Origin of the sequence: Vibrio metoecus, assembly GCF_009665255.1 — a bacterium.
Lineage (GTDB): Bacteria > Pseudomonadota > Gammaproteobacteria > Enterobacterales > Vibrionaceae > Vibrio > Vibrio metoecus_B.
Genome location: NZ_CP035686.1, coordinates 692,059 through 749,729, shown reverse-complemented (window position 1 = coordinate 749,729; position 57,671 = coordinate 692,059). Strand labels below are relative to the sequence as shown.

Here is a 57,671-nt window from a genome sequence, read left to right as displayed (position 1 = left end):
GGCGCGAGCATACATACCAGTTTATCGGCCAGTCCGGGACTATTGGGTTCAGGCAGATAACGGGGCACGCATAATACGGCCTGTTGTTGGTAATCAAACGGGCTGACCAGTGAGAATTGTGCGCTCGGGATTAATCCAAGTCGCTCAGTAAAATGGCTGAAATCATCGTTGACCGCCAAAGTCGCGGAAGTGAAGATCCACGCGCCCTCTTTTTGTTCAATCTGCTCACGAAATTTATCCGCCACAGACAGCGGCGTGATGTGCAAACTGAAATGACGCGGCGTGGTGTCATACCAATAGGAATAACCGGTGATGGAGACATCACACACACGGCGAATGCGGCCTAAAATCACTGTGGCGCGTTCAAACGCGGTATCCAGAAGTTGGCTACGCCCCAAAGCCAGTTTGAGCACATCCAATGCAAATTGCAGCGCTTCATTGAGCCGTTCGACTTCTCTTGCCACGGTCGGCACTTTCAGCACTTCACGCCAGTTGCCACGATAGCCCGGCTCACCAAGCACAATGCGCAAATCCATTGCCGCCTGTACCAGTTTGTCCGACACTTTTTGCAGTTGGCGCATATCTTTCGCTTCGGTGCGATAACCGAGTTCGATATCTTTCGCCAGCTCTTGCACTTGGCGGCTCGATACCGACTGACCAAAATATTGGCTCGCGATGTCCGGCAGTTGGTGCGCTTCATCGAAAATGAACACTTCTGCTTCAGGAATTAACTCACCAAAGCCCGTCTCTTTGATCGCCAAATCGGCCAGAAACAAGTGATGATTGACCACGACCACATCCGCATCCATCGCGCGACGGCGCGCTTTGGAAACAAAGCAGTCTTGGTAGCTCGCGCACTCTTTGCCCAAGCAGTTGTCGTTGGTCGAAGTTATCGTGGGAATAATTAAGCTATCTTCCGCCAGATCGTCACATTCCCCTAAGTCACCACTTTGCGTGCTAGCTGCCCAACTGCGCACTTTCACCAACTGAGTGAGCAAGGCCGGATCGGATTCAGGAGTGTGGCTTTCCACCATTTGACGACTTAAGCGATCGAGGCAGAGATAGTTAGCACGGCCTTTAAGCAGTGCAACTTGGCCGAAAAAGCCTAACGCACTGACCATCAAAGGCAAATCGCGATGGAAAAGCTGCTCTTGCAAGTTTTTAGAACCGGTACTGATAATGACCTTTTTGCCACTGAGCAAGGCTGGAACTAAATACGCGAAGGTTTTTCCGGTTCCTGTACCCGCTTCGACCACCAACTGAGATTGGTTGGCAATGGCACTGGCGACCGCTTTCGCCATATCCACTTGTGCTTGTCTGGGTTGAAAGCCCGGAATCGCTTGGCCTAATGCGCCTTGCTGGGAAAAGGTTTTTTCAATCATGCCAATTCTATGTGCAACGGAAATGGCGCGATTATGGCAGGTTTTAAGCAGCGGTGCGAATGACAATCTCACTCACACCGCAGAGGAAGCGTTACTTGCGATTCAGATAACGAGCAAGCCAAGGAGGCGCATCGTAACCCGATGTTGGGGTTATGGTCATGGCTTTGGCCGCTTCAGATGGAGAAGCTCGGTTTTCCCACATTTCTTCCAAAATATGCTCATCCATGGGTTGATCTCCGAGCAGTGCCTCTACCCGCTCGACATACAATTTACGTGCGAGAAGTTCTTTATCCATATACGACCACCTTACTACTCTCATTAATAAGAAAACCACACATTCAATGCTGAATAAACCTAAGTATTACTTGGCTAAAGCGATTGAATCTGTCTTGATAATAGATTAATTATAGGTGCGTATTTGCGGGCTGCATCACCGTTCAGCAGCCGCCGATTTGTTTTTTAGAATGAAAAAATTCGCTAGCCCCGAATAGTTTGGAATCGCCATAAACATCTCTGTGGTTTCAAGCAAATAGGGCATATTTCTTTTTTGCATGGAAGTACTTATCAATGGAAAAAAAAACCCTGCTGACGCATTGCCCTGATGCGCCGGGACTGATCTCCAAGATCACCAATATTTGTTATAAGCATCAACTCAATATCATCCACAATAATGAATTCGTGGATAATGCCAGCGGTCACTTTTTTATGCGTACTGAGTTGGAAGGTTATTTCAACGATGCCACGCTACTGGCTGACCTTGACCATGCACTACCACAAGGTACGCGTCGCAAACTGATCAACTCGACTCGCAAACGCATTGTGGTTCTCGTAACCAAAGAAGCGCACTGTCTGGGCGACATTCTGATGAAGAATTACGATGGCAGCTTGGATGTGGATATTGCGGCAGTGGTCGGCAACTACGACACTTTGCAACGTTTGACCGAGCGTTTTGATATTCCTTACCACTGTGTTTCCCATGAAGGTTTGTCACGCGAAGAGCACGAGCACGCGCTACTGGAGGTGGTTGATCAATATCAGCCGGACTATCTGGTACTCGCCAAATATATGCGTGTCTTAACGCCCAGTTTTGTTGAACGTTTCCACCATAAAATCATCAATATCCATCACAGCTTCTTGCCTGCCTTTATTGGTGCGAAACCTTACCAACAGGCTTATGAACGTGGTGTGAAAATCATTGGTGCTACGGCGCATTTTGTGACCAACGATCTCGATGAAGGACCGATCATCAAGCAAGACGTGATTCCGGTCGATCATACCTTTAGCGCGCAAGATATGGCGCAAGCTGGACGCGATGTAGAGAAGAATGTGCTCAGCAAGGCGCTCAACAAAGTGCTGAATGACCACGTATTTGTCTACGGCAACAAGACTGTCATTTTGTAACGAGCCCTCAGCAATAGAAAACAATCACCACCGCTAAAAGCGGTGGTTTAGGGATGACAATAATAAAGGGCACCGAAGTGCCCTTTGTCGTTCGTGGTTTTCGCTCAACAGGTTATAATCGAACTGCCAGCTCAACACCTTGACGAATTGCACGCGCGGCATCCAACTCTCCGGCCACATCTGCGCCACCAATCACATGTAGCTTGTCGCCCAGCTCAGCCCATTGCGCCTCAAAAGGGCGTACGGATTCTTGACCTGCGCAAATGACCACGCTATCAGCGTCAATCAGCTCTGGCTTGCCATCGCGCTCGATATGCAGGCCCTGCTCATCAATTTTCTGATACTGCACACCACCAACCAAATGCACACCGCGTTTTTCTAACGTGCGTTTATGGATCCAGCCCGTGGTTTTACCCGGCCCTTTACCCACCGCACCTTTGCGCCGCTGCAGCAACCACACTTCTCGTTCACTGGTGGTCTCTGGGTAGGGGTACAAACCGCCGGGGTGTTCGAGGGATTTATCGATGCCCCATTCGTATAACCAATCATCTAATGTTTGATCTTTCGGCTCGGTGAGCATGCTCGCCACATCCACACCAATGCCGCCAGCGCCAACAATCGCGACCTTTTGGCCTACGGGTGTCTTTTCGCGAATTAAGGTTTGGTAATCGACCACTTTTGAAGATTCACTGAGCCCTGTCAGGGTGATTTTACGAGGTGTTACTCCCGTGGCAATCACCACTTCATCGTAACCACGCAAATCACTGAACTGCACCTCACAACCGAGATGCAACTTCACGCCAGTTTGATCGATTCGATTAGCAAAGTAGCGAATAGTTTCACGAAATTCCTCTTTGCCTGGGATTTGCATAGCTAAGCGAAATTGACCACCAATCCGATCGTTGCGTTCAAAAAGATCCACTTGATGACCGCGCTCCGCAGCGGTCGTCGCAAACGCTAAACCTGCAGGGCCGGCACCGACAACCGCAATCTTTTTGCTCTGCGCGGGCTTGACCACAATCTCGCTTTCATAGCAGGCGCGCGGGTTCACTAAACAGCTCGCACGCTTGCCACGAAACACGTTATCCAAACAAGCTTGGTTACAACCAATACAGGTGTTGATGAGCGCGCTCTGCCCTTCTTGTGCTTTGCGCACAAAATCCGCATCGGCTAAAAACGGGCGTGCCATCGACACCATATCCGCCTGACCACTCGCCAAAATTTTCTCGGCTTGTTCCGGCGTGTTAATGCGATTACAGGTCACCACCGGCACACTTAAGTAAGGTTTGATCTTTTCGGTTACCCAACTGAATGCCGCGCGCGGCACTTGAGTAGCAATTGTGGGGATCCGCGCTTCATGCCAGCCGATCCCAGTATTAATGATGGTAACACCTGCTTCTTCCAATGCTTTGGCAAGTACCACCACTTCTTCAAAAGTGCTGCCCTGCTCCACTAAATCGAGCATCGATAGACGGAAGATAATGATGAACTCTTTACCGACTGCGGCGCGAATCGCTTTGACAATTTCGACCGGAAAACGGATCCGATTTTGATAACTGCCGCCCCATTCGTCATAACGCATGTTCGTTCGTTTACAGATGAACTGATTAAGCAAGTAACCTTCGGAGCCCATGACTTCTACACCGTCATAACCAGCCAACTGGGCCAACTCTGCGCTGCTGGCGAAATCTTGAATCGTATTGCGGATCTGGCGTGTGCTCATTTCACTTGGAGCAAACTTGGCAATCGGAGCTCGAATCGCTGAGGCACTTTGTGCGAAAGGATGCATGGCATAGCGACCTGCATGCAGCAGTTGCAACGCAATTTTCCCACCATGACGATGCACGGCTTCGGTCACTACTTTATGGGCTTTGGCATGCTTAGTTTTACTAAATTCGGCACTGAATGGGTGCAGACGGCCACGCAAATTGGGGGAAAAACCGCCCGTAACAATTAAACCAACGCCCCCTTTGGCACGCTCTTCATAGAAAGCCGCGAGCTTATGCAGCCCTTCTTTATTTTCCTCTAAGCCAGTATGCATAGAGCCCATCAACACACGATTTTTGAGCTGAGTAAAACCAAGATCGAGAGGCTGAAACAGATTTGGGTACATAGCGACTTCACTTTGCTTATTATTGATATGGTCTGACCAGAATATTCTTGGCGATTACAAAAATCAAACAAGCGTTTACATTTATGTAACAGCGATCAAGGTTGCGCTGGTTTGCAAGGTTGTTGTTTGCCTAGATCAGATAACGTAGGATGTGATTCGTTGTGCGCTAATTTGCACGAGAAATCTGAAGCTTTGGAGTGGAGAGTCACTCTGTTGGTCTGGAGATACCATGAAATCACTGTTTCGTTTTGTTGGCCTATTTTTGAAAGGGATTTGGAAAGCCATCACTTTCATACGGTTAGCACTAACTAATCTTATTTTCTTGCTCAGTATTGGCATCATTTATTTTATTTATATTCATGCCGATGCCCCACTGCCCACCATGGATAAATCCTCGGCACTGGTGCTCAATCTGTCTGGCCCGATTGTTGAACAGAGTACGCACATCAACCCGATGGACTCCTTTACAGGCTCTGTATTTGGTGAAGAGCTCCCCCGCGAGAATGTGCTGTTTGATATTGTCGAAACCTTACGCCACGCGAAGAATGACAACAATGTTACAGGTCTGGTTTTGGCTTTAGGAGATATGCAGGAAACCAATTTGACCAAGCTACGTTACATCGCTAAAGCGATCAACGAGTTCAAAGCATCGGGTAAGCCAGTATTCGCCGTTGGGGATTTTTACAATCAAAGCCAATATTACTTGGCGAGTTATGCTGACAAAATCTACCTCGCTCCGGATGGTGCCGTACTGCTAAAAGGTTACAGCGCCTACTCCATGTACTACAAAACTCTGCTTGAGAAACTCGATGTCACCACTCACGTTTTCCGCGTGGGCACTTACAAATCGGCGATTGAGCCGTTTGTACGTAATGATATGTCTGATGCTGCACGTGAGTCCGCTTCTCGTTGGCTCACTCAGTTGTGGAGTGCCTATGTGGATGATGTCGCGGCCAATCGCCAAATTGAGATCAAAACCCTTACGCCAAGCATGGAAGAGTTTGTCGCGCAGTTGAAAGAGGTGAATGGTGACTTAGCCGCACTTTCCAAAAAAGTGGGCCTAGTCGATGAACTGGCGACACGTCAACAAGTTCGTCAAACCCTCGCAGAAACTTTTGGTAGCGATGGCAAAGACAGCTATAACGCGGTCAGCTACTACGAATACAAAACCACCATTAAGCCAACAACACTGACCGATGCCAACGATATTGCCGTTGTCGTCGCAAGCGGTGCGATTATGGATGGCTCACAACCACGTGGTACTGTGGGTGGCGATACTGTGGCAGGATTACTGCGCGAAGCACGTAACGACAGCAATGTTAAAGCGGTCGTACTGCGAGTGGATAGCCCAGGGGGTAGCGCATTTGCCTCAGAAGTGATCCGCAATGAGATTGAAGCTCTGAAAGCAGCCGGTAAACCGGTGGTAGTTTCTATGTCTAGCCTTGCCGCTTCTGGTGGTTATTGGATCTCCATGAGCGCCGACAAAATTGTCGCCCAGCCAACGACACTGACAGGTTCAATTGGTATTTTCAGCGTCATCACCACCTTCGAAAAAGGTCTCAATAACCTTGGTATTTACACCGATGGTGTCGGTACTACCCCTTTCTCAGGACAAGGCGTAACCACAGGACTCACTCAGGGTGCGAAAGATGCCATTCAGCTCGGTATCGAGCATGGTTATCAGCGCTTTATTTCTTTGGTTGCAGAGAAACGGGGCATGACGCTAAAAGCCGTAGACGACATCGCTCAAGGCCGAGTCTGGACTGCGCAAGATGCACAAACCCTAGGCTTAGTGGATCAACTCGGTGATTTCGATGATGCCGTACACTTGGCAGCGAGCCTTGCACAATTAGAGCAATACAACTTGTATTGGGTTGAAGAGCCGCTCACGCCTGCGCAACAGTTCTTACAAGATCTGCTTGGCCAAGTACAAATTGGCTTAGGTTTGGATGCTTCTGCCCTGTTGCCAAAATCACTGCAACCCTTGGCAGTGGAGTGGCAACAACAAACCTCACTACTCAATCAATTGAATGATCCAAAAGGGCAGTATGCATTCTGTCTGCCTTGCCAAGTAGAATAGTCTACGGGGTCACAACCCTTGATATACCGAGGCGCTTTGCAAGAAGCGCCTCTTTTTATTGCAAGAGTTTTCGCTATAATCGCCGCTCTGTTCCCTACACTGAGTGATTTCTCGCTATGGCAAGAAAACATATTTATATCGCCTATACTGGCGGCACCATTGGCATGAAAAAATCGGATCACGGCTACGTCCCTGTTGCAGGGTTTATGGAAAAACAATTAGCCAGCATGCCTGAGTTTCACCGCCCAGAAATGCCTCTGTTTACCATTCACGAATACGATCCTTTAATGGATTCTTCGGATATGACCCCAGCCGATTGGCAACTCATCGCAGATGATATCGCCGCGAACTACGACAAATACGACGGTTTTGTAATCCTCCACGGTACGGATACCATGGCTTACACCGCCTCAGCTCTGTCATTTATGTTCGAAAATCTGGGCAAACCGGTCATTGTGACGGGTTCACAAATCCCACTGGCTGATCTGCGCTCAGATGGCCAAGCCAACCTGCTCAATGCGCTACACATCGCCGCCAATTACCCAATCAATGAAGTGACTCTGTTCTTCAATAACCGTTTGATGCGTGGTAACCGCAGCCGTAAATCACACGCCGATGGTTTCAGTGCTTTCAGTTCACCCAACCTGCCACCACTTTTGGAAGCGGGGATCAATATTGAACTGAACACCAACGTCAAAGTAGATGAAAAGCCGAGTGACGAGTTCAAAGTCAACCCGATCACGCCACAACCGATTGGTGTGATTACCATGTACCCCGGGATTTCTCATGAGGTGATCCGCAATACCCTATTGCAACCGGTCAATGCGATGATCCTGCTCACCTTTGGTGTCGGCAATGCACCGCAGAATCCTGAGTTACTGGCTCAGCTCAAAGCGGCGTCAGAGCGTGGCGTCATCGTTGTGAATCTCACTCAATGTCTTGCGGGCAAAGTGAATATGGGTGGTTACGCGACAGGTTGTGCGCTGGCAGACTCAGGTGTGATCAGTGGCTATGACATGACGCCTGAAGCCGCACTCGCCAAGCTGCATTATCTGCTCAGCCAAGATCTTTCTTATGAAGAAGTGAAAGAGAAAATGCAGCAAGTGCTACGCGGTGAAATGACACTGTAATTATCGGTGACAAGAGCTGAAATAGCTCAGCCAGTTCAGCTCACTTGCCAATCAGCCTCGCACTGTGCGGGGCTTTTTTATGCTTCTTGGTTTGGGTTAACACGCAGGATGTCTTCTTCCCCTGCCGTGAAACGCTTTTTGAGTTCTGCTTTTGACTTAAAAACGACCTCGCCACCCACGCCAACCGACATATGATCCGCTTCGGTATTATGCTTAGATTGATACAACATCACAGCTTGCATACAGGAATCTCGCTGCTGTTGTGAAAGTGGTGTACCCTCAGGCCACTTGCCCGTTTCCACGGCGTACAGCAAACGCTGATAAGCCTCAGGCGTAATTGCATTAATCAATTGTTGTGTGTCCATGATCTCGTCCTGCTTAAAAGTGATGTGGCGTCAACATAACGGGCTAGCGCATTGCGTCAAGAACAGCTAAATAAATAAGTGTATTTGATCACAAGCCGATATCATGAATTTGACTAAACCATTACTCATTCTCACCAGTCTCACCCTTTTAAATGGGTGCTTTGAGAATCGCAAAAACACTGAAAAACTCTGTCTAGACAACCCTAATCTACGCTGTGAACAGCTGAACTTAGACGATGGGCAATGCCGGATCCCGCGTACCGACCTGATTTGGCATCGTTACGAACTACTAAAGTCACCCAGTGATGACAAAGTAATCAAAGAATATCAGCTAGTTAGCGCATATCGAAAATGCCTCGAACTCGCATCGCAAATTCAAGCCATTGATCAAACCAAGCTGAAAGAAAAACGTTTTAATGCATTAGTGAATATGGGCAAAGAGCAAGAGCGTATCGTTGCAGAGCTCAAACAATCTCACTCTCCACAGGTGCTTTATTTCTTATGGAGCCAGATTGGCGATCACAGCGCGCGTCGCGCCTTTTTGCAGCTAGAAGGAAAACCCGAACTTGACACCGCCGAGATGCAATACGCTTTAGCCACTTTTTATACTGACCGCGATAAGACTAAAACCATCGAGCTATTACATAAATCGCTGGAGCTGGGAAATGGCAAACCACTTAATACCGAAATTCTGAAAGCCTTAGCGAGCAACTACCACGCTCTCAATGATAAAGAAGAGGCTTACCTCTGGGCAATGGTGGGGAAAGAATTTGGTGTTCCTGTTGCCTCTGAAGCTGAAATGAAACGACTATACCGTTTTAACCAAGAACAATTTACTGAACTGGATAAAACGGCAGAAATCATCGTCAAAGCAATTCGTAACGGCAACTATGCCAAATCACTCATTCCTCAACTTAAATAATGATGAAAGGTCTTAACGATAAGCGGTGATATTCTCACCGTTTTTTCACTTTTTGTTGAAAATTAACGACACAGAGTTAACACAAAATCGTAAGCCCGTCGTTTTAGGACCGTCTTCAAAAACATGCCCAAGGTGGCTATCACACCCTGCACAACGGAGCTCCGTACGTACCATTCCATGGCTCAAGTCCTCCAAATAGCACACCGCTTGCTCATTAATCGGAGCATCAAAACTTGGCCAACCACAGCCGGAATCGTATTTATTTTCTGAGCTGAAAAGCGCAGATTGGCAACACGTACAGTGGTAAAAACCTGTCTCTTTATTGTGTAATAGAGTGCCTGAATAAGGCGCTTCTGTACCCTGCTCACGGCACACATAATATTGCTCTTCGGTCAAACGCTCACGCCAGTAATCATCAGGCTTTAGCGGTTCTTTTGATGCGAATTTCACTGTTGAGATTTCCTTTTGAATTAACGTTTAGCCAACCATTTTTAGCGAAAAACTTGCTTATTTTTGAGTTTGTGGCACATACTTTTTCACTCTATTTTGAACCAGAATTCCTGATGTAAATTGGGCTTAGGCTCAGTTACATTCTATGTCAATTGGTCAGTATAAGAAGCAGGTTCAAGTTTAAAAGTTAATCAGTTGCAAACGATTGTGAAAAAAAGCGACGCTTTTTTTTGACTTTAAACAAGTTAAGTCCGATTATCTGTTGCAGCTTTTAACTGGATTCTGTAATTTTACTACCAGTTATCTTTAATCAGAAATTAAGTTGTGGAGCAACTATAATGACTATCAAAGTAGGTATTAACGGTTTTGGCCGTATCGGTCGTTTCGTTTTCCGTGCAGCACAAGAGCGTGCTGACATCGAAGTTGTAGGTATCAACGACCTGATCGACGTAGATTACATGGCTTACATGCTGAAGTACGACTCAACTCACGGTCGTTTCAACGGCACTGTTGAAGTTAAAGACGGTAACCTAATCGTTAACGGCAAAACTGTACGTGTAACTGCAGAACGCAACCCAGCTGACCTGAAATGGGGCGAAATCGGTGTTGACGTTGTTGCTGAAGCAACAGGTCTGTTCCTGACTGACGAAACTGCTCGTAAACACATCGAAGCTGGTGCGAAAAAAGTTGTTCTGACTGGTCCTTCAAAAGACAAGACTCCAATGTTCGTAATGGGTGTTAACCACAAGACTTACGCTGGTCAAGACATCGTTTCTAACGCTTCTTGTACTACTAACTGTCTGGCGCCTATCGCTAAAGTACTGAACGACAACTTCGGTATCGAGTCTGGCCTGATGACTACTGTTCACGCAACAACTGCAACTCAAAAAACAGTTGACGGTCCTTCAGCGAAAGACTGGCGCGGTGGCCGTGGTGCTTCTCAAAACATCATCCCATCTTCAACTGGCGCAGCGAAAGCAGTAGGCGTTGTTCTTCCAGAACTGAACGGCAAACTGACTGGTATGGCTTTCCGCGTACCAACTGCTAACGTTTCTGTAGTTGACCTGACTGTTAACCTGCAAAAAGCAGCGTCTTACGACGACATCAAAGCAGCTATGAAAGCAGCTTCTGAAGGCGAACTCGCTGGTATCCTAGGCTACACTGAAGATGCAGTCGTTTCTACTGACTTCAACGGTGACACTCGCACTTCTATCTTCGATGCTGACGCAGGTATCGCACTGACTGACAAATTCGTTAAAGTGGTATCTTGGTACGACAACGAAATCGGTTACTCAAACAAAGTTCTTGACCTGATCGCTCACATCTCTAAGTAATGTAGTGATTAGCGAAGAATTTCGTTAAACAAAAAGGCGACTCTAGGGTCGCCTTTTTGGTATCTGGGTTTTGGTTTTTCTGACGATTTTTACTCATAGACATACCAAACTCAGGCCAAGCTGAAACGCAAAATCAAGGAAATTAAGATGGATTTATACTCTCTGAATACCGTCACGGCACTGTCTGATTGCGTAACGATTGTTCAGCAAGATCAAGTTAAAATCGTGCGTGTTAATCATGATAAAGCCCGTGCCGCAATCTCACTGCACGGTGGTCATGTCCTTTCCTTCCAACCGAAAGGCGAAGCCGACTTGTTATGGATGAGCTCGCAAGCGATTTATGATGGTAAAGCGGCGCTGCGTGGGGGCATTCCTGTGTGTTGGCCATGGTTTGGTCGTATTGCTGCCCCAGCACATGGCTTTGCACGCAGCCAAGAGTGGAAATTGATTGAACACCGTGAAAATGAACAAGGTGTTATCGTCACTCTCGGCTTGCAAGCCACGCCAGAGAGCTTAGCCATTTGGCCCTATCAGTTTGATGTTCGTTTGTACGTTGAAATCAGTGAAAGTTTGAAAGTGACGCTCGATATCACCAATACAGATGACAAAGCATGGATCTTCTCCGGTGCTTTGCACTCTTACCTGAACGTGGGGGATATTCGTGAAACTCACACTACAGGGATTGGTGCTGAATATATTGACAGCCTACAAGAGGGCCGCGTTTGTTCTAGTTCTGGGCCATTGACACTCTCTGACACTATCGACCGTATTTATACCCAACCTGAGGCTGCGATCAAAGTGCAAGATCCCGCCCTCACCCGCACACTGATCGTAGAGAATCAAGGCCACAACTCTGCTGTTTTGTGGAACCCTTGGCAAAAAGGTGCGCAAGCGATGGCGGATATGAATAATGATGGGTATCTACACTTCTTGTGTGTTGAATCAACCCTGCATGCATCATCACTGGCTACAGGTAAAACTTTACAGCCAGGGGAAAACCATAAGTTGGTGACTTTCATCTCTAGCCAAGCACATTAATCGAAAAGCAGTGTAGTACTTCTATAAGGTTACGATGATACTCACGTAACCTTAAACCTATTTTTTGACAACTTCCCCTCCTCAGCTCAGCGAAATCCCGTCATGGATAACATTTCGTTCACAGTTTCTTCATGGCGTTCACGGTTTAGCTGGATATAATTATGTCTCGCTATGCAAAATACTCTCTGATACACAACATACCATTTGGTAAGGATACCTGATGAAAATTGTTTACTCTTGGCTTACCGCTCTATTCGTTGCGCCATTGACATGCGCCGCTCAAGGGCCTGATAAAAATCAACCTGGTTGGGACGTCACCTTAAGCCTTAACAGCTTTTATATACACACCCAATCTCAGATGAATACCAATGACGACAATGCCATAACGGCCAATTTGCAACAATCAGGACAAACCACTTCTGAGTTTCTGTTTGCGCCACTGGGAAATGTGCAATACACCTTTGCATCTGGAAACACTCAAATTTTTGCTGGACAAAGTTCTGACCAAGTCATCGAAGGGCAATTACAAGCTGAGATCGGCATCACGCATCAATTTGATCGGCTTGGGGAATTCACTTTGGCTTATTTTCCTTCACTGCCGGGAGTGAATGAAACGTGGCGTGATCCCTATCTTACCCAAACAGCAAGATCAGCAACTGACATCAGCGCCCAAGGCGGACGTTTGGCTTACACTGCCCCATTCGCTTTACCTCTGACACTGCGCTATGCCTATTTAGATTACAAAGTGGATGAAGAGCGAAGTGGTGCAACATCCGGATTAACGAGCTCACAGTTGGCGTTGTTGGATCGAAATAGTGAGTACCAACAAGTCTCCGCTGAAGTCTCTTTACCACTGAGCCGCTCTTGGTCTTTCGTTCCCAAAATCAGCTATACCAAGCGAGATGCACAAGGCGATGCTTTTGATTTTTCTGCACTGGATTATCAACTTGGTATTAATACCTTTTTTGGGCCACAAGCTCTGTTTTTGACGCTCAGTTATGGTCAAGAAGAATATGAAACCGAACACCCCATTTTTGCTCAGACCCGCGATGCTGATCATTGGAGTGCTTTTGCTCTTTATGTTTACCGAGCACCTTTTGGTTGGAAAAATGTCTCGATCAATGCGATGGCTGGCATCAGTGAAACCGATGACGTGGTGACCTTTTTTGACCAACAATCAACTTTTCTTTCAACCGGTGTCGCCTTTGACTTTTAGTGGTTGAACTTCAACATAGAGGCGGTTTGCCTATTAAGCTGCCTCGCCATAGCAACATAGATAGACTCAATGCTACGCTTAGCTTTTTATTTCATGCTGGTGCCGTTAAAATTACGCTTCTATTTCGCTGTTCGAGTCCACTATGACCTTTTTGTGCCCCCTTTGTGAGCATCCACTAACACTTAACCAGAACACTTATTCCTGCCCCAATCGCCACCAGTTCGATGTCGCGAAAGAAGGCTATGTTAATTTGATGCCAGTTCAGCACAAACGCTCCAAAGATCCCGGTGACAATAAAGAGATGACTCAAGCTCGTCGTCGTTTTTTGCAAACTGGCCATTACGCTCCAATGCGCGAAAAAGTGGCAGAATTGTGCCAAAAACACCTCACAGGCCACCAACAAACACTGCTTGATATCGGTTGTGGCGAAGGTTATTACACCGACTTTTTTGCCCATGCTTTGCGCCAGCAAGATAGTTCAGCTCAAACCTTTGGATTAGATATCTCCAAAGTCGCCATACGCTATGCGGCCAAACGCTACCCTGAGTGCCTGTTTGCCGTAGCCTCTAGCCATCGATTACCGTTTTCAGAACAAAGCCTAGATGGCGTGATCCGCATTTACGCGCCTTGCAAAGACACGGAATTACAGCGCTGTGTGAGAATAGGCGGGGTGGTAATTACCGTAACGCCTGCCGCTCGCCATCTCTATCAATTTAAACAAGGCATCTACGATCAGGTGCGTCTACATGAAGAACAACCAGAAACTCTATCCGGCTTTGAATTGGTTGAAGAGTACAAACTTCACTACCCTATGGTACTCAACGGAGCGGAAGCCGCCGACTTGCTGCAAATGACCCCATTCGCATGGCGTGCCAGTGAAGAATTTAAAGAGCAAGTCAGTCAAAGTGACTCTTTCGAGTGTGAGGCCGATTTTATGCTGCGTGTTTACCAACGAAATTAACTGATAACAATTATCATTAATTGCATAATTTAGTGGCCTCTATTACCATGAAGACCATTTTTATGGAGGCCAATCCTATGCGCATTATTGCTGCCCTTTTCCTTTTCTTTAGCCTAATTGGCTGCTCATCGACTCCATCGAAGATCAGCACTTTCTATGATTACCAGCTTGCCTCACCGACAGGCGAATTGCTCAGCATACAAAACTTACCCGCCGATCTAGAAAATGCGGATGTTATCTTAATCGGAGAGTGGCATACCCACGCTGGTATCCACCGTTTTCAAACCGATCTGCTTCAACAGATGACAGACAATCGCCACCCGATGGCGCTGTCGATGGAACAATTTACCCGAGATGTTCAACCTCTGCTTGATGATTATTTAGCAGGCAAGATTGGAGAACAGTATCTGATCCAAAAAGGTAATGCATGGCCAAATTACGAGAGTGATTATCGCCCTTTAGTCGAGTTAGCAAAAAGCCAACAACTTCCCATCATTGCCGCCAATGCCCCTAAACCTATCGTACGTTGCATTGGTAGAGTTGGAATGGACTATATTGATCGCTTAACACCTGAACAGCGTCAATGGATAGCAGCTGAAATCAATACGCAAGATTCAGCATACAAGAATACGTTCATGGCTTCGATGCACCACGGCAACCCCGCTCAAAACGAAAAACAATATGCCGCTCAAATGACGTGGGATGAAACCATGGCCGAGAGCATTGTTCGCTACCTCGCCGCGAATCCTGAGCGTAAAGTGTTGCACATTGCCGGCATGTTTCACACTCAACAAGGATTAGGTACAGCAGCCTCGATTCTGCGTCGTAACCCTAGTTTAAAAGTGGTTGTTATCACCCCTGTTGGTGACATCACCAACCAGAGTTCCGATTACCAACTGCAAGTTCTCACCCCCCAGTCCGCTATGTGCAAAAAGCACATCAAGCAGAAGCGATTAACTCATTGAAAAATCGCAACACAGATCTCGTTTGCGAATAAATCAATCCTAAAACTCGTCAATCACTCAAAACAGGCACAGCATTTGCTTGCCTGTTTTTCGCACATAAAGTGTAAAAAGAGCACAAGTTTTATAGTTTGCGGTCGATAACTGATCAGAGTAATGACTTAGGAGTGATGTATGAACCCAATAGGCGCAGGAGCAGTGCAACCATTGCCATCCCACCAAACGGTGAAATATCAAGCACCTGCTAAGCCAGATACGGCCCCAGCTCCGCTCAAAGTGGAGCAGAATAAAGTCACCCTATCTGAGGAAGGCAAGGCATTGCTTGCCGCTTTGCAAGAGATTGAGAAAGAAGGTAAAACGGCTGAAAATAAAGATAAGACGGTAGGAGACAAAGTCGAATCCTTCACTTATGGGGCACTCGGCATGGATCATCCAGACAAAATAAAAGAAGAGGACGATTCTTCCTATTCCGCAGGGCAATATATTTCCGCAGCGGCAACCATAGGTGGCATTCTTCTCGCGGTATTGTAAGCTGTCACATAGACCAAACATACATTGTGGCAGCGAGACTCTGCCACAAATCAACAAAGCAGGTTGACTCAACTGCTAAAAATCACCAAGATTCTTGGGTTTTAACCTGCCCAAAAGAATGCTATGTGCGAAATTTTTGCCAACCAACCTAAAGACAACTATCAATTTATCACCCGCTCTGTGCGTATTGATGGCCATGCAACTAGCGTGAGACTTGAGGCTAGCTTCTGGCAAATTCTAGAAGAAATCGCGCAAGCTCAAGAGATGCCACTCCCACGTTTTATTGGTCTTATATACCATGAGGCACTCCAATACACTGGTGATATCACCAATTTTGCTTCTTTGCTGCGCTGTGCATGCCTTATCTATTTGCGTAATCCCACTGATGTAATGACTCATGTCCGACGTCAGTTATTCGAAAGCCAATCTCCGTCTGCCTAAAAAATCGGCCTTACAAGCAGAGAAATCTGCTTGTCGTACTCATCTACTACCACATCATAAGAGCGAGTCATTAATCTATCCTCCAAATTATTGGAGGATACATGACCAAACTCATCCACACTATGTTGCGCGTTCATGACTTAGATCGCTCGATTCACTTTTATCAGCAAGCATTAGAACTTGATGTACGTGCTCAATACGTTTTTGATACCTTCACTCTCACTTACCTCGGCAACGAACAGACAGAAGTAGAACTGGAGTTAACGTATAACCACAATCAATCGGAGCCTTATCTTCTCGGTAATGCATACGGGCACGTTGCAGTCAGTGTGTCAGACATCGATACAACTCATCGACAACTCATTGAAAAAGGCTTGCAGCCTAGTGAAATAAAAGTGCTGGATCATCACGGACGACACCTCGCAACTTTCTTTTTTCTTACTGATCCAGACGGTTACAAGATTGAATTTTTGCAACGTCAAGGCCGCTATCTATAACAATTCCAGAGGAAATATCCTTGATCCACTTAACCGCAACATTGCACGCTAAAGCTGACCACAAACAGACCGTTCGCCAATTGGCGCAAGAAATGCTAGCTCCAACTCGCCAAGAAATCGGCTGCATTCGTTACGAGCTATTTGAACAACAAGCCACGGAGGGAGTGTTCCTTTTCCAAGAGCAGTTTGTTGATCAAGCCGCTTTTGACAGCCATTGCCAAAGCGAACACTTTCAAAAATTCATTGCTGCTCTAGATGGATTACTGGCTGAGGAACCCATCCTGCAGTTTTATTCCGCACTGAGCTAAAAATAGAAAAGGCACTCCAAGAGTGCCTTTGTCCATTTCATATTGCAATCATTTGACCGTTCAGGAAAGCACTTCCCTCAACCGCTCTTGTGCAACTTGCACCAATAAATCAGGTTGGAACTTAGAAATAAAACGGTTACACCCTACTTTCTGCACCATTGCTTCATTAAAGCTACCACTGAGTGAAGTGTTAAGCGTGATGTATAGATCTTTCATGCGTGGATCATTACGAATTTCATGAGTTAATTTATACCCATCCATTTCTGGCATTTCCGCATCAGTGATCATCATCAGCAATTCTTTGTAGATATTTTTGCCCTGATCGCACCAAGATTTCAGAAGGTGCAAAGCTTCCAATCCGTCGCGACACTCAATAATGTTCAGACCAAGCTGTGACAGCGTATCTTTGACTTGATTTCTTGCCGTAGAGGAATCGTCAACGATCAGTACAGTACGTCCAGTCATATCATCGAGCAGTTCATGATCCAACACCTCTTCCGAGATAGAGACATCGTAGTGAACGATTTCTGCTAGGACTTTCTCAACATCTATGATTTCAACGATCTGGGTATTGCCTTGCTCTTTGACGTGAGTAATCGCCGTCAGATAATTGGCCCTTCCCGCTGATTTAGGCGGCGGTTGGATCTCGGTCCATGCCGTATTAATAATGTTACGTACTTGCCCAACCAAAAAACCCTGCACACTACGGTTATATTCGGTGATGATCAGATTTTGTTCAGTGTCCTGAGCTCGACGAGGAGGAAAACCAATAGCAGAGCGTAAGTCAATCACCGGCACGGGCTCACCACGTAAGGATGCCACACCAGTAATATGTGGATGCGAACCCGGCATTTTAGTCAATTGAGGTACTTTTATGACCTCTTTGACCTTAAATACGTTTATCGCAAAAATTTGACGACTATTGAGGCTAAACAGTAACAGCTCCAATCGGTTTTCGCCGACCAGATTAGTACGCTGGTCTACCGTGTTCAAAACACCTGACATACGAAATTCCGTTAAATGAATACCTTGGTAACAGTATAGCCCCTAGGTATAAATGTAAATGTAAGCAAGGCTGAAATTCTTACTAATGAAGTTATCGATTAACCTTCGACCACTTTCATTAAGAGTAGACCATCATAGAGCGCCTGCTTAATCAAAGCAGCGCCTGGCATTGTCGCCTGTTTATAAAAACGAGATTCAACCAACTGCAAATCTTGGTGATAGACCGGTAGACTCTGTTCGCGAATACATTGTTCAATCGAGGGGTATAAAATCGCTTTCGCTTGATTAATTACACCACCGATCAATACCTTATCTGGATTAAATAGGTTGATCACAATCGCAATTGCAGCACCTAAATAACGCCCAAGCTGCTGAATTACGTCCACCGCCAGTGGATCTCCATCCGCCGCTGCAGCACAAATATCTTCTATAGAAATATCTTCAACTATCGCAAGGCAACTCGTCTCTCCAGCCATAATTCGATCTTTGACCTGATCTCGTATCGCTTGTGAGGACGCCACCGTTTCTAAACAACCATAATTTCCACAGTGACAACGCTTACCTTTAGGATCAATTTGAATATGGCCTAGCTCGCCAATGTTGCCATGTCGGCCTTGTAATACTCGTCCGTCGAGCACAATCCCAGCTCCAAGTCCATGGTGGATTGAAATGAGGACTGAATTCTCAACATCTTGAGCATGACCAAACAACTTTTCTGCCAATGCCCACGCCCTTGTATCATTAGCAACAAAAACAGGTAAACCCGTGGCTTTATATATTTCAGGGCCTAATGCTAAATTTTTTACATTGTAATGCGGCATCTGCAGCACAATACCTTGCTCAGAATTGACTAATCCCGGCAACGTAATGGCAATGCTGGTTACCCGATCTAATTGTGCGGCATAAGTTTGGAAAAACTCTTCAATTTCAAACAATAAACGGGCGAGAACATCATCTTGATCGATTTCGTGGATATCGATTTTGGTATCGATCAATACTTCACCGCCCAATTCGTGTAGGGCAATAGTGAGATAACCACGGCCAAGGCGCATTGAAAGAAATTGCCATCCCATATTGTTGGTTTGTAACCCAACCGCAGGACGACCTCGGCTGATCGCCTCTTGAACCGTCGTTTCATGAATTAAGTGAGCGTCAATCAACTCACGCGTAATTTTGGTAATACTGGCTGGCGCAAGCTCACTCTCCTTCGACAAGTCGATACGAGAGATTGGCCCTTTTTGATCTATGAGTTTATATACGCGGCCAGCATTGATCTGCTTAATGTGATCAATGTGACCGGGTTGAGCCATGTACATGCGACGCTCCGGAGTTCAACAACAAACCAATTTTTTTACTTTGCGAAGTAATTGTGAAGTTCTTTGTCAGATAGGCGTGACAAATATCACGCATATCCCTAGAAGTTTGTGTTTTATATCCAATTATTAGGCTTTATTTCCCGATTTCATTGATTCGCACGTTATACCAAAACCGAGCAAACCCAAAGTCATCACAGGAGTAATATCCCTGTTCAAACACTTACTTCACAGCAAAAACGATCTAACTTTTTCTGAGTCACTATACTGAGTATAAGCCTCGCTAATACTGTTACATCTAAGGAACCTTGATATGAGCTCAACTTTACGTAGAACAAAAATCGTCACCACCTTAGGTCCTTCTACAGAAAGCCCCGAAATTTTAGAAGCCATCATTCGTGCAGGAGCCAATGTCGTGAGAATGAATTTCTCACACGGTACACCCGAAGATCATAAAAATAGAGCTCAAAAAGTACGTGAGATCGCGGCTAAATTAGGTCGCCATGTCGCCCTGCTCGGTGATTTGCAAGGCCCTAAAATTCGTGTATCAACCTTTAAAGAAGGAAAAATCATCTTAGCGGAAGGAGCGTCTTTTGTTCTTGATGCCGACTTAGCTAAAGGAGAAGGAACGACAGAAAGTGTCGGTATTGATTACAAAAAACTCCCTCAGGATGTCCGCCAAGACGATATCTTGTTGCTTGATGATGGTCGTGTGCAACTGCAAGTGATACGTGTAGAAGCCAATAAAATTCATACCACAGTGCTGGTTGGCGGACCTCTTTCCAACAACAAAGGCATCAATAAAAAAGGCGGTGGATTATCCGCAGATGCATTAACAGAAAAAGATAAGAATGACATTCGACTCGCGGCAGAAATACAGGTGGAATATCTGGCCGTGTCCTTTCCTCGCAATGGAGAAGATATGAAGTATGCACGTAGGCTTGCTCAAGAAGCGGGGCTACATGCTCGTATGGTGGCTAAAGTTGAGCGGGCGGAAACCGTGTCTTGCGATGAAAACATTGATGATATTGTGCGCGCCTCGGATGTGATTATGGTTGCTCGGGGCGATCTCGGGGTTGAAATCGGTGACCCTGAACTGATCGCCGTCCAGAAAAAGCTGATTTCACGGGCGAAAAAACTGAATCGAGTTGTCATTACCGCGACGCAGATGATGGAATCTATGATCAGTAACCCAATGCCAACACGAGCGGAAGTGATGGATGTGGCGAATGCGGTTCTCGATGGTACTGACGCGGTCATGCTTTCAGGGGAAACCGCTGCCGGTAAATACCCAGTAGAAACCGTTAAAGCAATGGCTGAAGTCTGTGTCGGTGCTGAAAAAATGATTGAGTCGAATGAACAAAACTATCGAATAAAAAGTGTGTTCATCACAGAAGAAGAAGCGATTGCGATGTCGACGATTTATGCGGCAAACCATCTAGAAGGAGTCAAGGCCATGGTGACATTGACAGAATCTGGACGCACCGCATTAATGACCTCTCGCCTAAACTCCGTATTCCCCATTTTTGCGATGTCGGCAAACCAAGCAACACTCAATCGCTGCGCGCTATTACGAGGCGTTATCCCTTTTTACTTCGATACCAAACAAGCCAGTGGTCTTGAGGCGGCAATTGCAGCGTTAGATGCCCTCAAAGAGAGAAAGCTGCTCGAAGAAGGCGATTTAGTTATCATTACCCAAGGCGATATTATGGGCGTAGAAGGCTCTACCAATTGCATGAGAATACTCCCCGTTTATTAAGTAGTGGTATTACGCAAGAAGGAGGCATTGCCTCCTTCTTTTCGTTTTTCAGCTCCAAACTAAAGGAGTTTCTTACGCAATTCCCCAGCTTCACTATACGCCTTTAAAAAACGATACCCTGCTTTAATGCCAAGCTCGTAGTCATATTCAAGATCTTCTGACGAACTCAGTAAGGAATTGGAATGAAGCGGCTCACTAGGCATGATCTGCGTAATAAAAGTATCGTCGTGATGAGCATCAAGAAATTCACTGGTTAGCGCATAAGTCTGATAATGCACCATCAATAAGTCGGCTAAACCTGCGTCAAATTTACTGCCCACTAAATGGCTAAGGCGGTAAATATCATCGGCACCAAAGAGCCATCGACCGCCATTGAGAGCATCCAAATTCTTCTGATCTTTTTTCTGCTCCCTCGCTCGCATTTTCTGCTGCTGGAAAAATTCACTCCATTCCTGACGCCATCCCGACCATTTATGCTGCCATTGCTGTTGGAGATAGCTTAATGACTCGGGTAGCCAATGAGGGGATTCGATAGTCATCGGCAATGAACCCCTTTCTTCTGGTGGCGTATATTCTGTGCGGATAACGGTGATAAAGCGCGCCTCTTTACGCCACGCTTCTTGCACAGGGATCGAAGCTGAAACACCCCCATCAATATAAGGCTTACCATCAAGAGTGACTGGTTCAGGGTAGAGGCCCGGAATGGCACACGTTGCCAGTAATACCTGCTGCCAATCGCCACCTAACATAGGAAAGTAGGCATCTTTTAGATCATCGGCTGAAGTAACGGCTGCATAAGCCTTTCGCTTACCTAACACTTGACGAGCCATCCCTAAATCTAAACGGTAGGGATATTCACAAATACGATCCAATGCCCACTGCATATTCATATATTGCTTACGCCGAATATAGCCAAACAAATGGAAAAACTCAGGTTGAGTAGTGAGTTCTAAAATAAAGGCTTTACTTAAACCCGTTTGACGAGACAAAAACGCACACAAATTCATGGCACCAGCAGAGGTACCATAAAATTCATTGTAGGGGTCGAAGTTAGAGAGAAGAAAAGCATCTAGTACACCAGCAGTAAATATACCTCTCTGGCCCCCCCCTTGGGCGACCAAAGCATGTTTACCACCGATGTATTTCGCTAAACGCTGAGTATCGAGCTTCGTCCATGCATCAGAAACAATTCCACCACTATTCATATGCAGGACCACCCAAGACTAGTGTGTAATTGCAATCACTCCAAAACTGATCAACGCAGTAAACGTGATCGCAACAATAACCAACGCAAACTTCAGATCTTGTTCCATAGCAACCTCCTTGGTGACATAACAAAGTAATAACATCGGTGTGAAGTATCTTCAAGATTTGCCGTTTTTTTGTGCACGATTATGCAGTTACTATCACAATAACTCTCATCGTCAAAAACTTGGCTAGGAACTCAAGATGCGTCAGATAAATATTTTAATTCTCAGTGTGTTACTTTTATTTTTTTCACCTTTAAGCACCGCAGATTGGATGATAACACCATCGATGGGCTATACGATGGGCGGCACAGTGCTCAATCAAACTGGCATTGAATACGATCTAGAAAGTTCAAGTAGTTACGCACTAGCCATTGAGACCTCTTACCAAAAAGGACGTGTCGGTCTGTTTTATTTTGCTCAGCCAACTCAAGTCGAAACCCTCGTGAATCAAGATGCAAACATTCACTATTTACATTTTCAAAGTAGTATCTACTACCCTATTTCAGACAAATTCTCTTCTTTCATAGGTCTTGGCCTTGGTGGAGCGTATACGGATGTCAGTTGGGCTGATAAAAAGTATGGGTTTTCGGCTAGTGCCTTTGGCGGGTTCGAATACCAAATCGCATCACATATTGCAGTCAATGCTCAGCTACGTTGGCTAGGTACAATGGTAGATAGCGACTCCACTGCAACCTGTACATTGCCGTCATCAGAAAGCTGTATCGTAAAATTTAATTCTGACTGGCTTAACCAAGCTTCCGCTCAGATTGGTGTCACGATTCGCTTCTGACCACAAAACTTTAACAAAGTCGCAAAACTGGATTTATCTCCTACGAGTTGTCTGTTTTTTAGACAGACGCTCTTCGGTCTATATTAGATAGTTCTATCAGTGAGAAACTTCATTCCAGTTGTATGTACTATCATATTTACCGTATACACAACATTCATCGAAAAACTGACAGAAAAACAAAAAATACAACCTACAAGCAACAACAAATTAACCTATAGAATCTATTGCCACCTAAAAAATAAAACGGTAGTCTCGAACCATTGCGTAGCTGATTATTTCAGATTCCGCAAACACACATCGCGTAACTAAGAATAAAATCCTGGGTTTTCGCTCAGCAATCAATATATATAACTAACTTTTTGCAGAATCATGGATGATAGAGCAAAAGTTCACCGCACAAAAACAGTACGGATAACTTGTTTTTCCATCCTCAGATTCAGCGACCGCTGACGAAAAGCTTCATACCCTAGGATATTGCAAGGAGTTGTTTATGAAGCGAGAACAATGGGGATCCCGGGTTGGATTCGTATTAGCCGCCGTAGGTTCGGCGATTGGTCTTGGTAATATTTGGCGTTTCCCTTACATGGCTTATGAAAATGGTGGGGGTGCCTTTTTTATTCCTTACCTGTTTGCCATGGTCACAGCGGGTATTCCATTTATGATCCTCGAGTTCGGTATGGGGCAAAAGCATCGTGGTTCTGCACCAACGACTCTAGCCAAAATCCATTCTAAATTTGAGTGGCTTGGTTGGTTCCAAGTGGGCATTGCCGCAGTCATTGCCGTGTACTATGTTGCTGTTATTGGTTGGGCTATCTCTTATTTCGGAATGTCGTTTACTCAGAGTTGGGGCAGTGATACCAATGCTTTTTTCTTTAGTGAATATCTAAAGTTAGGAGATAACTCACCGACCAACCTTGGTGGCATTCAGTGGCAAATTGCATTTGCTATGCTCATCGCTTGGGTGATCACTTATGCAGCCATTGTAGGTGGTGTGAAAAAAGGGATCGAGCGTGCATCGAAAATCATGATGCCTGTTCTGTTTATCATGGTACTGATTCTGATTGCTCGAATGATTTTCCTCCCTGGTGCTTTAGATGGTGTGAACTACATGTTCCAACCTGATTTCAGCAAAATTTGGGATGTGAAAGTGTGGGCAGCGGCATACGGGCAGATTTTCTTTACGCTCAGTATTGGCTTTGCCATCATGCTAGCGTATTCAAGCTATCTCCCTGAGAAGTCTGACATCACTAACAACGCCTTCATGACAGTGCTTATCAACTGTGGCTTCTCAGTGCTAGCGGGTATCATGATCTTCTCTGTTTTGGGTTACATGGCCCAAGAACAAGGTAAACCATTAACTGAAGTGGTTTCTGCGGGTGTAGGCTTAGCGTTCGTCACCTTACCGGCGGCAATTAACTTGCTTCCTATCCCCTATATCCTTGGTCCCTTGTTCTTCCTCGCTCTCGTTGTAGCGGGTTTGAGTTCACATATTTCGATCATGGAAGCAGTAACGTCTGCGATCATCGACAAACTGGGTTGGAGCCGTAAAAAAGCAGCAAACGTAGTGATTGGTACAGGCGTACTCGTTTCGATGGCATTTGCAACCAACGGAGGCTTACTGCTGCTAGATCTCGTTGACCATTTCGCTAACAACGTCGGTATTATGGCGAGTTGTTTAGTAGAGCTAATCCTCATGACTTGGTTGCTCAAAATTTCAGATGTACGTAAGTACGTTAACAGTATTTCAGACTTCAACATCGGTGTATGGTTTGATATTTGCCTGCGCTTCGTATCCCCAGTCATTCTAGCCATTATTGTGGCGACAAAACTACAAACACTGTTTACCGAAGGCTATGGTGGCTATGATTTAACGCTAGGTTGGGCCATTATCGCGGCACTCTTGGTGATTGGAGTTCTTATCAATGCAGGTTCACGCAAGGAGGCATACTAATGACAATCAGTGCAATTATTATGATGATCATCGGTCTAGGGATCACATGGGGTGGTGCTGCCATCTGTATTAAAAAAGCCATGAATAAATAATTCATCGCCTTATATCAAGGCCAGCTCATGCTGGCCTATTTTATTTAAAAACGGTAAATCACACCGACAGCAGCGCCTAGCTGTACCTCAGCACCACTGTAAAAGTTCACTTGTGGATTCAGTTGTCCATATATATCAACGTTAGGTACCACAGTCCAATCGAGCCCGATTGGTAGCCTAACACCAAACTCATCATCCCACTCAGCCCATGCACCAGCACCAACATACCAACCTAGCGGCGTTGATGACGATAAATCGCCGCGTTTAAACAGGTAATCAGCAGCCATACCATCATTACCCACCGTTAATCGATATTGTTGCCCCAACTCAACAACTGCACTCAACCCTTGATCAACGGCCATACCCACAGCCACATTATTTGAATTGGCAAATGCAACGTTTGAAACACACAACGCCCCTAAAACAACCAATCTCAAGTTCACAATACATTCCTGCCCTTGATAAAAATGAAGCATAAATTTACTTAGCTTACTGAAAAAAGTGTCAAGCAGGTGTCAACCGAAGAGTCTTATTAACAAAAAATGGGAAAGCGGACGAATCGTTCAAACCCGACTCACTCTGGTGTACTACGATCGCTTCACTCTCATCGCCAAGTATCACCAATTGAAACAATCACCACCGCTAAAAGCGGTGGTTTGGGGATGACAATAAAAAAGGAGACCAACGGTCTCCTTTTCTCTAGGGGGAGGAATGAGATTAACCGTGGTTACGGATCCACTCATCCATTTCTGTTTTTAAGTTGTCTGATTTAGTACCAAAAATGGCTTGTACACCACCAGAAACCATCACAACACCCGCTGCGCCAAGCTTTTTCAGCTTGTCTTGATCAACCAGAGCTGTATCCGCTACTGATACACGTAGACGAGTGATACAAGCATCTAGGTTGGTGATATTGGTTTTACCACCAAATGCAGCAACCAGTTCACCAGCTAGCTCATTACCAGTAGTCATTGTATTGTCAGCAGTTTCGTCTTCACGACCTGGAGTTTTCAGGTTCAAAGTACGAATCACGAAAGTAAATACTACGTAGTACAGTGCAGCATAGGCAATACCCAAACCAACCAGAAGCAGCATATTGCCTGCACGTGGTGATTGAACAACGAAATCAATGAAACCGTTAGAGAACGTATGGCCGTGAACTACGCCCAGAGCGTTAGTCAGAACATAAGCTAGACCGGCAAGAACAGCATGGATAGCGTACAGAACTGGAGCAACGAACAGGAATGAGAACTCGATTGGCTCAGTAATACCCGTCAGGAATGATGTCAGAGCTGCAGAAGCCATGATACCCATTACTTTGGCACGGTTTTCTGGTTTAGCACAGTGAGCAATAGCAAAAGCCGCTGCTGGCAAACCGAACATTTTGAACAGGTAGCCACCTGCAAGTTGACCGAAACCATTACCTGCCGCACGAGATGCATCATCTGCAGTCAGGAAGCAAGTCATAATACCGTGAACAGTTTCACCAGCACCATTCACACAAGTACCGGCTTGATAGAAGAAAGGTACGTTCCAAATGTGGTGTAGACCGAATGGGATCAAAGAACGTTCAACAATACCGTAGATACCAAATGCGGTTACAGGGTTTTGGTTTGCTGCCCAATCAGAGAAAGTGGCAATAGCAGAACCGATTGGTGGCCAAATGAATGACAGAACCACACCCAGTGCAATTGAAATGAAACCAGTAATAATAGGTACTGCGCGTTTACCCGCGAAGAAGCCTAGGTACTCAGGCAGTTGGATTTTGTAGAAACGGTTGAAAGACCAAGCCGCTACGCCACCCGCTAAAATACCGCCCAGTACGCCTGTTTCGATATTGTCAACGCCCATTACTGTTGCCATTACTTTCAGTGTAGCAACCATAATGCCGTAGCCAACGATAGCAGAAAGACCTGATACGCCGTCATTGTTAGTAAAGCCAAGTGCTACACCTACCGCAAATAGCAAAGCCATTTGACCGAAGACTGATCCACCCGCTTGTTCCATAAGATTTGATACAACCTCTGGCAGCCAGCTAAAGTTAGCGGCACCAACGCCCAGCAAAATACCGGCGACAGGCAATACTGATACTGGCAGCATCAGCGCCTTACCGACCTTTTGCAGATTAGCAAAAGCGTTCTTAAACATGTTTATGCTCCTGATTAAGTTATTAGAATTGCTGGGGCTAACGGCATACCCCCGTAGCCTAAATGTTAGCACCCAGTGAAAATGTAACCACTTTTTGCATTATATTTTCCGGCTCTAAATATATCTTGATAACCCTCAAATTTTCTAGTTTGCGAAGAAATTAAGTTTCAAATTACTAATTAGATCACAATCAGCAACCTCCATTTTCCAACCTTAAAAACACACTAAATATATGTTTTATAATCAATTAATAATTGATAGCATTAATTTTACTGGGTAAATAAAATATACACTCATGTTATTTTTAGTAACAAAATTACATTTCCACCAAATTAGCTCTAATTTTCAACAGATAGAGTAAACACTCGCTTATTTATGATTTCTTATTTATTTGGCGAATAAAAAAGCGAGCATTTGCTCGCTTTTTTATCTAATTATGATTTTTATCGCAAAAAAAGATTCTTGAAATTATCGGTGGTTTTTTCAGCGACCTCAGTAAGAGACACCTCTTTTAGCTGAGCAATATAGGCTGCAACCTCTACAACATACGCTGGTTGATTCTCTTTTCCACGATGAGGTACGGGTGCTAAATAAGGGGAGTCAGTCTCAATCAATAAACGTTCAAGCGGCAAGGTTCTCACCACTTCCTTCAGCTCCGTTGCCTGACGAAACGTCACAATCCCCGAGATTGAAATATAAAACCCTAAATCCATCGCCGCCTGCGCAAAAGGTAAATCTTCGGTAAAACAGTGAATCACACCGCCACAGCGCTCTGCATGCCCTTCTCTCAGCAGCTGCAAAGTATCTTGCTGAGCATTACGAGTATGGATAATTAGTGGTTTATTCAGTGCTACCGCGGTTTCAATTTGCTGTCGAAAACGCAATTTTTGTAAGTCGGCAGTTTCCGGTTGATAGTGATAATCCAAACCTGTTTCACCTATCGCAACTACTTTAGGATGCCGCGCATACTGGTGGAAAAGATCGAGAGAAAAGTCACTCTCAACATCCAAAGGATGAACACCACAAGAGGCATACACTTGCGGATAAGGATCAATCATCTGCAACATATTCGGGAAAGAGTCGAGCGTGACGCCCACGGACAACAAATGCTCAACTTTTGCTTGATGTGCTTTGGCAATCACATCGCTCACATCCGTGTGCAGATCTTGGTAATCCAACTTGTCGAGATGACAATGTGAGTCTACAAACATGTTTCCTCAGTAATAAATCGGTTAAACCATTGCAGCAGCAGCAACTCTGAATTCAATCCTGTAAATTGACTCAACTGTTCCTTCAGCGCTTCAAGAGCCGCGGTCTGTGCGTAAAGCTTATGGTAGTTAAAACGGTTTGCTAGTAAGGCACTAGCGGGAGTGAAATACGCTTCCTGCACCCCAAATTGGATTTTCTGAGCATCGGTCAGCACACACCAAATCCAATCTAGATGGTTCATTAAATCCGCATCAATAAGAGAGATGCACTTGAGTTGGGCACTAATATCACCCGCGACAGCGGCAACCAATTGTGATTCAATCTCTTGGTATTTCTCCACTCCCCCTTCAAGCATAAACGCACGAGCCTTGAGTGGCGAATCGGCACATAGATGGAGAGCATAATCCGGTGCGGTAATGCCTTGCTCTTGTAACCATGCTAATACCAATTGCGTGGATGGCGCGGTAACCATGAGCTTTTGACAACGACTCACAATCGTTGGTAGCAAATGATGCACGTGTGCGGTAACTAAAATGAATACGCAGTCAGCAGCGGGCTCTTCAAGAGTTTTCAATAGCGCATTCGCTGCCGATTCATTCATCGCATCCGCAGGGTTAATCACGATCAAACGATAACCAGACAGTTGTGATGACTCTTGGGCAATTCGATTTATATGACGAATTTGATCGACGGTAATCGACTTTCCCACTTTTTCAGGGTTAATGACATGAAAGTCCGGATGATGACCAGCTTGCATCAACCCACAGCTATGACAAAAACCGCATGGTTCATTTTGGTGGCTCGCGCACATTAAAGTGCGAGCCATATAATCAACTAAGTTTTCAACCCCAGAGCCTTCAGGCGCTTGAATTAAAGTGGCCGCCGATAACTTTTCCGCCATCAATCTAGCTTGCCAGGGTTGCCAAACTGGAACTAACCAAGGGTACAGCGAATTCATGTTAGACATAATCAACACGACTTAGCCAATCTTCAAGTGCCGTACGAATATCTTTCGAGACTTGTTCAACAGACTGCGCCGCATTAATTAGCACGACTGAATCATCCTCTTCCGCCAATTCGAGATAGCGTTGACGAGCACGTTCAAAAAAGCTGATGTCCATCTTTTCAATACGATCTAACTCTCCACGGCCACGAGCACGCGCCAACCCTAGCTTAGGATCAATGTCCAAGTATAACGTAAGATCGGGTTTAAAATTGCCTAGAGCTGTCTGCTTAAGACTAAGCATAGTATTGGGGGCAATCTGTCTACCACCACCTTGATACGCCTGAGAAGACATATCATGGCGATCACCGACCACCCATTGCCCTTTTGCTAAAGCGGGCTTGATCACGTTCTCAACTAACTGCACGCGCGCAGCATAAACGAGTAGTAGCTCTGTGATGTCTTTTAGCTCTTCACCCGGATGATCTTCTTTTACTAAAGTGCGTAGCTTTTCAGCCAATACCGTACCACCCGGCTCACGTGTACGAGTGATTTGCTCAATACCATGTTGATGTAAGGTTTCAACGACGACTTGAATAGCGGTGCTTTTTCCTGCGCCTTCAAGCCCTTCAATTACGATAAATTTTGCGTTCATTTTTTCGTTCTAAGTTTTTTAAGATAAGCCCGCACGGCACGATTGTGATCCGCCAACGATTTCGAAAAGGTGTGACCACCTTCCCCGCTCGCCACAAAGTAAAGGTAGCTGCTTTGCTCTGGGTTGAGCGCAGCATATATCGACGCTTCGCCAGGCATCGCAATCGGTGTAGGCGGCAAACCGCTAATCACATAGGTGTTATAGGGTGTACGCGCACGTAAGTCTTTTTTACGGATGTTGCCATCGTACGTTTCTCCCATCCCGTAGATCACTGTGGGATCCGTTTGTAGCCGCATTCGTTTGTTCAAACGGTTGATAAAGACAGCAGCAATACGTTCACGCTCTTCCGCTATCGAGGTCTCTTTTTCGATGATCGAGGCCAATATCAAGGCTTCATAAGGGGTTTGGATTGGCAAGCCCTCTTGGCGGTGTTCCCACGTCACTTGTAGAAACTTTTCTAATTTTTGATTGGCTCGCTTCAAGATCTCGACATCGCTTGTGCCTTTAGTGAAATGATACGTTTCAGCTAGAAATAACCCTTCTAGCTTCTCTTGTTCAAGCCCTAAAACTTTAGCAATTTCAACTTCAGACAGCCCAGTCAGCTGTTTTTCAATATTTTCGTTATTTTCAATAATGGTTCGCCATTCTTGAAAACGACTACCTTCGACGAAAGTAATCGAAAATTGATGTTCTTTACCTGAAACCAGTAGAGCAAGAGCTTGTTCTAAACTCATTTCGGGCAGCAGTTTATAAGTCCCCGCCTTAATCTTGGAGAGTTCAGGATGGAACCGACGCACCCAGTCAGCCACAAAACTGCCTTTAATCCATTCTTGTTCCGTCAATACTATAAGTTCACGACTTAGGCTTGTGCCTGGGGCAATCGTAACAAGCTGCGCCTGCTCAATCCCTAGTGGCTGAGCAAGGTACTTATCCATCTGATTGACAAAATAAAAATAGCCACCTGCCACAACACAGATCAGGGCAACAAAAACCAATACCAGCTTTTTAATCACGAATTACTACTCTCCTGAATTCGTCGCGTCATACTACCTATCGTATATTGCTGTGCACCAATTTGCTTTACTGGAGCAACTTCAAGCAGCGCATTGGTGATGAAAACTTCATCCGCAGCCAGCATAGACTCAAGCGCAAACTCATCAATTACCACAGGCCATCCTAAAAGTTTGGCAATTTCCATCACGCGTCGTCGCGCGATGCCTGCGACTCCTGAATTTTTTAAACAAGGTGTAAAAACACTACCATTTTTACACCAAAACACGTTGGCGGCTGTCGTTTCAATCACCCTATCTTGGAGATCGAGACAAATACCATCATCGAATCCAGCCTGTTCCATCTCTCGCTTAAGTAAAACCTGCTCAAGTCGATTATTATGTTTATGACCCGCGAGCATAGGATTTAATCCCATACGTTGTTCACAAATTCCTAATGCCACTCCAGTTTGACGCCATTGCTCATAGTGAGGAGGAAAAGGAAAGGCGCTAATAGTAACACTGCTTTCGCTGACTTGAGTAGGGCTATAACCACGACCACCAACCCCTCGGCTAATATGTATTTTGAGCCCCGCTTTGGCATCAGGCAGAACCATTTCTTTCAAGCCTTCTTGCACTAAAATCCAATCAGGTTGAGTGATATGTAACGCATCGAGACAAGCTTGTAATCGTAGCTGGTGCAGCGGCCAGTGCTGAATCTGCCCGTACTGAGTCAAAATCGTGGTGAAACCGCCATCACCATATTGAAAAGATCGATCATTAATCGGCACCTGATTGAGCCGCTTGCCGTTAATCCAGTACATGATCTCACTCCATAAAAAGAAACGGCTCAATGCTATGCATCAAGCCGTCTGAACTCAAGTAAAGACTGATGAAGTTTTTACATGCGTTTGAAAATCAAGCTACCGTTAGTACCACCAAAGCCGAATGAGTTACACATGGCGTATTCCATGTTCTCAACTTTACGCGCCACGTGGGGTACCAAATCCACACCCAACTCTTCTTCTGGATTATCCAAATTGATCGTAGGAGGGACGATTTGGTCAACCAAAGACATCACTGTGATGATCGCTTCAGCAGAGCCGGCAGCACCCAACAAATGGCCTGTCATTGACTTAGTCGATGAAATCAGCACTTGTTTAGTACCCGCTTCACCCAAAGCACGTTTAATGCCTTTGACTTCCGCAACATCACCCGCAGGTGTTGATGTGCCATGAGCATTAACGTAGCCAATTTGCTCGCCAGTCACTCCAGCATCACGCATTGCAGCTTCCATCGCTAGCGCGCCGCCAGAGCCGTCTTCACTTGGTGAAGTCATGTGATAAGCATCACCCGACATACCAAAGCCAACTACTTCAGCATAAATTTTCGCGCCACGTGCTTTCGCGTGTTCATACTCTTCGAGCACCATCACACCAGCACCATCACCCAGCACAAAACCATCACGGTCTTTATCCCAAGGACGAGACGCTTTTTGTGGCTCATCGTTACGAGTTGAAAGTGCTTTTGCCGCACCAAAGCCAGCCATACCCAGTGGTGTGGATGCTTTTTCTGCACCACCCGCCACCATAGCGTCCGCATCACCATAAGCAATCATGCGAGCCGCATGGCCAATGTTATGCAAGCCTGTGGTACAAGCCGTTGAAATCGCAATGTTTGGACCACGTAGACCACGCATGATAGACAGATTACCCGCAATCATATTCACAATGGTCGATGGTACAAAGAAAGGGCTAACCTTACGTGGGCCTTTCTCCATTAACGCTTGATGTCCGGTTTCAATCAGCTCAAGGCCACCGATACCAGAACCAATTGCAACACCAATACGTGCAGCATTTTCTTCATTAACTTCTAGGCCTGAATCTTCCAAAGCCTGAATACCCGCAGCAATACCATACTGGATAAACAAATCCATTTTGCGGGCATCTTTTTTTGACATGTACTGCTCGCAGTCAAAACCTTTAACTAGGCCTGCGAAACGAGTAGAAAAATTGGTAGTGTCGAAGTGCTCAATATTGACGATGCCGCTTTGGCCTGCCAACAAGGCTTTCCAAGATGACTCTACAGTGTTGCCTACCGGTGACAACATACCCATGCCAGTGACAACAACGCGACGCTTGGACACGATAATATTCTCCGGAATTGAAATTGAAATGAGAGAGGTTTGAGAGCTTATAAAAATTCAGGCGGCCAGTGAGCCGCCTGAGGAGAGATTACTGAGCGTTGCTGGTTACGTAATCGATCGCAGCTTGAACAGTAGTGATTTTCTCTGCTTCTTCATCAGGAATCTCAGTATCGAATTCCTCTTCCAGAGCCATTACCAGCTCAACAGTGTCAAGAGAATCAGCACCCAGGTCTTCAACGAAAGAAGATTCATTCTTTACTTCTGCTTCGTCTACACCTAGCTGTTCAACAATGATTTTCTTTACGCGTTCTTCGATGTTGCTCATTTTTTCTTTTCCTTTACAGATTTCGCCTAATGCGATGATTCCGTAGTTTATTCGAACTAGGGAAAGTTGCAAGCGTGAGGTTTCTGGTCTAACCACAAATTAGGCGATTTTAACCGAAATTCACACCATTTTTGATATAAATCATGCATAAATATTGTGCATGCTACCAACATTTCTCACACAAATTTGCCTCATTTCTCACCTAACAGATAAGATTTACGAGGCAAAAAAGTTAGATCATGTACATACCACCGTTCACATGCAGTGTTTCACCGGTGATGTATGCCGCTTCTGGTGATGCTAGGAAAGCAACCGCAGATGCAATTTCACGAGGATCCCCCAGTCGACCTGCTGGAACCTGCGCTAGTGTAGCAGTACGCTGGTCGTCATTCAGTGCTTTTGTCATATCAGTTTCGATAAAACCTGGTGCAACTGTGTTGACGGTCACACCACGCGATGCAACTTCACGCGCCATTGACTTTGTAAAGCCAATTACGCCCGCTTTTGCTGCCGCGTAGTTGGCTTGACCTGCGTTACCCATAGTGCCAACAACAGAGCCAACGTTGATGATTCGGCCGTGGCGTTTTTTCATCATGCCGCGCAGCACAGCTTTGGACAGGCGGAAAATGGAAGTCAGGTTGGTCTCCATAATGTCTGACCACTCTTCTTCTTTCATACGCATCAGCAGGTTATCGCGAGTGATACCGGCATTGTTCACCAGAATATCCACGCCGCCAAACTCATCAGTGATGGTTTTCAGAACCGCTTCAATCGATTCAGGATTGGTCACATTCAGTGCCATGCCTTTACCATTGTCACCCAAGTAGTCACTGATCGCTTGCGCACCGCTTTCGCTGGTCGCCGTACCAATCACTTTGGCACCACGTTCGGCTAACAGTTCAGCAATCGCTTTACCAATACCGCGGCTTGCACCTGTCACTAGAGCAACTTTGCCTTCTAGATTCATGAATTGACTCATGTTTTCTTCCTGTTGTTATTTCACCGCATCCAAAGAAGCCACATCGTTTACCGCGGCACCTTCAAGGGTTTTTACAATACGTTTTGTTAGACCAGTCAATACCTTACCCGGTCCCATTTCAATCAGCTTTTCGACACCTTGTGCGCTCATTTGTTCCACGCATTCAGTCCAACGAACTGGACTATAGAGTTGACGAATCAACGCATCTTTAATTTTTGCTGGATCCGTTTCAGCCGCAACATCAACGTTATTGATGACTGGGATTTGTGGTGCATTGAATTCAAGCTCTGCCAAGGTTTTTGCCAATTCATCGGCCGCAGGCTTCATCAGCGCACAGTGTGATGGCACAGAAACAGGCAGAGGCAGAGCACGTTTTGCACCCGCTTCTTTACACAGAACGCCAGCGCGCTCAACTGCATCTTTTTGACCCGCGATAACCACTTGGCCTGGAGAGTTGAAGTTTACAGGAGAAACCACTTCACCTTGCGCCGCTTCTGCACACGCTTTAGCAATCGCCTCATCTTCTAGACCGATGATCGCGTACATCGCCCCCGTTCCTGCCGGCACAGCTTGTTGCATCAATTGACCACGCAGCTCAACCAGCTTGATCGCTTGTTTAAAATCAATCACGCCCGCACATACCAGTGCTGAATATTCACCCAAGCTGTGACCGGCTAAAACCGCAGGTTGCTCAAGACCCAGTTGCTGCCATACTCGCCAAATCGCAACAGAGGCGGCAAGCAACGCAGGTTGAGTACGGAAAGTTTGATTGAGATCTTCCACTGGGCCATCTTGAACCAGAGCCCACAGATCGTAACCAAGCACTTCTGAAGCTTCGGCGAATGTTTGTTTTACCACAGCATACTGCTCGGCAAGGTCAGCCAGCATACCTACTGCTTGCGAGCCCTGACCTGGGAATACGATAGCAAACTTACTCATAAATCTTTCCTTCATCTAAGAATGGATAAGGAGTCTTACGACTCCTTAAAGTCAAAATTCATTGTGCGTTTAGAACTTCACCAGAGCAGAGCCCCAAGTGAAACCGCCACCAAAGGCTTCGAGCAGTAGCATCTGCCCACGCTTGATACGACCATCACGGACTGCTTCATCTAACGCCGTTGGCACAGTAGCCGCTGAGGTATTGCCGTGGCGATCTAACGTCACCACGACCTGATCCAAGGACATCGAGAGCTTTTTCGCTGTTGCGGAAATGATTCGGTAGTTAGCTTGGTGTGGAACCAGCCAATCAAGCTCAGATTTGTGCATGTTGTTGGCTTCTAATGTATCAACCACCAACTTCGACAACTGAGTCACCGCAACTTTAAAGACTTCATTGCCAGCCATGTGTAGCCACTTATCACTCTCGCCACCACGAACTGGCACTTCAAGACTGAGTAAGTCACCATACTCGCCATCCGCATGGATGTGAGTGGAAAGAATACCTGGCTCATTACTTGCTCCAATCACCACCGCGCCAGCGCCATCACCAAACAAGATAATGGTTGAGCGATCCGTAGGATCACAAGACTTCGATAGTGCATCGGAACCGATCACGAGAATGTTTTTACAAACACCTGATTTTACATGCTGATCCGCAATCGATAAGGCATACATAAAACCCGAGCAAGCCGCAGCCAAATCAAACGCAGGACAGCCTTTAATCCCAAGCTTACCTTGCACTTGGCAGGCCGCTGACGGGAAGGTATGGCTTGCACTGGTAGTCGCCACAATAATCATATCGATGTCGTTTTTATCTATTCCCGCCATTTCTATGGCATTTTGTGCGGCATAGAAAGCCATATCGGCAACAGTTTCATTCTCAGCAGCAATGCGACGCTCGCGAATACCAGTACGAGCGACAATCCACTCATCACTGGTCTCTACCATTTTCTCTAAGTCTGCGTTTGTACGCACCTGAGATGGCAGGTAGCTGCCAGTACCTAAAATTTTGCTATACATGAAGACTAATAATGCCTCTCGAGTAAAACCGCTTCCAAACGATCGCTTATACGGCTGGGTACTTGTCGTTTCACCTCATGTACCGCTTCTGAAATCGCATTCACGACCGCGGATACATCAGCACTTCCATGACTCTTAATGACAATGCCGCGCAATCCTAGCAAACTTGCGCCGTTATACTGGTCGGGGTTCAGGGTTTTTAATTCAGTAAAGAGCTCAGAAAACAGTTTTCTTGCTATCCAACCCTTTATGGATGAGCCTAAAAGCGATTTTTTTAACTTATCGATAAAGAGTTGCGCTGTTCCTTCACACGCTTTAAGGCACACATTCCCAACAAAGCCATCGCACACTATCACATCTGCTGCATCGGTTAACAGCTGATTACCCTCAATGTAACCAATGAAATTGATCGCTTGAGTTTGAGTCAGCATTTCCGCACAACGTTTCACCAGATCATTGCCTTTAATCTCCTCCGCACCGATGTTTAAAATCGCGACACGTGGAGCTTGTTGTAAATGCTGCTCAGCAAGAGCGGCGCCCATCACCGCAAATTGAAATAGAGAATCGGCATCGCTTGACACATTAGCACCTAAATCAAGCATCCAAGTTTTGCGGCCAGAAACGGTGGGCAGTGCAGAAACCAGCGCGGGACGGTCAATACCCGGTAGTAGTTTGAGACGAAAACGCGACAGTGCCATCAGTGCACCCGTATTTCCACCACTGACACACGCATCCGCTTGATTTTCAGCAACAAGATCAATCGCCATGCCCATAGAGCTGCCAGCACTGTGACGTAAAGCAAGCGAAGGTTTTTCGGAGTTAGAGATGACACGGTCACTGTGCACAATACTTAAACGCGTATTGGCTGAATAACCAAGAAGAGAGAGTTGTTGAGTAATCTGATGACGATCACCCACTAAGATCACTTTTAGCTCTGGGAAATGTGACAGTGCCTGCACGGCGGCAGGCACTGTAACGCGCGGACCGAAATCCCCGCCCATTGCATCAAGTGCAACGGTTAAATTTTGCAAAGGTCAACCTTACTTGTTGATAACCTTTTTACCACGGTAGTAACCTTCAGCGGTTACGTTGTGGCGCAGGTGAGTTTCACCTGAAGTTGCGTCTACAGATAGCGCTGCAGCTGTTAGCGCATCGTGTGAACGACGCATACCACGTCTTGAACGTGTTTTACGGTTTTGTTGTACGGCCATGGACCCTACTCCTATGTTAAGAATGCTTAGCGAATTACTTCTTCAAGCTTTTTAAAACATCGAATGGATTCGGCTTCTCTTCCAAAACTTCTTCTGGAAGTTCACCAAACACCAAATTGTCTGAATCAACGCTACAATCCGCTTCGTCATGCATCGCAACTTGAGGCAAATTTAAGATGAACTCGTCTTCAACTAACTGAACTAGGTCAACCTCACCAAACTCGTTTAGATCTACCAAATCATACTCGTCTGGGGCGTCTTCTTCACTTTTACGACCTAAATAAGGAGTATAAGTAAATTCAACTTCACACTCGTGTGCGAAAACCTCGTTACAGCGCTGACACTCTAAATCAACTTCGATGTTAGCTTTACCAGAGATAACAACCAGTTGCTGTTCATCAATCTCAAATGACAATGAAACTTCAGCGTCGCGTTTAACGCCTGCGACTGACTCCTCTAAGCGCTTGAACAAATTAACTTGGATGATGCCATCAAAGTCTAATCTTTTCTGAGCGGCTTTAGCCGGATCAACCGTTCGCGGTATTTTTACCTTTTGCATAGGGCGCGAATATTATCTTCCAAAACAGATTTAGTCAAAGAAAAAGGCAAAAAACTTGGTTTTTTTTCCCTTTCCACAGAGAGCATTATGAACAGCGCATTAGGATAAGTTATGCTGCTGCCAAACACGCGATGATTGTAAAGTAAAATGCAAAATTACCAACTAGTTTTAGCTTCCACTTCTCCATTTCGCCAACAAATTCTGGCGAAATTGAAGTTACCTTTTATCACCGCTAAGCCAGATTGCGACGAAACCCCGTTAATCGGCGAATCGCCAGAACATTTGGTGATGCGCTTAGCCGAAAACAAAGCGCGTAGCTGCTTTTTAGCAGAACCCAGTTTAGTGATTGGTTCCGATCAAGTCTGCATTATCGACAATGACATCATCGGCAAACCATTAACCGTAGAAAAAGCCGTTGAACAACTTTTACGCCAAAGTGGCAAGGCCATTACTTTTTATACGGGTTTAGCGCTTTTTAACAACCAAACTCAACAAACCCATGTCGTATGCGACACCTTCACTGTATATTTTCGAGTTTTATCAGAAGACATGGCACGACGTTATGTGGAAGCTGAACAACCACTTCATTGCGCGGGCAGTTTTAAAAGTGAAGGCTTAGGAATTGCGCTGTTTGAGCGATTGGAAGGCGACGACCCCAATTCTCTCATTGGTTTGCCGCTGATTAAGCTGATTCAACTGCTTGAACAAGAAGGCCTAAACGTCATCTGATTTTGTGCTTGATAAGCAAAAGGGCGAGATATCGCCCTTGTGAATCGTGATTACTGAACTTGACGCATTTTGGTCAGAGCCTGCTCAAGATACGCTTCGAGCGGTGCGTGAATCTCCATTTTCTCCTCACTGGCCGGATGAACAAATTGAATGTTCGCCGCATGCAAGAATAATCGTTCAATACCAAACTTTGCCGTGTAAGCATCAAACCTACGATCGCCATAGCGATCATCCCACGCTATCGGATGCCCCATGTATTGGGTGTGTACCCGAATTTGGTGAGTACGCCCAGTAACAGGACTCGCTTGTACTAAAGTAGCCTCAGCAAACTTTTCCAGAATACGGAATCGCGTTTCAGACGGTTTACCGTTTGGGTTGACTCGTACAATGCTGTTAACTTCATTTTTCAGCAGCGGTGCATTAACGACTTTGCACTCTGCATCCCAATCTCCCATCACTAGGGCGTAATAGTATTTTTGTACTGTTTTCTCGCGAAACTGAGCCTGTAAATGTCGCAGTGCTGAACGCTTTTTAGCGACCAGTAAAATGCCAGAGGTATCACGGTCAATACGATGTACTAATTCAAGAAAACGAGCTTGAGGTCGTAAAGCGCGCAGCGCCTCAATCGCCCCAAAGTGTAAACCACTCCCACCATGTACCGCTGTACCTGAGGGCTTATTTAGGATCAGCAGATGATCATCTTCATAAACGATACAGTGCTCCAACTCAGCTACTTTGTTGAGTTTAGTGCTGGGTGGAGCTGGCTCATTCTCTTTTACTTCAACCGTGACGGGTGGCACTCGCACCACATCGCCCGCTTCTAACTTATATTCAGCTTTCACGCGCTTTTTGTTCACGCGCACTTCACCCTTACGCAGAATTCGATAAACCACGCTTTTCGGAATTGTTTTTAATTGGTTGCGCAAAAAATTATCAATGCGCTGACCAGCCATGTCTTCATCAATGTCGATGAACTGGACTTGAGTTCTGATTTCGTTCATGCCGCTATTCTATCTGGAATATTGTTAAAGTCACATTTTCTTAGAAACCAAAAGACATTTTTCATGCATCCTAACCGCGATTTGTTGGCAAATTAACCCAGCTTACAGTAGGGCTGCTGTAGAATCTGAATACATCCTTGCCATGCAAAGCACTCTTCATTGTTATTATCTTTATTTAACAATAAGTTACCACCTTAACTTTTTGTAATCTCCCGCAAATAATTCGCGCTACATAGCAAAGCTGATTGCTGACGTTCACTGTCACTGCTATAGTTCACAGCTGCAAGAGCTGAACTGGTGGCATTTTGTTCTTTACCGTTCAATTTCTAGCAAAGTTAATGAGTAGTCAGTCGAAAAATTGAGTGCAGCACACGGCGTAAGACACACAGTTTGAGGCTTTTTGTTGCTCTACTCATCGTCTTTTCATGTTGAGTACCCACCGCCTTTATAGCGGATCACAGGCAATCGTATGCTTGTGAATACTGTTGTGCCCCAGAGCATCCCCTCCAGCCGGGAGGCTGTACCGAATAAGCCATGGGATCAGGCACCGTGAAAACGAAACACGGCAACAAAAAAAGAATCAAAACTATATTAAGAAAATGAGATTTCTAAATGAAAAGAATGTTAATTAACGCAACTCAAAAAGAAGAGTTGCGTGTCGCGTTGGTCGATGGCCAACGTCTGTTCGATCTGGATATTGAAAGTCCGGGGCACGAATCGAAAAAAGCAAATATCTATAAAGGCCGCATTACCCGTATTGAACCTAGTCTAGAAGCCGCATTCGTTGATTACGGCGCTGAAAGACACGGTTTCCTCCCTCTCAAAGAAATTGCTCGCGAATACTTCCCTGATGGTTATAGCTACCAAGGTCGTCCAAACATCAAAGATGTTTTGAACGAAGGCCAGGAAGTGATCGTGCAAATCGAAAAAGAGGAGCGCGGTAGTAAAGGGGCGGCACTCACCACTTTTATCTCTCTTGCAGGTAGCTACCTTGTTCTTATGCCTAACAACCCTCGTGCTGGTGGTATTTCTCGCCGTATCGAAGGTGATGAACGTACTGAACTAAAATCTGCACTCAGCTCACTTGAACTGCCACAAGGTATGGGTCTTATTGTCCGTACTGCAGGCGTAGGAAAAAGTGCCGAAGAGTTAGAGTGGGACTTAAACGTACTACTTAAACACTGGGGTGCCATCAAGCAAGCGTCTGATTCAAACCCTGCACCGTTCCTTATCCACCAAGAAAGTAACGTGATTGTTCGTGCGATCCGTGATTACTTGCGTCGTGATATCGGTGAAATTCTTATCGACAGCACCAGCATTTACGAACGTGCTCTCGAGCACATCCGTTTGGTACGCCCTGACTTCGTTAACCGTGTTAAGAAGTACGATGGCGAAGTGCCGCTGTTCAGCCATTTCCAAATCGAAAGCCAGATTGAATCGGCTTTCCAACGTGAAGTTCGTTTACCTTCTGGTGGCTCAATTGTGATTGACCCAACGGAAGCTCTTACTTCGATTGACATCAACTCAGCACGCGCAACCAAAGGTGGCGATATTGAAGAGACCGCTCTCAATACCAACCTAGAGGCTGCTGATGAGATCGCACGCCAACTTCGTCTGCGTGACTTAGGTGGCCTAGTCGTTATCGACTTTATCGATATGACACCAGTACGCCACCAACGTGAAGTCGAAAATCGCCTACGTGAAGCTGTTCGTGTTGACCGTGCTCGTGTTCAGATCGGTCGTATTTCACGCTTCGGTCTACTTGAGATGTCACGCCAACGCTTGAGCCCGTCTCTGGCAGAAGCTAGCCACCACATCTGTCCTCGTTGTACAGGAACTGGGGTGATTCGTGATAACGAATCTTTGGCACTGTCGGTTCTGCGCTTAATTGAAGAAGAAGCACTGAAAGACAACACCTCGCAAGTACTTGCGGTAGTACCAGTGTCTATTGCTTCTTATCTGTTAAACGAGAAACGTCGCTCAATCAATCACATTGAAAAGGCGCAACAAGTTCGTATCACCATCGTGCCGAATTCCGATATGGAAACGCCGCACTTTGAAGTGATCCGCGTGCGTGATGGTGAAGAACAGGACATCCTGTCTTACCTGATCCCGAAAAAGCTGGAAGCGATGAAAGAAGCAGAAGGCAAAGAAGTTTTAGATGTTGACCTGAAACCAAAACGTATTGAAGAGCCCGTACTGAAAGGCTTTGCAGCACCAGCAGAAGCTGTACCTGCTCCAGCACCTAAGCTAAAAGCTGAGCCACAGATCGTTACGGAAGTGGTGAAACCAACACAACCAGGCCTGTTTAGTCGTCTATTCAAAGCGATTGCCAACCTGTTCTCTTCAGCACCTGTTGCAGCACAAACTGAAACTCCGGTTGTACAAACGGGTGAACAAGAGAAACCTCGTCGTGAACGCAACGAACGTAACAATGATCGTCGTCGTAACCCTCGTGATAGAAACCGTCGTCGTGGCAATGAGGAAAATGGCGAACGTAATGAACGTAGCGATCGCAACGATAAAGAAGGCTCAAGCAATCAACGTAAGCCACAAGATCGTAAACCTAAGCAAGAGCGTGGTGAACGTACCGAGCGCAATGAACGCCCTGATTCGGATCGTACTGAGCGCCAAGATCGCCGTAACAAGCGTGATGAGAGCAAAACCGCTAAGCTATTAGAGCAAGGTCGTCAGTTGGCGGCAGAAGCTCAGCAACAAGACGTAAAAGCGGCAGAGCCAAAAGAAGAGAAAGCGGCTGTTGTGAAAGAGCGTCGTCAACGCCGTAAACTGACCAAGCAAATTCGCGTAAAAGACCAAGTTGCAGTTGAAGAGTTAGACCATCTGCAAACTGCTCCTATCAGCAATGAGTTTGAAGCGCCTGCATCTGTTAATCTGCCAGCAACAGAAGATTACGCAGATTCAGCTCAAGACGATAGCGAAGATGATCAGAAACAGCGTCGTAACCGCCGTTCTCCACGCCATCTACGCGCTAGTGGTCAGCGTCGTCGTCGTGGTCGTGACCGTCGTCCTAACCCGTTCCGTCTACGTAAAGGTGGTGTTGCCTCTCCTGAGATGGCGATGGGTAAAGTGATGCCTCGCTACGATTTAGCTCCGCGCCCACAATCACGCCATGAAACTACTGAAGTAGCTCAACATGTTACACATGTCACTCCATCTGCTGTGGTAGAAACTGGGGTTGTTGAAACTCCACGTACTTTAGGTGGCGTTGCTTTCCCTGAGATGGCAATGGGTAAAGTGATCGTTCGTCGTCAACCAGCTGCGATTGAACCTCAACGAATTGAGCAAGAGCCTGTGGTTGTGGCAGAGCTGAAGATGGAAACCATTGTCGAGTCTGTTGAAACACCAATGATTGAAACGCCTATCGTTGAAGTTGCGGCTCCTGCAGTGATTGAAGTTGTAGAAGCGCCAGCAGTACAGTCAGTGATTGAAGACAAAGTGGTTAGCGAGAAACCGGTTGAACCAATTAAAACAGTGAAGCCAATCAACGCAGACAACAAAAAGCTCACAGCGAAAGCGGTAATCAAGCAACCAGGCGCCTCGTCACCGATGACTAAAGCTTCTGGCTCACAAGAGATCCGTGAAGTGTTGATTAACGCAGCACCATTGCGCACAGAACGTTATCAAGCACGCGGTGCTGGTAGCCAAGCCGCGCGTAATCAAGCGAGCTCAGCAATGGCTAAGCCAAAAAGCGAGTAATGGTTTCATCACCGATAAAAAGGGCTGCTCATGCAGCCCTTTTCTATGCTACCCATTTTACTTTCAACCACGCCCCCTTATAAAAATAACCATCAGCGTTTGTTATAGCTAAGCTATCAACAATTGAGGATTGCACCTCATCGTTCAATTCTGTAGCATGCCCGGTTCAAAAATAATCCGCTTGATCATACGTTGATGTCATCACTTTAACGAAGCGGTTCGGTTCACTTCATGCTCATCACTCATGAGCAGCACAAATACGGAACACGGTTTGCCCATGTTTGAATTTCCTTCTTTCTCACAGCACTCAATAAAAAATGATGTGTTATCTGGATTGACGGTCGCACTGGCTCTGGTGCCAGAAGCGGTGGCTTTTGCTTTTGTCGCGGGGGTCGATCCTATGGTTGGCCTTTATGCAGCATTTATTGTTGGGCTGATTACCTCCATTTTTGGTGGTCGTCCCGGCATGATTTCTGGTGCTACAGGGGCTATGGCCGTTGTAATGATGAGCTTGGTTTCTAGTCATGGTGTGCAGTATTTATTTGCTGCGATTCTTCTCACTGGTTTACTTCAAGTCGCCGCGGGTTTATTTAAGCTCGGCAAGTTTATTCGCATGGTGCCGCATCCAGTGATGATTGGTTTTGTGAATGGACTTGCGATTGTGATTTTTCTTGCTCAACTTGGCCAATTCAAAGCACCTGACCTCAATGGCGTACTGACTTGGTTACCACAAGATCAATTGTTTTTGATGTTGGCCTTAGTTGCTTTAACCATGGCGATCATCCATTTCCTACCTAAATTAACAACGGCTGTCCCCTCTTCTTTAGCAGCCATTGTTACCGTCACTTTGCTGGTTCAAGGTTTAGGCTTAGAAACCCGAACTGTCGTGGATTTCCTGCGCGCGATGTCGGGTAACGATGCGGCAACTCTCGCAGGTACTCTGCCCTCTTTCGCAATCCCTGCGGTACCGATGACTTGGGAAACTTTACAGATCATTTTTCCTTATGCCTTGATTCTGGCTGCAATTGGCTTAATTGAATCACTGTTAACACTGACCGTTTTGGATGAAATGACAGGCACTCGTGGTCAATCCAACCGTGAATGCGTAGGACAAGGTTTCGCTAACATCACTTGCTCCATGTTTGGGGCGATGGGTGGTTGCGCCATGATTGGTCAGTCGATGATCAACGTCAATTCTGGAGGTCGAGGACGACTATCGGGCATTGTGGCTGCGGTTCTCTTGCTTTGCTTTATCCTTTTCACCTCCTCTTTAATTGAGATGATCCCGCTTGCGGCTTTAGTCGGGGTGATGTTTATGGTGGTAATTGGTACCTTTGAATGGGCCACTTTTAAGTTAGCTCGCCGAGTCCCCAAACAAGATTTCTTTGTCATTGTGCTGGTGACTGTGGTTACCGTGTTTACCGACCTGGCGATTGCTGTTGCAGTCGGTGTGATTGCCTCAGCCTTGATGTTTGCTTGGGAACATGCCAAACATATTTACGCCGCTAGCCATATCAATGCCGACGGACACAAAGAGTATCAAATTCATGGGCCGATTTTTTTTGGCTCCGCCGCTAATTTCCTTGAACTGTTTGATGCACACAATGACCCTAAAGAAGTAATTGTCGATTTCGCTCGCTCGCGCGTTGCCGATCATTCAGCGATTGATGCGATTGAAACCTTAGCCGAGCGTTACGCCGCCGTAGGTAAAACGTTGCATCTACGCCATCTCAGCCAAGATTGCCGCGCTCTACTGCACAAAGCAGGCAGCTTGGTTGAAATCAACCTTAAAGAAGATCCTACATACAAAGTGGCTAGCGATGTTTTAGCTGGATAGCTTCACCAAGGCAGCCTTGCGCTGCCTTGCCCCCCTTTCAAATCACTAATGATTTATCTTGCTGATAATTTAGCCTTTCTCTAGCATAAGGCTTCTGCTGTTTTCAGGAGCTTGTTATGACATGGATTTTTCTCACGCTGTTCGCGGCTTTTATGCAGTCTTGGCGCAACGCTTTTCAAAGTCGTCTATCTAGCGAGGTTTCTACGGTAGGCGTTACCCTCGCCCGCTTTCTCTGGGCTAGCCCACTTGCCGCCGTATATCTGATAATGCTCTATCAGTGGCAACCTGCCGCACTACCCACCTTTTCTACTGCATTTTGTGGCTATATTGTGGGCGCTTCATTCATGCAAATCCTTGCTACAGCCTTAATGGTAAAGCTCTTCAAATACAATAATTACGCTGTCGGGGCGGGTCTGGCCAAAAGTGAAGCGCTAGTCGCCGCGATCTTAGGTATGCTCTTTTTCGGCACTCAACTCACAATATTAGGCTGGGTTGGGGTTCTAATTGGTGGTGTCGGGGTGTTTATGCTGAGTAGCCATGGAGGCTTACGGCAACTTTCACTGCCTACAGTTATGCTCGGGTTAGGCAGTGGCAGTGCTTTTGCTCTAACGTCACTTTGGGTTCGTGAAGCCAGTATTACCTCTCAACTACCCTTTCCCTATAGTGCTGCTTGGGTGCTACTTTTCGTTATCACCCTGCAAACCCTTTGCTTGGTCGGCTACCTATTTATTCAAGATCGCCCAACTTTATGGCAACTTTGGCAGCGACCAAAACTGGTTATTCTCACGAGTGCAAGTAGCTGTTTAGGATCGATTGGCTGGTTTGGTGCGATGTCTTTGCAGGCGGTGCCTTATGTTAAAACACTCGGTCAGGTAGAAATCTTTTTTACTATGTTGATCTCTGTATTTTGGCTGCAGCAGAAAGTACGAATTAAAGATGGCTTGGGACTCATTCTGGTCGCACTTGCGGCCATTCTGGTGATGTGGACTTAGCTCAAGCTGCAAGCTGAAATTTTTACTTTCTCTTCGATGTAACCTGAATACACGCCGCTTTAAAATCACTTCCCTAAACTTATGGCATAAAAAAACCCTCCTTGCGGAGGGTTTGTATTTCCCGATTTGTTTCGTGCTAGCGAAAACCAATCACATTACTTTTTCGCTTTTGGTGCTTTCGCCGCTTCTTGATCTGCTTTCTTTACGATAACAGTCGTGCCTTCGAAAGTTTGACCTTCTACGAATGGTTTACCGTAGTAAGAAGCCAACAGGACTTCTTTCAGCTCAGCAATCAGTGGGTAACGTGGGTTTGCACCAGTACATTGGTCATCAAACGCTTCAACCGCTAGCGCATCAACTTTCGCTAGGAAGTCAGCTTCATTTACACCCGCAGATTGGATAGACATTGGGATGTCTAAGTTCACTTTCAGCTCATCCAACCAAGTTAACAGACGCTCAATCTTCTGTGCAGTACGGTCGCCAGCTTGGCTCAGGCCTAGGTGGTCAGCAACTTCTGCGTAACGACGACGTGCTTGTGGACGGTCGTATTGAGAGAATGCAGTTTGTTTGGTTGGATTGTCGTTCGCGTTGTAACGTACCACGTTAGCAATCAGCAGAGCGTTCGCCAGACCGTGTGGTAGGTGGAACTCAGCACCGATCTTGTGCGCCATTGAGTGACATACACCCAAGAACGCGTTCGCGAATGCGATACCAGCGATAGTCGCTGCGTTGTGTACTTTCTCACGAGCGATTGGATCTTTTGCACCATTCGCGTAGCTAGAAGGTAGGTATTCTTTCAGCATCTTCAATGCTTGCAGAGCTTGACCGTCTGAGTATTCGTTCGCAAGAACAGATACGTAAGCTTCTAGTGCGTGAGTTACCGCATCGTAACCACCGAAGGCAGTTAGAGACTTAGGCATATTCATCACTAAGTTCGCATCTACGATCGCCATTTGAGGAGTCAGTTCGTAGTCTGCCAGTGGGTACTTAGCGCCAGTCTTGTCGTCTGTCACAACCGCAAATGGAGTCACTTCTGAACCCGTACCTGAAGTGGTAGTGATACACACAAGCTCCGCTTTTTTACCCATTTTAGGGAACTTGTAGATACGTTTACGGATGTCCATAAAGCGCATGGCCAGTTCTGCAAAGTGAGTTTCTGGGTGCTCGTACATTACCCACATGATCTTCGCCGCATCCATTGGTGAACCACCACCTAGAGCGAGAATTACATCTGGTTGGAAGCTTTGCATTGCTGCAGCACCTTTCTCTACTACAGACAGCGTTGGATCCGCTTCTACTTCGAAGAATGTCTGAACTTCCATTCCTTGCGCTTTCAGCAGAGCAACCACATCGTCTGCATAACCGTTGTTGAATAGGAAACGGTCAGTAACTAGGAATGCGCGTTTTTTACCTTCTAGGTCGCTAAGAGCGATTGGAAGGCTACCACGGCGGAAGTAGATAGACTTAGGTAGTTTGTGCCACAACATGTTTTCAGCTCGCTTCGCAACAGTTTTCTTGTTGATTAGGTGCTTAGGACCTACGTTCTCAGAGATTGAGTTACCACCCCAAGAACCACAACCCAGAGTCAGAGACGGTGCAACGTTGAAGTTGTACAGGTCACCGATACCACCGTGAGTGGTTGGGATGTTGACAAGAATACGGGCAGTTTTCAGTTTGTCACCGAAGTAACGGATACGATCTGCGTTAACGTCTTGGTTGGTGTACAGACCTGAGGTGTGACCGATACCGCCGATCTCTACCATGGTTACTGCTTGTGCAACCGCGTCTTCGAAGTTGTCGGCACGGAACAGACCGAGTGTTGGAGACAGTTTTTCATGAGCGAATTCGTCATCATAAGAGACTTTGCCCAGACCTTCACCCACCAGCACTTTAGTGTCTGCAGGTACTTTTACGCCTGCCATTTCAGCGATAGCGGCAGCAGGTTGACCTACGATTTTCGCGTTCAGCGCGCCATCAATCAGCAGCACTTTACGCACTTTGTCTGCATCAGCCTTGCTCAGTACGTGCGCTTTGTGTGTTGCGAAACGCTCTTTCACTTCGTCGTAAACTTCGCTCACTACGATAGCCGCTTGTTCAGAAGCACACACTACACCGTTATCGAAAGTTTTAGACATTAGGATAGAAGCAACAGCACGTTTGATGTCAGCAGTTTCATCGATAACAACAGGAACGTTACCTGCACCTACACCGATTGCTGGTTTACCAGAAGAGTAAGCTGCTTTCACCATGCCTGGACCACCAGTTGCAAGGATCAGTGCGATACCATCGTGTTTCATCAGAGCATTTGATAGCTCAACTGAAGGTTGGTCAATCCAACCGATGATGTCTTTTGGAGCACCCGCTGCGATTGCTGCATCCAGAACCAATTTCGCTGCTGCGTTGGTTGAGTTTTTCGCACGTGGATGTGGAGAGAAGATGATACCGTTACGAGTCTTCAGAGAGATCAGAGATTTGAAGATAGCAGTTGAGGTTGGGTTAGTGGTTGGGACGATACCACAGATGATACCTACAGGCTCAGCGATGGTCATAGTACCTAGGTTATCATCTTCTTCGAGGATGCCACAGGTTTTTTCGTCTTTGTACTTGTTGTAGATAAACTCAGAAGCAAAGTGGTTTTTGATTACTTTATCTTCAACAATACCCATACCTGATTCTTCGACCGCCATTTGAGCCAGCGGGATACGCGCTTGGTTTGCTGCTAGAGAAGCTGCACGGAAGATTTTGTCTACTTGTTCTTGAGAGAAAGTAGCAAATTCAGCTTGTGCTGCTTTAACGCGAGCAACCAGAGCATCAAGTTCAGCCAGATTAGTAACAGGCATAATGAATCTCCTAAAATAAAAAAATATTAAAAACTCTTTAGTAAGTGTGCTGCAGTCAGTTTTTACCTTTACTCAAAGACTTAACTTACGACCGACTTAGTAAATTGCTTTCACGGCTGAGTATAATATTTCAGACTGTGAAAAAAATTGACTCAGATCAGTTATGAAAAATTAATTACCCAAGAAGTGGTAATCTCCAGCATCGATACAATCTAACAATATGAATTAAAAGAAATTAAACCAAAAATTACCGCTGATTAAAAAAGCCTCACTTAAATTTTAAAAACTAAAAAAACTACAATACCTTGTAAAAAAGTTTCATTTTTACACATCAAAGGCACGTTGCGGAGGCTCTTAACGTGCTACTGAGAGTATATCGGTTATGTCTATGGTCACCAGATCTTGGCCAAGTTTTTACAAAAAATGTGCGAATGTTAACAAGCAAAAGAACCAGAGAACAAACTTGACACAAGAATGACACTGAATCTTTTCACTCTTATGCATCAATTAGTTTTTCTCACACAATAATTCGTGGCGACCCAATTTTTTTCATTCGTGATTCTGCTATCTTTCGCTTACATTACGCACGCTTCTTTATCTCTCTGCGATGGTTACGAGACTTCATCATGCAAAGCTTTGAAATTGCCATTTTTCTTCAATTTTTCCTCGGCTTAGTCGCTGCGGTAAACCCTGTGGGCATTATGCCTGTGTTTGTCTCTCTGACCGGTCATATGACGCTGGAAGAGAAAAACAAAACCGCTGCAACCGCTAATATTGCTGTTGCCATCATTCTGATCATTGCGTTACTGGCTGGACAAATGATGCTCGATTTGTTCAGCATCTCTCTAGATTCATTTCGCGTTGCCGGCGGTTTACTGCTGCTTAGCATCGCCTTTTCGATGATGAGCGGTAAGCTTGGTGAAGATAAACAGAACAAACAAGAGAAATCGGAATACATTAGCCGTGAACAAATTGCGGTTGTTCCTTTAGCAATGCCACTCATGGCGGGGCCTGGTGCGATTAGCTCGACGATTGTCTATGGTTCGCGTTACCCAAATATGCTCGATACTTTCGGGATTGTGTTGACGATTGTGGCATTCAGCTTTTGTTCATGGTTGCTGTTCCGTTCTGCTCCATATATTGTCAGATTGCTTGGACAGACTGGGATCAACGTGATCACGCGTATCATGGGGCTTATCTTGGGAGCATTGGGGATTGAGTTTATAGCAAATGGCTTAAGAAGCCTCTTCCCCGGATTAGCCTAACGCGGACAACGTCGCTATGATATTGCGATGTACCTTTAACATCGCAATATCATGCCCAATCAAGCACATTTAAAACATCGTCTTTATGTGATCATCTTCGGCACGCACACCCCTGCTGGTAAGCTATTTGATCTCTGCCTAATCAGCGCCATTCTCTCTTCACTTGTATTACTGGTGTTAGAATCACTCCCCTCGATGAGTGAGTGGCAATCTTCACTGCGTATCGCGGAATATCTGTTCACTGCCTTATTTACCCTTGAATACGCTTTAAGACTCTACTGCTCACCTAAACCCAGTGCTTACGCGCGCAGTTTTTACGGGATCGTAGATCTACTGGCAATTCTGCCTACCTATCTGAGCTTTATCTTCCCTGCGGCAAGTATTATGGGAGTGGTTCGTTTATTGCGGATCATGCGCATTTTCCGAATTCTCAAACTTGTACGTTATCTACAAGATTCGAACCTTCTACTGCGTTCTTTACTGGCTGCCAGACGAAAGATTTTTATCTTTTTCAGTACCGTGGCCATATTAGTAACGATTTTTGGCGCATTGATTTACGTGATTGAAGGTCCCCAAAACGGCTTTACTAGTATCCCAACCAGTATTTATTGGGCAATTGTGACCATCACCACGGTTGGCTATGGGGATTTAGTACCGAAAACCCCTTTAGGACAGACTATTGCGTCCATGACCATGCTATTGGGTTATTCGATTCTTGCGGTTCCAACCGGGATTATCACCGCAGAACTGAATAATGAGATGCACAATCACCGAACCTTAGTGAAATGCCCCAATTGCGCCCTATCTGGCCATGAGTCTGATGCTCTATTTTGTAAACATTGTGGCAGCGAGTTGGCCGATCCAGATAAACGGGTGGTTCCGGTTAAAGCACCTTATATTAATAGTGATCTGCGGTAAGGGAATATCGAGCTGAAAAAGAAAGCGCCAAACGGCGCTTTCTTTTTTAATGCAGGTAACCAACTTGGAATTAATGCGAATTACTTCTCAGCCAAGATGATACGCAGAGTACGGCGCAGTGGTTCAGCCGCCCCCCACAGTAATTGATCACCAACCGTGAACGCATTGAGGAAATCATCCCCCATTGCCATCTTACGTAAGCGGCCAACAGGAACCGACAAGGTTCCTGTCACTTTCGCAGGAGTTAGTTCACGTGCAGTAATATCACGCTCATTCGGGATCACTTTCACCCAATCATTATGAGTCGCAATCATTTCTTCGATTTCATCGAGCGGAATATTCTGTTTCAGCTTGATGGTCAGAGCTTGAGAGTGGCAACGCATTGCACCGATACGAACACAAGTACCATCAATTGGTACTGGCGAATGTTGCAAACCAAGAATTTTGTTGGCTTCAACCCCCGCTTTCCATTCTTCTTTACTTTGGCCATTATCACGCTTCACATCAATCCAAGGGATCAATGAACCCGCCAAAGGCACGCCAAAGTTGTCGGTTGGGAAAGAAGCGGAACGCATAGTTTCTGCCACTTTCTTATCAATATCCAGAATAGAGCTTGCAGGGTTCGCCAACTCAGAACTCACCGCATCGTTAATTACGCCCATTTGCGAAATTAACTCACGCATATTCTGTGCACCAGCTCCTGACGCAGCTTGGTATGTCATAGCGCTCATCCACTCAACCAAGCCACGTTCGTACAAACCACCCAGAGCCATCAACATCAAACTCACGGTACAGTTACCGCCAACGAAAGTTTTGGTGCCGTGGTGAATGCCATGCAGAATTTGTTTTAGGTTTACCGGATCCAGTGTGATGATGGCGTCTTTATCCATACGCAAAGTTGAAGCGGCATCAATCCAGTACCCTTTCCAACCCGCTTGACGTAGTGCTGGGTACACTTTTTCGGTATAGCTACCACCTTGACAGGTGATCACTGCATCTAACTGTTTTAGGCTATCAATATCAAATGCATCCTGTAGCACCCCCGCTTCTTTACCAAAATTCGGGGCAGGAACGCCAATTTGCGATGTACTGAAGAAAACCGGTTCAATCAGATCAAAATCGCGTTCTTCTACCATGCGTTGCATGAGGACAGAACCGACCATGCCACGCCAACCTACTAAACCTACTCTCATTTCACATACTCTCCGTGTAGATCCAATGTTAAATCACTGGCTCCATCTATAAGTGGTTCAGCCTTAAATCTCAAGCCTTTCTTATCAAATCACACAACTTTTTCTTATCGTTCTGACCAAGTGATCGCGGTTTTTGCGGCAAGCTCCTTAAAACTCTCATTTTTTAACCAAGTTAGAGCATTGACGTCAGTTTTTTACCAAAAAACTTATTTCTTGTTACACAATAAACCCACATTACAAAAGATTTGATTTCATTAACAACTCAAAAATTAAACAGCAAATACTACAAATTAACCACTTGAACGATATAAATCACAACAAACAGCTTTAATGTCGATATATTATTTTAACTACGGTAAAGTGCACTCCGACTCAATAAGGATATCCTGACTCCTTACTAACGATTGGATAAGAGGCTCTTAGTATGTTACAAGCCCAACAACGCCTGCCAAGTTTGACTCAAGTGATCGTCTCACTTGGCCTATTTTTGCTGTTAGCGTTTTCATTTACTGCACAACTGGATTTACCTATTCAGCTTGCTCTGTACATCGGCTGGTTCGTGATTATTACTCTTGGTATTCGCCTAGGGCATAAATACAAAGATTTAGAAACCGCAGCCCTCAATGGCATCTCAAATGGCCTAGGTGCGGTTTTAATTCTCTTGGCCGTTGGTGCTTTAGTCGGAACCTGGATTTCAGGTGGCATTGTACCGACCATCATCTATTACGGCCTAAAAGCAATTCACCCCTCTATCTTTTTATTAGCCACTATGGTGATTTGCTCGCTAACCGCTTTAGCAACAGGCACTTCATGGGGAGCCGCAGGAACTGCTGGTATTGCTATGATGGGGATTGGCCAAGGCCTTGGTATTCCAGCCCCAATTACTGCGGGTGCTGTGCTTTCTGGTTGCTACTTCGGTGATAAGATGTCACCACTTTCAGATTCGGTTATTCTGGCATCTTCGATGTCAAACGTTGAAGTGATGGAACACATCAAAGGGATGCTACCTATTGCTCTGATCAGCTATGTCATTACAGGAATTCTGTTTACTCTGTTTGGCTTCCACTACGCGGGTAACGTTGATATGTCTCAAGTTGAGACTGTGATTACCGCGATGGAACAGCAATTTTATATCACCCCATACTCTTTTGTTCCTGTACTCATCGTGCTCGGCCTACTCGCCATGCGTATGCCTTCTTTTCCTGTGATCAGTTTTGGCTCATTACTAGGCATTATTTGGGCGGTGATGATTCAAGATGTGGATTTCCTGCAAGCCTTTAACACCGCATGGGCACCTTACAATATTGAATCTGGCGTGAGCTTCATTGATGCAATTTTGAATCGTGGGGGTATGTCATCCATGCTCGGTTCAGTTGCCGTGATCGTGTTCGGTCTTGGGTTTGGGGGGCTGCTTGATAAAGTCGGCGTGTTAGAAACCATCGCAAAACTGTTTGAACGCCGCGTGACTAGCCCAGGTTCGCTAGCGACGAGCACCATTGGTACGGCCTTTATGGGTAACGTGTTTGGTTCCGCAATGTATGTATCGCTGATCCTTACTCCAAAAATCTGTGCTAAAAACTATGACCGTTTAGGCTATCAACGCAAAAACCTATCTCGGAACGCAGAGTTTGGTGGCACGTTGACTTCTGGCATGGTGCCTTGGAGTGATAACGGAATTTATATGGCGAGCATTCTCGGGGTCGCAACGCTTTCTTACGCGCCATTCATGTGGCTGAGCTTTGTCTGCATTATCGTTACCATCGTAACCTCTTACTGCGGATGGTTTGTTGATAAATGCGAACCAACTGCTTGCGCAAGCCTTGTTGACGAAACCGAAAACCCAGAGGTTCCTGTTTCTGCATAAGAATCTAAAAAAAATTTGAAGAGCGCGACGGCGCTCTTTTTATTTATAACGACGAGTAAGACTCTAAATGTAAGCGAGCCATATGCCATTCCACTTCACGAACGGTTTTTGCCAAGTATGAGGATAAGTTATCCAACACTTGCTCGCTCGGCATTTTCCCCGCTTGTAGCGCCCCTTCAATCTCTGCCGCCGCGTTCTTTAACCTTTCTGCTCCTAGGCTTGCCGCTGCGCTTTTCAAACTATGACTCACACGTTGAGCCATTTGAGCATCACTCACTATATGTGCGCGAATTCTTTCATCATCTTGCTTATGATCTTCCAAGAAAACATTCAGCAGCTGATGAACTGATTTTATATTGCCATTTAATGCTTGTTTTAATTGTTCGATGTTCACTTGGCTGCTTGCCCCGCCTATCGAACTACACTCTTGCTCTTCATGAGTTCGAGTGGGTAAAACAGAAAAGGAGCGGCAAGATAACAGCAGCATAAAGCTCAACATGGCTAATACAGTCCCAAACACCAGAATAATCATCATGCTCCACAATTGATGGTGGTACTCTTCTTCAAGCAAGCTCGCCTCTTCGTAGACAGCATGATTTAGCAGTTTATTGGCAATATTATCGCCTTCTGCATATTGCGTAAGGAGTTTGGAAACGTATGCCAAGGCGATCTGTAGATGCTCCTGCTCTTCGTTAGGTAAGCTAAGTGAATTTTTTAAGAGGCGATCTAAGCTACGATAGATGTCTGGATTAGTCCGATGATCCGCAAACAAAGCCTCAAAACTCAATGCTCCGAGCTGGAAATATTCTGCTAATCGCGCATCATTCTGCTGAACCCTTTGTCGGTTTTGCCGCAACAACTCAGCTAACTCTGTAGGGTGTAGCTCTATATTCAAAAAGGCTCTTGCTTGTTCAATAAATCGATCGGTTTGATACAACAGTTGCTGCACATCACCGGCAAACCAAACATGGGATTGCTCCGCTTCAATTTGCATACGTAATGCGAGCAGCAAGGAAAGTTCAAGCTCCAAATCTGGAGCTTGGTTCGCTCGATAAGGCTGTGAGAAATAGAGCGTATCGCGAAAGTGCATCAAGCGATTAGTTAACTCATCAAGGCTGCGTGAAGATGAGGAGATCTGATGAAATTGCCACAACATCAAGCCTGCTACGATCCCCCATACAACAAAAATCGTCATCACAGCGTTATTTCTCAACCGCTTATTCGATAAGATTTTTTCCATGCCAATGATCCTAGTAAAAACCTAAGATCAAGCATATACGCAATTTTTAAGCTTGATGGGCAATGCGGTGATTTGCTTAAAAAAAAGAGAGCATGATCGCTCTCTTTATCAAAGTGAATGGCCTTTAGCTGGCGATATTTAATGCTGCTGATTAACGTAAGCGAGTCAATTGATCACGTAAATTCGGTGGCGTTCCTTTAATCGTCAGCGTATCGGTTTCTGGGTCATAAAACACACGCTCTCCCAGCAACAAGCTGTCAAAACTTAAGTTCAAACCACCACCGGCACCCACATATTTCGTCAGTTTACGTACGGTAGATCGATCAGCAGGAAAACTCTCTTCCAGCTCGTAGCCTTGCTCACGCGTAAAATCGAAAAAGTTGACGCCTTCATTGCTTGGTGGCAATTCCCCAGACAGCTCTTGCACTTTTACTTCATCGCCCGATTTAATCTGATCATTGCAGTATTCGTATACTTGCTTTTTGTAACTGATCACTTCATCTTTTTCGAACTTAGCATCAGCACAAAAGTCTTCCACCGCCTGCATAAGCACTTGATTTTGCTGCTTAGTATCAAGGCCAATATCCGCCTGCAGGAAATCAAGGAAAAAATCGGCTACTTTACGTCCTACTCGACCTTTGATGTAACTCAAATAGCGTTTGGACTCTTTGTCTGTTTCATAACTAGAAAGATCAATACGTGCCACGATATCCATTTTGTTGATATCCAAATAATCCGTGGCGCTGATGTCTAGCCCCTCAGTGACTTTGAGACTTTGGTTGAGTGGCAGCAAGCCAATAAACAGGTAATCGGTCGCCAACGATTGATATTCCGCCATCACCAAAATTCCCTCATCGGCAAAAGGGTATTTTGCGAGTTCATTCTTTAAACGCTGAGCACTTTGTTGTGAAAAATCGTAGAAAGGCAACTCTCCACGACGCATCTCTTGCAACCAAAGCTGGAATTCACTGTCTGACTTAAAACAACCGAAGCCTTTACCCGCTTTTGCATTAAAAACACGATGTAACTCAGCGACTAAGTTTTCAGTTGACGTATCATTGCGAAGAGATTCTGCGCGATAGTTTACGACCAACTCATCATTATCATTTTTACGGAGTTGGTGCAAAATCACGTTAGAAAGGAATAGGCTCATAGTGAAATAATCATCGTTCTGGTTTCAGTTGTTAGGCATAGTAGGGTATCATAAGCCGCTTTTACTATCATCATCAGAGTCAATATGCCTATTACATCGAAATACAGTGACGAACACGTTGAATCCATTCTGACTGAAATTGCTGCGGTACTAAACAAACACAATGCCTCACCAGAGCTGACCTTAATGCTCGTGGGTAATATCGCAACGAACGTGCTCAATCAAAACGTTGCAGCTTCACAACGTAAAGTGATTGCAGAAAAATTCGCACAAGCGTTAGTGTCATCTTTGCAAAGCTAAAATTGACCCAATTTAACCAATAAATAGAAAAAGCACATGGTAGAGAGCGGAAATACATACGGCGATAGAGTATCTCGTTTGGTAGGTTGGGGGCATTGGTTTGCTTTCTTTAATATCATCGCAGCCATGCTCATTGGCACTCGATATATCTCTCAATCTCCTTGGCCTGAAACGCTAATCGGACAGCTCTACCTCGTGCTGTCTTGGG

Annotated in this window: 54 protein-coding genes and 1 pseudogene (2 of these 55 only partly in view); 26 read left to right on the top strand and 29 right to left on the bottom strand. The window is 45.7% G+C overall.

Annotated elements, in window-relative coordinates; genetic code table 11:
• Positions 1 to 1,382, bottom strand: partial view of an ATP-dependent DNA helicase gene (locus tag EPB59_RS03570; RefSeq protein ID WP_154171570.1) — the 5' portion only. The gene continues 559 nt to the left of window position 1, outside the view; the window shows 1,382 of its 1,941 coding nt (coding positions 1-1,382); it begins with the start codon at positions 1,380 to 1,382; its stop codon lies off the left edge, out of view.
• 91 nt (positions 1,383 to 1,473) lie between these two features.
• The gene (locus tag EPB59_RS18400) at positions 1,474 to 1,677 is read right to left on the bottom strand and encodes a hypothetical protein (RefSeq protein WP_000356701.1); all 204 of its coding nucleotides are present in this window, start codon (positions 1,675 to 1,677) and stop codon (positions 1,474 to 1,476) included.
• Between the two features lie 272 nt (positions 1,678 to 1,949).
• On the opposite strand from EPB59_RS18400, the gene purU reads away from it, so the two are divergent.
• Entirely contained in the window at positions 1,950 to 2,783 is an 834-nt protein-coding gene (gene purU / locus EPB59_RS03560; protein WP_154171569.1) for a formyltetrahydrofolate deformylase, read from the top strand.
• A gap of 112 nt (positions 2,784 to 2,895) precedes the next feature.
• Here purU and EPB59_RS03555 read toward each other — a convergent pair whose 3' ends face one another.
• Positions 2,896 to 4,896 (bottom strand): NADPH-dependent 2,4-dienoyl-CoA reductase, encoded by a 2,001-nt coding sequence (locus EPB59_RS03555; RefSeq protein ID WP_154171568.1) that lies wholly within the window; start codon positions 4,894 to 4,896, stop codon positions 2,896 to 2,898.
• A 229-nt stretch (positions 4,897 to 5,125) separates the two neighbouring features.
• Between EPB59_RS03555 and sppA the strand changes: the two genes are divergently transcribed.
• Together sppA and ansA are read left to right on the top strand one after the other, a co-directional pair.
• Positions 5,126 to 6,976 carry a signal peptide peptidase SppA gene (gene sppA / locus EPB59_RS03550; RefSeq protein WP_154171567.1) on the top strand — a complete coding sequence of 617 codons (1,851 nt, stop codon included), beginning with the start codon at positions 5,126 to 5,128 and terminating at the stop codon, positions 6,974 to 6,976.
• Positions 6,977 to 7,092: 116 nt separating this feature from the next.
• On the top strand, positions 7,093 to 8,106 hold the full coding sequence (gene ansA / locus EPB59_RS03545; protein WP_154171566.1) for an asparaginase: 1,014 nt from the start codon (positions 7,093 to 7,095) through the stop codon (positions 8,104 to 8,106).
• Between the two features lie 77 nt (positions 8,107 to 8,183).
• Here the strand turns inward: ansA and EPB59_RS03540 are convergent, their stop codons facing one another.
• Positions 8,184 to 8,471 carry a YeaC family protein gene (locus tag EPB59_RS03540; RefSeq protein ID WP_000381015.1) on the bottom strand — a complete coding sequence of 96 codons (288 nt, stop codon included), beginning with the start codon at positions 8,469 to 8,471 and terminating at the stop codon, positions 8,184 to 8,186.
• 103 nt (positions 8,472 to 8,574) lie between these two features.
• Between EPB59_RS03540 and EPB59_RS03535 the strand changes: the two genes are divergently transcribed.
• Positions 8,575 to 9,393 (top strand): DUF2989 domain-containing protein, encoded by an 819-nt coding sequence (locus EPB59_RS03535; protein ID WP_055051006.1) that lies wholly within the window; start codon positions 8,575 to 8,577, stop codon positions 9,391 to 9,393.
• Between the two features lie 45 nt (positions 9,394 to 9,438).
• Here the strand turns inward: EPB59_RS03535 and msrB are convergent, their stop codons facing one another.
• A complete protein-coding gene (gene msrB, locus EPB59_RS03530) occupies positions 9,439 to 9,843 on the bottom strand; it encodes a peptide-methionine (R)-S-oxide reductase MsrB (protein ID WP_055034715.1) in 405 nt (134 codons plus the stop codon).
• A gap of 338 nt (positions 9,844 to 10,181) precedes the next feature.
• Between msrB and gap the strand changes: the two genes are divergently transcribed.
• The 9 genes and pseudogenes from gap (at position 10,182) to EPB59_RS03485 (ending at position 17,131) form a co-directional block, all read left to right on the top strand.
• Positions 10,182 to 11,177: a type I glyceraldehyde-3-phosphate dehydrogenase gene (gene gap / locus EPB59_RS03525; RefSeq protein WP_055027818.1), complete on the top strand. Its 996-nt coding sequence runs from the start codon at positions 10,182 to 10,184 to the stop codon at positions 11,175 to 11,177.
• A 147-nt stretch (positions 11,178 to 11,324) separates the two neighbouring features.
• A complete protein-coding gene (locus tag EPB59_RS03520; RefSeq protein WP_154171565.1) occupies positions 11,325 to 12,215 on the top strand; it encodes a D-hexose-6-phosphate mutarotase in 891 nt (296 codons plus the stop codon).
• Between the two features lie 220 nt (positions 12,216 to 12,435).
• On the top strand, positions 12,436 to 13,431 hold the full coding sequence (locus EPB59_RS03515) for a DUF2860 domain-containing protein (RefSeq protein ID WP_000707064.1): 996 nt from the start codon (positions 12,436 to 12,438) through the stop codon (positions 13,429 to 13,431).
• A 142-nt stretch (positions 13,432 to 13,573) separates the two neighbouring features.
• Complete coding sequence (rlmA, locus tag EPB59_RS03510; protein ID WP_154171564.1) at positions 13,574 to 14,392, top strand: 23S rRNA (guanine(745)-N(1))-methyltransferase; 819 nt, start codon at positions 13,574 to 13,576, stop codon at positions 14,390 to 14,392.
• Positions 14,393 to 14,469: 77 nt separating this feature from the next.
• Positions 14,470 to 15,389: pseudogene (locus tag EPB59_RS03505) on the top strand (ChaN family lipoprotein).
• A gap of 139 nt (positions 15,390 to 15,528) precedes the next feature.
• Positions 15,529 to 15,885: a hypothetical protein gene (locus EPB59_RS03500; protein ID WP_055051001.1), complete on the top strand. Its 357-nt coding sequence runs from the start codon at positions 15,529 to 15,531 to the stop codon at positions 15,883 to 15,885.
• Between the two features lie 123 nt (positions 15,886 to 16,008).
• Positions 16,009 to 16,326 (top strand): ribbon-helix-helix domain-containing protein, encoded by a 318-nt coding sequence (locus EPB59_RS03495; RefSeq protein ID WP_055051000.1) that lies wholly within the window; start codon positions 16,009 to 16,011, stop codon positions 16,324 to 16,326.
• 101 nt (positions 16,327 to 16,427) lie between these two features.
• Complete coding sequence (locus tag EPB59_RS03490; RefSeq protein ID WP_055050999.1) at positions 16,428 to 16,823, top strand: VOC family protein; 396 nt, start codon at positions 16,428 to 16,430, stop codon at positions 16,821 to 16,823.
• A 20-nt stretch (positions 16,824 to 16,843) separates the two neighbouring features.
• Positions 16,844 to 17,131 carry a putative quinol monooxygenase gene (locus EPB59_RS03485; RefSeq protein WP_055050998.1) on the top strand — a complete coding sequence of 96 codons (288 nt, stop codon included), beginning with the start codon at positions 16,844 to 16,846 and terminating at the stop codon, positions 17,129 to 17,131.
• A 60-nt stretch (positions 17,132 to 17,191) separates the two neighbouring features.
• Here the strand turns inward: EPB59_RS03485 and EPB59_RS03480 are convergent, their stop codons facing one another.
• On the bottom strand, positions 17,192 to 18,136 hold the full coding sequence (locus tag EPB59_RS03480) for a chemotaxis protein CheV (protein WP_000017254.1): 945 nt from the start codon (positions 18,134 to 18,136) through the stop codon (positions 17,192 to 17,194).
• A gap of 98 nt (positions 18,137 to 18,234) precedes the next feature.
• Positions 18,235 to 19,452, bottom strand: coding sequence for a sugar metabolism global transcriptional regulator Mlc (gene mlc, locus EPB59_RS03475; RefSeq protein ID WP_055050996.1), 1,218 nt, complete (start codon positions 19,450 to 19,452; stop codon positions 18,235 to 18,237).
• A gap of 310 nt (positions 19,453 to 19,762) precedes the next feature.
• On the opposite strand from mlc, the gene pyk reads away from it, so the two are divergent.
• Positions 19,763 to 21,208: a pyruvate kinase gene (pyk, locus tag EPB59_RS03470; protein WP_055050995.1), complete on the top strand. Its 1,446-nt coding sequence runs from the start codon at positions 19,763 to 19,765 to the stop codon at positions 21,206 to 21,208.
• A gap of 59 nt (positions 21,209 to 21,267) precedes the next feature.
• Here the strand turns inward: pyk and EPB59_RS03465 are convergent, their stop codons facing one another.
• On the bottom strand, positions 21,268 to 22,413 hold the full coding sequence (locus EPB59_RS03465; protein WP_195707042.1) for a patatin-like phospholipase family protein: 1,146 nt from the start codon (positions 22,411 to 22,413) through the stop codon (positions 21,268 to 21,270).
• An 18-nt stretch (positions 22,414 to 22,431) separates the two neighbouring features.
• A complete protein-coding gene (locus tag EPB59_RS03460) occupies positions 22,432 to 22,521 on the bottom strand; it encodes a YnhF family membrane protein (protein WP_000434309.1) in 90 nt (29 codons plus the stop codon).
• A 136-nt stretch (positions 22,522 to 22,657) separates the two neighbouring features.
• Here EPB59_RS03460 and EPB59_RS03455 point away from each other — a divergent pair, with 136 nt between their 5' ends.
• From EPB59_RS03455 to EPB59_RS03445, 3 genes are all read left to right on the top strand, one after another.
• Positions 22,658 to 23,248: an outer membrane beta-barrel protein gene (locus tag EPB59_RS03455; protein ID WP_154171562.1), complete on the top strand. Its 591-nt coding sequence runs from the start codon at positions 22,658 to 22,660 to the stop codon at positions 23,246 to 23,248.
• Between the two features lie 490 nt (positions 23,249 to 23,738).
• On the top strand, positions 23,739 to 25,199 hold the full coding sequence (locus EPB59_RS03450; protein ID WP_000818000.1) for a sodium-dependent transporter: 1,461 nt from the start codon (positions 23,739 to 23,741) through the stop codon (positions 25,197 to 25,199).
• Entirely contained in the window at positions 25,199 to 25,291 is a 93-nt protein-coding gene (locus EPB59_RS03445; protein WP_000155613.1) for a MetS family NSS transporter small subunit, read from the top strand. The genes EPB59_RS03450 and EPB59_RS03445 overlap by 1 nt, the downstream gene beginning before the upstream one ends.
• Positions 25,292 to 25,335: 44 nt before the next feature.
• On the opposite strand, the gene EPB59_RS03440 is transcribed toward EPB59_RS03445, so the two are convergent.
• The 15 genes from EPB59_RS03440 to yceD form a co-directional block, all read right to left on the bottom strand.
• Positions 25,336 to 25,767 (bottom strand): hypothetical protein, encoded by a 432-nt coding sequence (locus EPB59_RS03440; RefSeq protein ID WP_195707041.1) that lies wholly within the window; start codon positions 25,765 to 25,767, stop codon positions 25,336 to 25,338.
• Positions 25,768 to 26,008: 241 nt separating this feature from the next.
• Positions 26,009 to 27,439: a PTS glucose transporter subunit IIBC gene (gene ptsG / locus EPB59_RS03435; protein ID WP_055050991.1), complete on the bottom strand. Its 1,431-nt coding sequence runs from the start codon at positions 27,437 to 27,439 to the stop codon at positions 26,009 to 26,011.
• 443 nt (positions 27,440 to 27,882) lie between these two features.
• Positions 27,883 to 28,650 carry a TatD family hydrolase gene (locus EPB59_RS03430; RefSeq protein ID WP_055050990.1) on the bottom strand — a complete coding sequence of 256 codons (768 nt, stop codon included), beginning with the start codon at positions 28,648 to 28,650 and terminating at the stop codon, positions 27,883 to 27,885.
• On the bottom strand, positions 28,641 to 29,615 hold the full coding sequence (locus EPB59_RS03425) for a DNA polymerase III subunit delta' (RefSeq protein WP_154171560.1): 975 nt from the start codon (positions 29,613 to 29,615) through the stop codon (positions 28,641 to 28,643). Before EPB59_RS03425 ends, EPB59_RS03430 begins: the two co-directional genes overlap by 10 nt.
• A complete protein-coding gene (gene tmk / locus EPB59_RS03420) occupies positions 29,608 to 30,246 on the bottom strand; it encodes a dTMP kinase (RefSeq protein ID WP_154171559.1) in 639 nt (212 codons plus the stop codon). The genes EPB59_RS03425 and tmk overlap by 8 nt, the downstream gene beginning before the upstream one ends.
• Entirely contained in the window at positions 30,243 to 31,259 is a 1,017-nt protein-coding gene (gene mltG, locus EPB59_RS03415) for an endolytic transglycosylase MltG (RefSeq protein WP_154171558.1), read from the bottom strand. The genes tmk and mltG overlap by 4 nt, the downstream gene beginning before the upstream one ends.
• A complete protein-coding gene (gene pabC / locus EPB59_RS03410; RefSeq protein WP_154171557.1) occupies positions 31,256 to 32,059 on the bottom strand; it encodes an aminodeoxychorismate lyase in 804 nt (267 codons plus the stop codon). Before pabC ends, mltG begins: the two co-directional genes overlap by 4 nt.
• A 77-nt stretch (positions 32,060 to 32,136) precedes the next feature.
• Complete coding sequence (gene fabF / locus EPB59_RS03405) at positions 32,137 to 33,381, bottom strand: beta-ketoacyl-ACP synthase II (RefSeq protein ID WP_154171556.1); 1,245 nt, start codon at positions 33,379 to 33,381, stop codon at positions 32,137 to 32,139.
• 88 nt (positions 33,382 to 33,469) lie between these two features.
• Positions 33,470 to 33,706, bottom strand: a complete 237-nt coding sequence (gene acpP, locus EPB59_RS03400) for an acyl carrier protein (protein WP_000065130.1) — start codon at positions 33,704 to 33,706, stop codon at positions 33,470 to 33,472.
• A gap of 232 nt (positions 33,707 to 33,938) precedes the next feature.
• Positions 33,939 to 34,673: a 3-oxoacyl-ACP reductase FabG gene (gene fabG / locus EPB59_RS03395; protein WP_055051183.1), complete on the bottom strand. Its 735-nt coding sequence runs from the start codon at positions 34,671 to 34,673 to the stop codon at positions 33,939 to 33,941.
• A gap of 27 nt (positions 34,674 to 34,700) precedes the next feature.
• Complete coding sequence (fabD, locus tag EPB59_RS03390; protein ID WP_154171555.1) at positions 34,701 to 35,624, bottom strand: ACP S-malonyltransferase; 924 nt, start codon at positions 35,622 to 35,624, stop codon at positions 34,701 to 34,703.
• Positions 35,625 to 35,693: 69 nt separating this feature from the next.
• The gene (locus EPB59_RS03385; RefSeq protein ID WP_055050984.1) at positions 35,694 to 36,644 is read right to left on the bottom strand and encodes a beta-ketoacyl-ACP synthase III; all 951 of its coding nucleotides are present in this window, start codon (positions 36,642 to 36,644) and stop codon (positions 35,694 to 35,696) included.
• 5 nt (positions 36,645 to 36,649) lie between these two features.
• On the bottom strand, positions 36,650 to 37,675 hold the full coding sequence (plsX, locus tag EPB59_RS03380) for a phosphate acyltransferase PlsX (protein ID WP_154171554.1): 1,026 nt from the start codon (positions 37,673 to 37,675) through the stop codon (positions 36,650 to 36,652).
• Between the two features lie 9 nt (positions 37,676 to 37,684).
• The gene (gene rpmF, locus EPB59_RS03375; protein ID WP_000290732.1) at positions 37,685 to 37,855 is read right to left on the bottom strand and encodes a 50S ribosomal protein L32; all 171 of its coding nucleotides are present in this window, start codon (positions 37,853 to 37,855) and stop codon (positions 37,685 to 37,687) included.
• A 34-nt stretch (positions 37,856 to 37,889) separates the two neighbouring features.
• Positions 37,890 to 38,414, bottom strand: a complete 525-nt coding sequence (yceD, locus tag EPB59_RS03370) for a 23S rRNA accumulation protein YceD (RefSeq protein WP_001174444.1) — start codon at positions 38,412 to 38,414, stop codon at positions 37,890 to 37,892.
• A gap of 147 nt (positions 38,415 to 38,561) precedes the next feature.
• Here yceD and EPB59_RS03365 point away from each other — a divergent pair, with 147 nt between their 5' ends.
• Entirely contained in the window at positions 38,562 to 39,143 is a 582-nt protein-coding gene (locus tag EPB59_RS03365) for a Maf family protein (RefSeq protein WP_154171553.1), read from the top strand.
• 50 nt (positions 39,144 to 39,193) lie between these two features.
• On the opposite strand, the gene rluC is transcribed toward EPB59_RS03365, so the two are convergent.
• Positions 39,194 to 40,144, bottom strand: coding sequence for a 23S rRNA pseudouridine(955/2504/2580) synthase RluC (rluC, locus tag EPB59_RS03360; RefSeq protein ID WP_154171552.1), 951 nt, complete (start codon positions 40,142 to 40,144; stop codon positions 39,194 to 39,196).
• A 612-nt stretch (positions 40,145 to 40,756) separates the two neighbouring features.
• On the opposite strand from rluC, the gene rne reads away from it, so the two are divergent.
• From rne to EPB59_RS03345, 3 genes are all read left to right on the top strand, one after another.
• Positions 40,757 to 43,861, top strand: a complete 3,105-nt coding sequence (gene rne / locus EPB59_RS03355) for a ribonuclease E (RefSeq protein ID WP_154171551.1) — start codon at positions 40,757 to 40,759, stop codon at positions 43,859 to 43,861.
• 277 nt (positions 43,862 to 44,138) lie between these two features.
• On the top strand, positions 44,139 to 45,698 hold the full coding sequence (locus EPB59_RS03350) for a SulP family inorganic anion transporter (RefSeq protein WP_154171550.1): 1,560 nt from the start codon (positions 44,139 to 44,141) through the stop codon (positions 45,696 to 45,698).
• Positions 45,699 to 45,814: 116 nt separating this feature from the next.
• Positions 45,815 to 46,690 carry a DMT family transporter gene (locus EPB59_RS03345; protein WP_055050978.1) on the top strand — a complete coding sequence of 292 codons (876 nt, stop codon included), beginning with the start codon at positions 45,815 to 45,817 and terminating at the stop codon, positions 46,688 to 46,690.
• A gap of 155 nt (positions 46,691 to 46,845) precedes the next feature.
• On the opposite strand, the gene adhE is transcribed toward EPB59_RS03345, so the two are convergent.
• Positions 46,846 to 49,530, bottom strand: a complete 2,685-nt coding sequence (gene adhE, locus EPB59_RS03340) for a bifunctional acetaldehyde-CoA/alcohol dehydrogenase (RefSeq protein WP_055050977.1) — start codon at positions 49,528 to 49,530, stop codon at positions 46,846 to 46,848.
• 626 nt (positions 49,531 to 50,156) lie between these two features.
• Between adhE and EPB59_RS03335 the strand changes: the two genes are divergently transcribed.
• Both EPB59_RS03335 and EPB59_RS03330 read left to right on the top strand, forming a co-directional pair.
• Complete coding sequence (locus EPB59_RS03335) at positions 50,157 to 50,795, top strand: YchE family NAAT transporter (RefSeq protein WP_055027831.1); 639 nt, start codon at positions 50,157 to 50,159, stop codon at positions 50,793 to 50,795.
• 51 nt (positions 50,796 to 50,846) lie between these two features.
• Positions 50,847 to 51,713, top strand: coding sequence for an ion transporter (locus EPB59_RS03330; RefSeq protein ID WP_154171549.1), 867 nt, complete (start codon positions 50,847 to 50,849; stop codon positions 51,711 to 51,713).
• Positions 51,714 to 51,793: 80 nt separating this feature from the next.
• On the opposite strand, the gene asd is transcribed toward EPB59_RS03330, so the two are convergent.
• Positions 51,794 to 52,906, bottom strand: a complete 1,113-nt coding sequence (gene asd, locus EPB59_RS03325) for an aspartate-semialdehyde dehydrogenase (protein ID WP_154171548.1) — start codon at positions 52,904 to 52,906, stop codon at positions 51,794 to 51,796.
• Between the two features lie 424 nt (positions 52,907 to 53,330).
• Here asd and nhaC point away from each other — a divergent pair, with 424 nt between their 5' ends.
• Positions 53,331 to 54,770, top strand: a complete 1,440-nt coding sequence (nhaC, locus tag EPB59_RS03320) for a Na+/H+ antiporter NhaC (RefSeq protein WP_154171547.1) — start codon at positions 53,331 to 53,333, stop codon at positions 54,768 to 54,770.
• A 43-nt stretch (positions 54,771 to 54,813) separates the two neighbouring features.
• On the opposite strand, the gene EPB59_RS03315 is transcribed toward nhaC, so the two are convergent.
• Positions 54,814 to 56,010 carry an Hpt domain-containing protein gene (locus EPB59_RS03315; RefSeq protein ID WP_154171546.1) on the bottom strand — a complete coding sequence of 399 codons (1,197 nt, stop codon included), beginning with the start codon at positions 56,008 to 56,010 and terminating at the stop codon, positions 54,814 to 54,816.
• Between the two features lie 151 nt (positions 56,011 to 56,161).
• The gene (gene yejK / locus EPB59_RS03310; RefSeq protein WP_055050972.1) at positions 56,162 to 57,163 is read right to left on the bottom strand and encodes a nucleoid-associated protein YejK; all 1,002 of its coding nucleotides are present in this window, start codon (positions 57,161 to 57,163) and stop codon (positions 56,162 to 56,164) included.
• An 84-nt stretch (positions 57,164 to 57,247) separates the two neighbouring features.
• On the opposite strand from yejK, the gene EPB59_RS03305 reads away from it, so the two are divergent.
• Both EPB59_RS03305 and EPB59_RS03300 read left to right on the top strand, forming a co-directional pair.
• Positions 57,248 to 57,463: a YejL family protein gene (locus EPB59_RS03305; protein ID WP_055050971.1), complete on the top strand. Its 216-nt coding sequence runs from the start codon at positions 57,248 to 57,250 to the stop codon at positions 57,461 to 57,463.
• 36 nt (positions 57,464 to 57,499) lie between these two features.
• Positions 57,500 to 57,671 carry the start of a DUF3413 domain-containing protein gene (locus EPB59_RS03300; RefSeq protein WP_154171545.1) on the top strand. Its footprint extends 1,634 nt past the window's final position, so 172 of the gene's 1,806 nt are visible here — the first part of the coding sequence; the start codon lies at positions 57,500 to 57,502; its stop codon lies off the right edge, out of view.

What these genes read in the sequence shown, in the direction of transcription:
- rne (WP_154171551.1), top strand. Translation starts at nt 40,757, where the DNA reads ATGAAAAGAATGTTAATTAACGCAACTCAAAAAGAAGAGTTGCGTGTC.
- tmk (WP_154171559.1), bottom strand. Translation starts at nt 30,246, where the DNA reads ATGAACGCAAAATTTATCGTAATTGAAGGGCTTGAAGGCGCAGGAAAA.
- rpmF (WP_000290732.1), bottom strand. Translation starts at nt 37,855, where the DNA reads ATGGCCGTACAACAAAACCGTAAAACACGTTCAAGACGTGGTATGCGT.
- EPB59_RS03440 (WP_195707041.1), bottom strand. Translation starts at nt 25,767, where the DNA reads ATGCTTCATTTTTATCAAGGGCAGGAATGTATTGTGAACTTGAGATTG.
- ptsG (WP_055050991.1), bottom strand. Translation starts at nt 27,439, where the DNA reads ATGTTTAAGAACGCTTTTGCTAATCTGCAAAAGGTCGGTAAGGCGCTG.
- yceD (WP_001174444.1), bottom strand. Translation starts at nt 38,414, where the DNA reads ATGCAAAAGGTAAAAATACCGCGAACGGTTGATCCGGCTAAAGCCGCT.
- adhE (WP_055050977.1), bottom strand. Translation starts at nt 49,530, where the DNA reads ATGCCTGTTACTAATCTGGCTGAACTTGATGCTCTGGTTGCTCGCGTT.
- nhaC (WP_154171547.1), top strand. Translation starts at nt 53,331, where the DNA reads ATGTTACAAGCCCAACAACGCCTGCCAAGTTTGACTCAAGTGATCGTC.
- EPB59_RS03330 (WP_154171549.1), top strand. Translation starts at nt 50,847, where the DNA reads ATGCCCAATCAAGCACATTTAAAACATCGTCTTTATGTGATCATCTTC.
- EPB59_RS03350 (WP_154171550.1), top strand. Translation starts at nt 44,139, where the DNA reads ATGTTTGAATTTCCTTCTTTCTCACAGCACTCAATAAAAAATGATGTG.
- EPB59_RS18400 (WP_000356701.1), bottom strand. Translation starts at nt 1,677, where the DNA reads ATGGATAAAGAACTTCTCGCACGTAAATTGTATGTCGAGCGGGTAGAG.
- EPB59_RS03490 (WP_055050999.1), top strand. Translation starts at nt 16,428, where the DNA reads ATGACCAAACTCATCCACACTATGTTGCGCGTTCATGACTTAGATCGC.
- mlc (WP_055050996.1), bottom strand. Translation starts at nt 19,452, where the DNA reads ATGTACATGGCTCAACCCGGTCACATTGATCACATTAAGCAGATCAAT.
- yejK (WP_055050972.1), bottom strand. Translation starts at nt 57,163, where the DNA reads ATGAGCCTATTCCTTTCTAACGTGATTTTGCACCAACTCCGTAAAAAT.
- EPB59_RS03465 (WP_195707042.1), bottom strand. Translation starts at nt 22,413, where the DNA reads ATGAATAGTGGTGGAATTGTTTCTGATGCATGGACGAAGCTCGATACT.
- rlmA (WP_154171564.1), top strand. Translation starts at nt 13,574, where the DNA reads ATGACCTTTTTGTGCCCCCTTTGTGAGCATCCACTAACACTTAACCAG.
- EPB59_RS03450 (WP_000818000.1), top strand. Translation starts at nt 23,739, where the DNA reads ATGAAGCGAGAACAATGGGGATCCCGGGTTGGATTCGTATTAGCCGCC.
- EPB59_RS03500 (WP_055051001.1), top strand. Translation starts at nt 15,529, where the DNA reads ATGAACCCAATAGGCGCAGGAGCAGTGCAACCATTGCCATCCCACCAA.
- EPB59_RS03555 (WP_154171568.1), bottom strand. Translation starts at nt 4,896, where the DNA reads ATGTACCCAAATCTGTTTCAGCCTCTCGATCTTGGTTTTACTCAGCTC.
- EPB59_RS03480 (WP_000017254.1), bottom strand. Translation starts at nt 18,136, where the DNA reads ATGTCAGGTGTTTTGAACACGGTAGACCAGCGTACTAATCTGGTCGGC.
- EPB59_RS03425 (WP_154171560.1), bottom strand. Translation starts at nt 29,615, where the DNA reads ATGTCTAACATGAATTCGCTGTACCCTTGGTTAGTTCCAGTTTGGCAA.
- ansA (WP_154171566.1), top strand. Translation starts at nt 7,093, where the DNA reads ATGGCAAGAAAACATATTTATATCGCCTATACTGGCGGCACCATTGGC.
- gap (WP_055027818.1), top strand. Translation starts at nt 10,182, where the DNA reads ATGACTATCAAAGTAGGTATTAACGGTTTTGGCCGTATCGGTCGTTTC.
- rluC (WP_154171552.1), bottom strand. Translation starts at nt 40,144, where the DNA reads ATGAACGAAATCAGAACTCAAGTCCAGTTCATCGACATTGATGAAGAC.
- acpP (WP_000065130.1), bottom strand. Translation starts at nt 33,706, where the DNA reads ATGAGCAACATCGAAGAACGCGTAAAGAAAATCATTGTTGAACAGCTA.
- EPB59_RS03335 (WP_055027831.1), top strand. Translation starts at nt 50,157, where the DNA reads ATGCAAAGCTTTGAAATTGCCATTTTTCTTCAATTTTTCCTCGGCTTA.
- asd (WP_154171548.1), bottom strand. Translation starts at nt 52,906, where the DNA reads ATGAGAGTAGGTTTAGTAGGTTGGCGTGGCATGGTCGGTTCTGTCCTC.
- EPB59_RS03430 (WP_055050990.1), bottom strand. Translation starts at nt 28,650, where the DNA reads ATGTTTGTAGACTCACATTGTCATCTCGACAAGTTGGATTACCAAGAT.
- EPB59_RS03305 (WP_055050971.1), top strand. Translation starts at nt 57,248, where the DNA reads ATGCCTATTACATCGAAATACAGTGACGAACACGTTGAATCCATTCTG.
- pyk (WP_055050995.1), top strand. Translation starts at nt 19,763, where the DNA reads ATGAGCTCAACTTTACGTAGAACAAAAATCGTCACCACCTTAGGTCCT.
- pabC (WP_154171557.1), bottom strand. Translation starts at nt 32,059, where the DNA reads ATGTACTGGATTAACGGCAAGCGGCTCAATCAGGTGCCGATTAATGAT.
- EPB59_RS03445 (WP_000155613.1), top strand. Translation starts at nt 25,199, where the DNA reads ATGACAATCAGTGCAATTATTATGATGATCATCGGTCTAGGGATCACA.
- fabG (WP_055051183.1), bottom strand. Translation starts at nt 34,673, where the DNA reads ATGAATCTAGAAGGCAAAGTTGCTCTAGTGACAGGTGCAAGCCGCGGT.
- EPB59_RS03365 (WP_154171553.1), top strand. Translation starts at nt 38,562, where the DNA reads ATGCAAAATTACCAACTAGTTTTAGCTTCCACTTCTCCATTTCGCCAA.
- EPB59_RS03315 (WP_154171546.1), bottom strand. Translation starts at nt 56,010, where the DNA reads ATGGAAAAAATCTTATCGAATAAGCGGTTGAGAAATAACGCTGTGATG.
- EPB59_RS03520 (WP_154171565.1), top strand. Translation starts at nt 11,325, where the DNA reads ATGGATTTATACTCTCTGAATACCGTCACGGCACTGTCTGATTGCGTA.
- EPB59_RS03455 (WP_154171562.1), top strand. Translation starts at nt 22,658, where the DNA reads ATGCGTCAGATAAATATTTTAATTCTCAGTGTGTTACTTTTATTTTTT.
- EPB59_RS03515 (WP_000707064.1), top strand. Translation starts at nt 12,436, where the DNA reads ATGAAAATTGTTTACTCTTGGCTTACCGCTCTATTCGTTGCGCCATTG.
- EPB59_RS03385 (WP_055050984.1), bottom strand. Translation starts at nt 36,644, where the DNA reads ATGTATAGCAAAATTTTAGGTACTGGCAGCTACCTGCCATCTCAGGTG.
- purU (WP_154171569.1), top strand. Translation starts at nt 1,950, where the DNA reads ATGGAAAAAAAAACCCTGCTGACGCATTGCCCTGATGCGCCGGGACTG.
- EPB59_RS03540 (WP_000381015.1), bottom strand. Translation starts at nt 8,471, where the DNA reads ATGGACACACAACAATTGATTAATGCAATTACGCCTGAGGCTTATCAG.
- EPB59_RS03460 (WP_000434309.1), bottom strand. Translation starts at nt 22,521, where the DNA reads ATGGAACAAGATCTGAAGTTTGCGTTGGTTATTGTTGCGATCACGTTT.
- EPB59_RS03345 (WP_055050978.1), top strand. Translation starts at nt 45,815, where the DNA reads ATGACATGGATTTTTCTCACGCTGTTCGCGGCTTTTATGCAGTCTTGG.
- sppA (WP_154171567.1), top strand. Translation starts at nt 5,126, where the DNA reads ATGAAATCACTGTTTCGTTTTGTTGGCCTATTTTTGAAAGGGATTTGG.
- EPB59_RS03495 (WP_055051000.1), top strand. Translation starts at nt 16,009, where the DNA reads ATGTGCGAAATTTTTGCCAACCAACCTAAAGACAACTATCAATTTATC.
- EPB59_RS03535 (WP_055051006.1), top strand. Translation starts at nt 8,575, where the DNA reads ATGAATTTGACTAAACCATTACTCATTCTCACCAGTCTCACCCTTTTA.
- fabD (WP_154171555.1), bottom strand. Translation starts at nt 35,624, where the DNA reads ATGAGTAAGTTTGCTATCGTATTCCCAGGTCAGGGCTCGCAAGCAGTA.